Source organism: Xanthomonas bonasiae (genome assembly GCF_014836395.1).
GTDB lineage: Bacteria > Pseudomonadota > Gammaproteobacteria > Xanthomonadales > Xanthomonadaceae > Xanthomonas_A > Xanthomonas_A bonasiae.
In genome coordinates, this window is record NZ_JACSQX010000007.1 from 1 (window position 1) to 56,655 (window position 56,655).

50 protein-coding genes (1 of these 50 only partly in view) are annotated in these 56,655 nt (G+C 70.0%); 26 read left to right on the forward strand and 24 right to left on the reverse strand.

Annotated features, from left to right (window positions below; translation table 11 throughout):
* Positions 1 to 152 precede the first annotated feature (152 nt).
* Complete coding sequence (locus H9658_RS12230) at positions 153 to 1,535, reverse strand: glutamine synthetase family protein (RefSeq protein ID WP_191825549.1); 1,383 nt, start codon at positions 1,533 to 1,535, stop codon at positions 153 to 155.
* Between the two features lie 13 nt (positions 1,536 to 1,548).
* Entirely contained in the window at positions 1,549 to 2,304 is a 756-nt protein-coding gene (locus H9658_RS12235) for a gamma-glutamyl-gamma-aminobutyrate hydrolase family protein (RefSeq protein WP_179565701.1), read from the reverse strand.
* A gap of 258 nt (positions 2,305 to 2,562) precedes the next feature.
* On the opposite strand from H9658_RS12235, the gene H9658_RS12240 reads away from it, so the two are divergent.
* The 3 genes from H9658_RS12240 (at position 2,563) to H9658_RS12250 (ending at position 6,746) form a co-directional block, all read left to right on the forward strand.
* Complete coding sequence (locus H9658_RS12240) at positions 2,563 to 3,942, forward strand: glutamine synthetase family protein (RefSeq protein ID WP_191825550.1); 1,380 nt, start codon at positions 2,563 to 2,565, stop codon at positions 3,940 to 3,942.
* A 119-nt stretch (positions 3,943 to 4,061) separates the two neighbouring features.
* On the forward strand, positions 4,062 to 5,336 hold the full coding sequence (locus H9658_RS12245; protein WP_191825551.1) for an NAD(P)/FAD-dependent oxidoreductase: 1,275 nt from the start codon (positions 4,062 to 4,064) through the stop codon (positions 5,334 to 5,336).
* 105 nt (positions 5,337 to 5,441) lie between these two features.
* The gene (locus H9658_RS12250; RefSeq protein WP_191825552.1) at positions 5,442 to 6,746 is read left to right on the forward strand and encodes a diguanylate cyclase; all 1,305 of its coding nucleotides are present in this window, start codon (positions 5,442 to 5,444) and stop codon (positions 6,744 to 6,746) included.
* A gap of 16 nt (positions 6,747 to 6,762) precedes the next feature.
* Here H9658_RS12250 and H9658_RS12255 read toward each other — a convergent pair whose 3' ends face one another.
* The 5 genes from H9658_RS12255 to H9658_RS12275 all read right to left on the reverse strand — a co-directional run bounded on the left by H9658_RS12255 (position 6,763) and on the right by H9658_RS12275 (position 13,247).
* Positions 6,763 to 8,043: an MFS transporter gene (locus H9658_RS12255; RefSeq protein WP_191825553.1), complete on the reverse strand. Its 1,281-nt coding sequence runs from the start codon at positions 8,041 to 8,043 to the stop codon at positions 6,763 to 6,765.
* 75 nt (positions 8,044 to 8,118) lie between these two features.
* Positions 8,119 to 8,367 (reverse strand): hypothetical protein, encoded by a 249-nt coding sequence (locus H9658_RS12260; RefSeq protein WP_179565709.1) that lies wholly within the window; start codon positions 8,365 to 8,367, stop codon positions 8,119 to 8,121.
* Entirely contained in the window at positions 8,357 to 10,705 is a 2,349-nt protein-coding gene (locus H9658_RS12265) for an FdhF/YdeP family oxidoreductase (protein WP_191825554.1), read from the reverse strand. Before H9658_RS12265 ends, H9658_RS12260 begins: the two co-directional genes overlap by 11 nt.
* A complete protein-coding gene (fdhD, locus tag H9658_RS12270) occupies positions 10,702 to 11,541 on the reverse strand; it encodes a formate dehydrogenase accessory sulfurtransferase FdhD (protein ID WP_191825555.1) in 840 nt (279 codons plus the stop codon). Before fdhD ends, H9658_RS12265 begins: the two co-directional genes overlap by 4 nt.
* 23 nt (positions 11,542 to 11,564) lie before the next feature.
* Entirely contained in the window at positions 11,565 to 13,247 is a 1,683-nt protein-coding gene (locus H9658_RS12275) for an OFA family MFS transporter (RefSeq protein ID WP_191825556.1), read from the reverse strand.
* Positions 13,248 to 13,431: 184 nt separating this feature from the next.
* Between H9658_RS12275 and H9658_RS12280 the strand changes: the two genes are divergently transcribed.
* From H9658_RS12280 to H9658_RS12290, 3 genes are all read left to right on the forward strand, one after another.
* On the forward strand, positions 13,432 to 14,505 hold the full coding sequence (locus H9658_RS12280; protein WP_191825557.1) for a substrate-binding domain-containing protein: 1,074 nt from the start codon (positions 13,432 to 13,434) through the stop codon (positions 14,503 to 14,505).
* Positions 14,506 to 14,757: 252 nt separating this feature from the next.
* A complete protein-coding gene (locus tag H9658_RS12285) occupies positions 14,758 to 15,351 on the forward strand; it encodes a hypothetical protein (protein ID WP_225209938.1) in 594 nt (197 codons plus the stop codon).
* Between the two features lie 197 nt (positions 15,352 to 15,548).
* Complete coding sequence (locus tag H9658_RS12290; protein WP_191825558.1) at positions 15,549 to 16,055, forward strand: DUF1203 domain-containing protein; 507 nt, start codon at positions 15,549 to 15,551, stop codon at positions 16,053 to 16,055.
* A 132-nt stretch (positions 16,056 to 16,187) separates the two neighbouring features.
* On the opposite strand, the gene H9658_RS12295 is transcribed toward H9658_RS12290, so the two are convergent.
* Both H9658_RS12295 and H9658_RS12300 read right to left on the reverse strand, forming a co-directional pair.
* Entirely contained in the window at positions 16,188 to 17,690 is a 1,503-nt protein-coding gene (locus H9658_RS12295) for an aldehyde dehydrogenase (protein WP_191825559.1), read from the reverse strand.
* Between the two features lie 88 nt (positions 17,691 to 17,778).
* Positions 17,779 to 18,327 (reverse strand): cupin domain-containing protein, encoded by a 549-nt coding sequence (locus tag H9658_RS12300; RefSeq protein ID WP_185815986.1) that lies wholly within the window; start codon positions 18,325 to 18,327, stop codon positions 17,779 to 17,781.
* A 248-nt stretch (positions 18,328 to 18,575) separates the two neighbouring features.
* Between H9658_RS12300 and H9658_RS12305 the strand changes: the two genes are divergently transcribed.
* From H9658_RS12305 to H9658_RS12325, 5 genes are all read left to right on the forward strand, one after another.
* Positions 18,576 to 19,964: an aspartate aminotransferase family protein gene (locus tag H9658_RS12305; RefSeq protein WP_406848125.1), complete on the forward strand. Its 1,389-nt coding sequence runs from the start codon at positions 18,576 to 18,578 to the stop codon at positions 19,962 to 19,964.
* Positions 19,965 to 20,028: 64 nt separating this feature from the next.
* Positions 20,029 to 21,141 carry an alanine dehydrogenase gene (gene ald, locus H9658_RS12310; protein WP_191825560.1) on the forward strand — a complete coding sequence of 371 codons (1,113 nt, stop codon included), beginning with the start codon at positions 20,029 to 20,031 and terminating at the stop codon, positions 21,139 to 21,141.
* Between the two features lie 25 nt (positions 21,142 to 21,166).
* A complete protein-coding gene (locus tag H9658_RS12315; RefSeq protein WP_191825561.1) occupies positions 21,167 to 22,660 on the forward strand; it encodes a CoA-acylating methylmalonate-semialdehyde dehydrogenase in 1,494 nt (497 codons plus the stop codon).
* Between the two features lie 151 nt (positions 22,661 to 22,811).
* Positions 22,812 to 23,171, forward strand: coding sequence for an immunity 22 family protein (locus H9658_RS12320; RefSeq protein ID WP_191825562.1), 360 nt, complete (start codon positions 22,812 to 22,814; stop codon positions 23,169 to 23,171).
* A 433-nt stretch (positions 23,172 to 23,604) separates the two neighbouring features.
* Complete coding sequence (locus tag H9658_RS12325; protein WP_179565732.1) at positions 23,605 to 23,919, forward strand: EthD family reductase; 315 nt, start codon at positions 23,605 to 23,607, stop codon at positions 23,917 to 23,919.
* 189 nt (positions 23,920 to 24,108) lie between these two features.
* Here H9658_RS12325 and H9658_RS12330 read toward each other — a convergent pair whose 3' ends face one another.
* Positions 24,109 to 24,504 carry a ribosomal maturation YjgA family protein gene (locus tag H9658_RS12330; protein WP_191825563.1) on the reverse strand — a complete coding sequence of 132 codons (396 nt, stop codon included), beginning with the start codon at positions 24,502 to 24,504 and terminating at the stop codon, positions 24,109 to 24,111.
* A gap of 78 nt (positions 24,505 to 24,582) precedes the next feature.
* Complete coding sequence (locus H9658_RS12335; RefSeq protein WP_191825564.1) at positions 24,583 to 24,912, reverse strand: hypothetical protein; 330 nt, start codon at positions 24,910 to 24,912, stop codon at positions 24,583 to 24,585.
* Positions 24,913 to 25,069: 157 nt separating this feature from the next.
* On the opposite strand from H9658_RS12335, the gene H9658_RS12340 reads away from it, so the two are divergent.
* A complete protein-coding gene (locus H9658_RS12340) occupies positions 25,070 to 25,951 on the forward strand; it encodes a ParB N-terminal domain-containing protein (protein ID WP_191825565.1) in 882 nt (293 codons plus the stop codon).
* 59 nt (positions 25,952 to 26,010) lie between these two features.
* Here H9658_RS12340 and H9658_RS12345 read toward each other — a convergent pair whose 3' ends face one another.
* On the reverse strand, positions 26,011 to 26,391 hold the full coding sequence (locus H9658_RS12345) for a VOC family protein (RefSeq protein WP_179565742.1): 381 nt from the start codon (positions 26,389 to 26,391) through the stop codon (positions 26,011 to 26,013).
* 244 nt (positions 26,392 to 26,635) lie between these two features.
* Here H9658_RS12345 and H9658_RS12350 point away from each other — a divergent pair, with 244 nt between their 5' ends.
* The 3 genes from H9658_RS12350 (at position 26,636) to H9658_RS12360 (ending at position 33,239) form a co-directional block, all read left to right on the forward strand.
* Positions 26,636 to 27,877: a DUF445 domain-containing protein gene (locus H9658_RS12350; RefSeq protein ID WP_179567902.1), complete on the forward strand. Its 1,242-nt coding sequence runs from the start codon at positions 26,636 to 26,638 to the stop codon at positions 27,875 to 27,877.
* 180 nt (positions 27,878 to 28,057) lie between these two features.
* Positions 28,058 to 32,140 carry a CHASE domain-containing protein gene (locus H9658_RS12355; RefSeq protein ID WP_191825566.1) on the forward strand — a complete coding sequence of 1,361 codons (4,083 nt, stop codon included), beginning with the start codon at positions 28,058 to 28,060 and terminating at the stop codon, positions 32,138 to 32,140.
* Between the two features lie 55 nt (positions 32,141 to 32,195).
* The gene (locus tag H9658_RS12360) at positions 32,196 to 33,239 is read left to right on the forward strand and encodes an HD domain-containing phosphohydrolase (protein WP_179565746.1); all 1,044 of its coding nucleotides are present in this window, start codon (positions 32,196 to 32,198) and stop codon (positions 33,237 to 33,239) included.
* A gap of 105 nt (positions 33,240 to 33,344) precedes the next feature.
* Here H9658_RS12360 and rlmKL read toward each other — a convergent pair whose 3' ends face one another.
* The 5 genes from rlmKL to H9658_RS12385 all read right to left on the reverse strand — a co-directional run bounded on the left by rlmKL (position 33,345) and on the right by H9658_RS12385 (position 39,075).
* Positions 33,345 to 35,525 (reverse strand): bifunctional 23S rRNA (guanine(2069)-N(7))-methyltransferase RlmK/23S rRNA (guanine(2445)-N(2))-methyltransferase RlmL, encoded by a 2,181-nt coding sequence (rlmKL, locus tag H9658_RS12365; RefSeq protein ID WP_191825567.1) that lies wholly within the window; start codon positions 35,523 to 35,525, stop codon positions 33,345 to 33,347.
* A 202-nt stretch (positions 35,526 to 35,727) separates the two neighbouring features.
* Positions 35,728 to 37,341, reverse strand: coding sequence for an ATP-binding cassette domain-containing protein (locus H9658_RS12370; RefSeq protein WP_191825568.1), 1,614 nt, complete (start codon positions 37,339 to 37,341; stop codon positions 35,728 to 35,730).
* A 165-nt stretch (positions 37,342 to 37,506) separates the two neighbouring features.
* The gene (locus H9658_RS12375; protein ID WP_191825569.1) at positions 37,507 to 38,016 is read right to left on the reverse strand and encodes a GNAT family N-acetyltransferase; all 510 of its coding nucleotides are present in this window, start codon (positions 38,014 to 38,016) and stop codon (positions 37,507 to 37,509) included.
* Between the two features lie 43 nt (positions 38,017 to 38,059).
* A complete protein-coding gene (locus tag H9658_RS12380; protein ID WP_191825570.1) occupies positions 38,060 to 38,587 on the reverse strand; it encodes an alpha/beta fold hydrolase in 528 nt (175 codons plus the stop codon).
* Entirely contained in the window at positions 38,584 to 39,075 is a 492-nt protein-coding gene (locus tag H9658_RS12385; RefSeq protein WP_191825571.1) for an MOSC domain-containing protein, read from the reverse strand. Before H9658_RS12385 ends, H9658_RS12380 begins: the two co-directional genes overlap by 4 nt.
* Positions 39,076 to 39,097: 22 nt before the next feature.
* Between H9658_RS12385 and H9658_RS12390 the strand changes: the two genes are divergently transcribed.
* A complete protein-coding gene (locus H9658_RS12390; protein ID WP_191825572.1) occupies positions 39,098 to 39,691 on the forward strand; it encodes an N-acetylmuramoyl-L-alanine amidase in 594 nt (197 codons plus the stop codon).
* A gap of 125 nt (positions 39,692 to 39,816) precedes the next feature.
* On the opposite strand, the gene H9658_RS12395 is transcribed toward H9658_RS12390, so the two are convergent.
* From H9658_RS12395 to H9658_RS12410, 4 genes are all read right to left on the reverse strand, one after another.
* Positions 39,817 to 40,749: a DUF1684 domain-containing protein gene (locus tag H9658_RS12395; protein ID WP_191825573.1), complete on the reverse strand. Its 933-nt coding sequence runs from the start codon at positions 40,747 to 40,749 to the stop codon at positions 39,817 to 39,819.
* A 76-nt stretch (positions 40,750 to 40,825) separates the two neighbouring features.
* Positions 40,826 to 41,707 (reverse strand): sulfurtransferase, encoded by an 882-nt coding sequence (locus H9658_RS12400; protein WP_191825574.1) that lies wholly within the window; start codon positions 41,705 to 41,707, stop codon positions 40,826 to 40,828.
* A complete protein-coding gene (locus H9658_RS12405; RefSeq protein ID WP_179565764.1) occupies positions 41,704 to 42,504 on the reverse strand; it encodes an NUDIX hydrolase in 801 nt (266 codons plus the stop codon). The genes H9658_RS12400 and H9658_RS12405 overlap by 4 nt, the downstream gene beginning before the upstream one ends.
* A gap of 116 nt (positions 42,505 to 42,620) precedes the next feature.
* Complete coding sequence (locus tag H9658_RS12410) at positions 42,621 to 43,322, reverse strand: FKBP-type peptidyl-prolyl cis-trans isomerase N-terminal domain-containing protein (protein ID WP_145707454.1); 702 nt, start codon at positions 43,320 to 43,322, stop codon at positions 42,621 to 42,623.
* Between the two features lie 160 nt (positions 43,323 to 43,482).
* Between H9658_RS12410 and H9658_RS12415 the strand changes: the two genes are divergently transcribed.
* The 3 genes from H9658_RS12415 to nth are packed head-to-tail and all read left to right on the forward strand — an operon-like array spanning position 43,483 to position 45,317.
* Positions 43,483 to 44,265, forward strand: coding sequence for an enoyl-CoA hydratase-related protein (locus H9658_RS12415; RefSeq protein ID WP_191825575.1), 783 nt, complete (start codon positions 43,483 to 43,485; stop codon positions 44,263 to 44,265).
* A gap of 12 nt (positions 44,266 to 44,277) precedes the next feature.
* Positions 44,278 to 44,646, forward strand: coding sequence for a hypothetical protein (locus tag H9658_RS12420; RefSeq protein WP_191825576.1), 369 nt, complete (start codon positions 44,278 to 44,280; stop codon positions 44,644 to 44,646).
* Positions 44,643 to 45,317 (forward strand): endonuclease III, encoded by a 675-nt coding sequence (gene nth, locus H9658_RS12425; protein ID WP_191825577.1) that lies wholly within the window; start codon positions 44,643 to 44,645, stop codon positions 45,315 to 45,317. Before H9658_RS12420 ends, nth begins: the two co-directional genes overlap by 4 nt.
* A gap of 616 nt (positions 45,318 to 45,933) precedes the next feature.
* On the opposite strand, the gene H9658_RS12430 is transcribed toward nth, so the two are convergent.
* The 3 genes from H9658_RS12430 to H9658_RS12440 form a co-directional block, all read right to left on the reverse strand.
* Positions 45,934 to 47,511: a SulP family inorganic anion transporter gene (locus tag H9658_RS12430; protein ID WP_406848126.1), complete on the reverse strand. Its 1,578-nt coding sequence runs from the start codon at positions 47,509 to 47,511 to the stop codon at positions 45,934 to 45,936.
* Between the two features lie 11 nt (positions 47,512 to 47,522).
* Positions 47,523 to 48,212, reverse strand: a complete 690-nt coding sequence (locus H9658_RS12435; RefSeq protein WP_179565773.1) for a carbonic anhydrase — start codon at positions 48,210 to 48,212, stop codon at positions 47,523 to 47,525.
* Positions 48,213 to 48,394: 182 nt separating this feature from the next.
* Entirely contained in the window at positions 48,395 to 48,724 is a 330-nt protein-coding gene (locus H9658_RS12440) for a hypothetical protein (protein ID WP_179565775.1), read from the reverse strand.
* A 288-nt stretch (positions 48,725 to 49,012) separates the two neighbouring features.
* Between H9658_RS12440 and H9658_RS12445 the strand changes: the two genes are divergently transcribed.
* The 7 genes from H9658_RS12445 to phoU form a co-directional block, all read left to right on the forward strand.
* A complete protein-coding gene (locus H9658_RS12445; RefSeq protein WP_179565777.1) occupies positions 49,013 to 50,263 on the forward strand; it encodes an OprO/OprP family phosphate-selective porin in 1,251 nt (416 codons plus the stop codon).
* Positions 50,264 to 50,429: 166 nt separating this feature from the next.
* Entirely contained in the window at positions 50,430 to 51,449 is a 1,020-nt protein-coding gene (gene pstS, locus H9658_RS12450; protein ID WP_179565779.1) for a phosphate ABC transporter substrate-binding protein PstS, read from the forward strand.
* A gap of 424 nt (positions 51,450 to 51,873) precedes the next feature.
* The gene (gene pstS / locus H9658_RS12455) at positions 51,874 to 52,974 is read left to right on the forward strand and encodes a phosphate ABC transporter substrate-binding protein PstS (RefSeq protein WP_191825579.1); all 1,101 of its coding nucleotides are present in this window, start codon (positions 51,874 to 51,876) and stop codon (positions 52,972 to 52,974) included.
* 240 nt (positions 52,975 to 53,214) lie between these two features.
* Positions 53,215 to 54,189, forward strand: a complete 975-nt coding sequence (gene pstC / locus H9658_RS12460) for a phosphate ABC transporter permease subunit PstC (protein WP_179565782.1) — start codon at positions 53,215 to 53,217, stop codon at positions 54,187 to 54,189.
* Complete coding sequence (pstA, locus tag H9658_RS12465; RefSeq protein ID WP_104558869.1) at positions 54,190 to 55,056, forward strand: phosphate ABC transporter permease PstA; 867 nt, start codon at positions 54,190 to 54,192, stop codon at positions 55,054 to 55,056. It abuts the gene before it with no gap.
* Positions 55,057 to 55,075: 19 nt separating this feature from the next.
* Entirely contained in the window at positions 55,076 to 55,903 is an 828-nt protein-coding gene (pstB, locus tag H9658_RS12470) for a phosphate ABC transporter ATP-binding protein PstB (protein ID WP_185815957.1), read from the forward strand.
* 71 nt (positions 55,904 to 55,974) lie between these two features.
* Positions 55,975 to 56,655: the 5' portion of a phosphate signaling complex protein PhoU gene (phoU, locus tag H9658_RS12475; RefSeq protein WP_179565788.1), read on the forward strand. It continues 30 nt past the right edge of the window; only the first 681 of its 711 coding nucleotides appear in the window; its start codon is at positions 55,975 to 55,977; its stop codon lies off the right edge, out of view.

A 56,655-nucleotide genomic window follows, 5' to 3' on the forward strand; every position in this document is an offset into this window, starting at 1 on the left:
AACGAAAAACGTCGCGCATCCTGCGCGCCGCCCTTCGGGTATTCGCCCGCCGGGTCTGCCGCGCTGAGGGGGCCCGGTAGATCAAAAGCAAAGCAACAGCAACAGCCGGCGATTGCAGCCTTCCCGATCCGCCATCGCAAACAAGGGCGGACTCACACGTTCAACAACAGGAACTCCCGCTCCCACGAACTGATCACCCGGAAGAACGTCTCGTATTCCTTGCGCTTGACCGAAATATAGGCGCGCACGAAACGCGGCCCCAGCATCTCCTGCAGCGGCGTACACCGCTCCAGCTCGTCCAGCGCCTCGCCCAGCGAGCGCGGCAACTGGTAGCCCATCTCCTTGCCGTTGCCGCTGATCGGCTCGGTCGGCTCCAGCTTCTCGCGGATGCCCAGCAACCCGCAGGCCAGCGTCGCCGCCATCGCCAGATACGGATTGGCGTCGGAGCCCGCGAAACGGCTCTCCACCCGCATGTTCTCGATCGTGTCGATCGGCACCCGCAGCCCGCAGGTGCGGTTGTCGAAACCCCACAGCACGTTGCTCGGCGACACCTCGCCGAACATCAGCCGGCGGTAGGAATTGACGTTCGGCGCCAGCACCGCCATCGCCATCGGCACGTACTTCTGCAACCCCGCCAGGTAGTGCGCGAAGGTGCGGCTGTACTCGCCGGCGCGGCGCCCGCTGAACACGTTCTTGCCGTGCTTGTCGACCAGGCTCTGGTGGATGTGCATCGCGCTGCCCGGCTCGTTCTCCATCGGCTTGGCCAGGAACGTGGCGTAGACGCCGTGGCGCATCGCCGCCTCGCGCATCGTGCGCTTGAACAGGAACACCTGGTCGGCGCGCGACAGCGCATCGGAATGGGTGAAGTTGACCTCCAGCTGCGCCGCGCCGGATTCGTGGATCAAGGTGTCCACGTCCAGTTCCATCGCGTCGCAGTAGTCGTACATCAGGTCCAGGATCGGGTCGAACTCGTTGACCGCGTCGATCGAGTACGACTGCCGCGCCGTCTCCGGCCGCCCCGAGCGGCCGGCCGGCGGCAGCAGCGGGAAGTCCGGGTCGGTGTTCTTCTGCACCAGGAAGAACTCCAGCTCCGGCGCCACCACCGGCTTGAAGCCGATCGCCGCATACGCCTGCAACACGCCGCGCAGCACGTTGCGCGGCGCCAGGTCGTGCGGCTGGCCGTCCTTGGTGTAACAGTCGTGGATCACCTGCGCGGTCGGGTCGGTGGCCCACGGCACCATCCGCACCGTATCCGGGTCCGGGCGCAGCTGCATGTCCGAGTCCGACGGCGAGGTCAGGTCGTAGTAGTCGTCGGGATACTCGCCGGTGACGGTGGTGGCGAAGATGCCCTCGGGCAGGCGCGTGCCGTAGTCGTGGGAGAACTTGGCCGCGGGAATGATCTTGCCGCGCGCGTTGCCGGTGATGTCCGGCACCAGGCACTCGACTTCGGTGATGTGGCGATCCTTCAGCCAACGGCGCAGCGAGCTTTCCTGCTGTTCGGGGGTGTTCTTGCGGGAGCGCGGTCGGCTGGCCATGGGGGAATTCGATTCAATGCGTGCGGCGAGCCGCGTAGTGGCGACAGGCATCGCCGAAGGATTGGAAGATGCCCAGGTAGAACGGGTCGTCGAGGACGCGCCATTCCGGATGCCACTGTACGCCCAGCAGGAAGCCGGGACCGATACCGCGGAACGCCTCGATCAATCCGTCCGGCGCGCGCGCCTCCACGATCAGGTCGCCGCCGAGCCGGGCCACGCCCTGCCCGTGCAGCGAGTTGACCCGCACCCGCTCCCTGCCGGCGATGTCCGCCAGCCAGCCGCCTTCGCTCAGGGTCACCTCGTGCACCGGCGCGTACTGCAGGTCCAGCGCGGCCTGGGTGTCCTCGCGATGGTCGGACAGGCCGGGCACCGCATGTACTTTCTGGTGCAGGCTGCCGCCCAAGGCCACGTTGACTTCCTGGAAGCCGCGGCAGATCGCCAGGATCGGCAGGCCGAGCGCGATCGCCTGCGGGATCAGGTCCAGCGTGTTGGCGTCGCGCGCCGGATCGTGCGGATTGCCGAGCCAGCTGGGTTCGTCGCCGTAGTGATGCGGTTCGATGTTGCTGACCGCGCCAGTCAGCAACAGGCCGTCCAGCCGCGCCAGCCAGTCGCGCGGTGCGACCGGCGGCTGCAGCGACGGCAGCAGCACCGGCGTCACGCCGGCGCCATCGACCGCGGCACGCAGATACTTTTCTCCAGCGACCAGGAACGGATGCTGGCCGATGAGCTTGCGATCGGTCGACAGGCCGACCAGGGGCGATACAGCCATGCGAAGAGCTCGTGTGGCGTCGTCGCAAGTTACCCCGGGCGTTTTATTTTTACAACACACCACGGCGGCGCACGGCAGCCAGCACGGACGCACGGCCACTGCCCGTATCCGGCGCAGCGCGCTTTGTTACAGGATCGGGACGGCGGGCGCGCAGACGCGGCGCCCGTCGCGTCCACGCTGCCGGCGCATCGGCCTGTTGAGTATTCTTGACGCGAACCCGGCTCTGCTAAGCTCGTCGCACTCCCGCAGGCCGCCACCATGACCCGCACCCACGACGCTCCGCCCCTGCCCCCGGACGCCGCCCAGGCCCTGCAACGCATCCCCGGCTGCGAACAGATCGACCTGCTGCTGCCGGACAGCAATGGCCTGCTGCGCGGCAAGCGCATCGCCCGCGACGCGCTGGAAAAGGTCTATCGCGACGGCGTATGCCTGCCGATGTCGCTGATCGCCACCGACATCACCGGCAATACGGTCGAGGAAACCGGCCTGGGCTACGACATCGGCGACGAGGACCGGCTGTGCTTCCCGGTCCCCGGCACGCTGCAGCCGGTGCCGTGGGCGCCGGTGCCCTCGGCGCAGTTGCTGCTGGCGATGCGCGACGGCGCCGGCGACCCGCTGGACATCGCCCCGCGCGAAGTGCTGGCGCGGGTGCTGGCGCGGCTGCGCGCGCGCGGGCTGACCCCGGTGATCGCGGTGGAGCTGGAGTTCTACCTGTTCGATCCGCGCGCCGACGCCGACGGCCGGCCGCAACCGCCGCTGCAGGCGCACACCGGGCTGCGCAACGACAGCACCCAGGTCTACTACATGCAGGAGCTGGACGACCAGCGCGGCTTCACCGACGCGGTCGCGCAGGCCTGCCGCGCGCAGGGCATCCCCGCCGATACCGCGGTCGCCGAGTACGCGCCCGGCCAGTTCGAGATCAACCTCAAGCACCGCGGCGACGCGCTGGCCGCCTGCGACGACGCGCTGATGCTCAAGCGCGCGATCAAGGCGATCGCGCAGCAGCAGGACCTGCTCGCCAGCTTCATGGCCAAGCCGTTCGCCGCGCAGTCCGGCAGCGGCCTGCACCTGCACGTGAGCCTGCTCGACGACGCCGGCGACAACGTCTTCGCCGGCACGCCGCAGGCACCGGCCGACGCATTGCGCCATGCCATCGGCGGCCTGCAGCGCAGCGCCGACGACTGCCTGCTGCTGTTCGCCCCGCACGCCAACAGCTACCGCCGCTTCGTGCGCAATGCGTTCGTGCCGCTCAACGACAGCTGGGGCTTCAACAACCGCACCGTGGCGATGCGGGTGCCGTACAGCGATCCGGCCAATACCCGCATCGAGCACCGCATCGCCGGCGCCGACGCCAATCCATACCTGGTCGCCGCGGCGGTGCTGGCCGGCATCGAGCACGGCCTGCAGCATGGCTTCGACCCGGGTCCGCCGGTACAGGGCAACGCCTACGCACAGACCGAGATCCGCCATCCGGACTGGCGCGGCGCGATCGCCGGATTCCTCGCCAGCGACTTCGTCGCCGATCGGTTCGGCGCCCGCTTCCGCCACGTCTACGGCCAGCAGAAGCGCCGCGAGATGCTGGATTTCCATGCGCAGGTGAGCGATCTGGATTACCGGTGGTATTTGCGTACGGTGTGAGGGGCCGGGATTCGGCATTGGGGATTGGGGATTCGTAGAAGCGACATTCCCGCCACCCGCCTTCCATGCAGCCAGGCGCTTTGAATCCCCAATCCCCAATCTCGAATCCCCGCCCCTCAATGCCCCAGCCCTCCCGCAACTGGTACACCGAAAGCGCCACGCCACTGCCGCCGCAGCCGCCGCTGCGCGGCCAGGTGCGGGCCGACGTGTGCATTCTCGGCGCCGGCTATACCGGGTTGAGCACGGCGCTGACGCTGGCCGAGGCCGGTTATCAGGTCGCGATCGTGGAAGCGCAGCGTGTGGGCTGGGGCGCGTCCGGGCGCAACGGCGGCCAGGCCATCGTCGGCTACGGCTGCGAGCAGCACACGCTGGAAACGCTGCTCGGCAGCGCCGAGGCGCGGCTGCTGTTCGATTTCTCGCGCGACGGCATGCAGTTGCTGCGCGACCGCATCCAGCGCCACGCCATCGCCTGCGACTGGCGCGACGGCCATGCGCACGTGGCGATCAAGCCGCGCCAGGTGCGCGCGTTGCAGGCCGGCATCGTCGAGATGGCGCAGCGCTACGACTATCCGCTGCAGTGGTGGGACCGCGACCAGTTGCGCGCGCACCTGCGCAGCGAGCGCTACCTGGGCGCGATGTACGACCCGGCCAGCGGCCACCTGCACCCGCTCGAATACGCGCACGGGCTGGCGCGCGCGGCGCTGGCCGCCGGCGTGCGCATCTACGAGCACTCGCCGGTGACCGCGCTGGTGCGCGGCGCGCAGCCGATCCTGCGCAGCGCGCACGGCGAGGTGCAGGCCGATTTCGCGGTGCTGGCCGGCAACGCCTGGCTGCGCGGCATCGCGCCGGAGCTGGAATCGCGGATCATGCCGGTCGGTACCTACATCGGCGCCAGCGCGCCGCTGGGCGCGGCGCTGGCGCGCGAACTGATCGGCAACGACATGGCGGTGGCCGACGTCAACTGGGCGCTGGACTATTTCCGCCTCAGCCGCGACCACCGCCTGCTGTTCGGCGGCCGCGCCAGCTATTCCTCGCTGCCGCCACCGGGCCTGCGCGGGGTCATGACCCGGCGCATGCGCCGGGTGTTCCCGCAGCTGCGCGAGGTCGCGCTGGACTACGTGTGGGGCGGCTATGTCGACATCACCCGCAACCGTGCCCCGCATTGGGGCCGGCTGACCCCGAACGTGTACTTCGCGCAGGGCTTTTCCGGCCATGGCGTGGCCGCCACCGGCCTGGCCGGCGACGCCATCGCCGCGGCCATCGCCGGGCAGTCGCAGCGCCTGGACCTGTTCGCCAGGATTCCGCACGCGCCGTTCCCCGGCGGCCGTGCGTTGCGCACGCCGCTGCTGGTGGCGGCGATGTCCTGGTACAAGCTGCGCGACGCGCTGTGGTGAGCGCGCCGCGGCGGCGGCATGCACCCGCCGCCGGACGGTCTAAAGTTGCCCGCGGCACGGCCGCTAACTGAGGTCTACTCCCCGAGGGCGCCCTGCGCGGCTCGCATGCTGCAACCGTTGCCGGCCTATCCGTTCGCCAGCGAAAGCGGGGCTGCCCAGCAGCGCATCCTGCTGGTGGAGAATTCGCGCACGTTCACCGGGCTGCTGCGCGAAGCGATCGAGCAGCGGGTGGAACTGCCGGTCACCGTGGTCTCGACCCTGGCCGAAGCGGCGCACGCGCTGGACGACGGCGGCTCCTGGTTCCTGGCCCTGACCGGGCTGGTGCTGGCCGACGGCGACCGCGACACGGTGGTGGATTTCTTCGTCGCCCGCGGCCTGCCCACGGTGGTGGTCAGCGGGGTCTACGACGAGAGCCTGCGCAAGCGCGTGCTGACCCAGCAGATCATCGACTTCGTCTTGAAGAACGCGCCCGGCAGCATCGATTACCTGGCCTGGCTGGTGCAGCGGCTGGCGCGCAACCGCAGCATCGCCGCACTGGTGGTGGACGATTCGCGCTCGGCCCGCGCCTACGCCGCGAGCCTGCTGGCGATGTATGGCTACCAGGTGGTGGAAGCCGCCGACGGCGCCGCCGGACTGAAGGCGGTGGAGGCCAATCCGGCGATCCGCCTGGCGGTGGTGGACCAGGAAATGCCGGGCATGGAAGGGGTGGAATTCACCCGCCGGCTGCGCGCGATCCGCGCCCGCGACAAGCTGGCGGTGATCGGCCTGTCCGGCAACAGCGACCCGTCGCTGGTGCCGCGCTTCCTCAAGAACGGCGCCAACGATTTCCTGCGCAAGCCCTTCTCGCGCGAAGAGTTCTTCTGCCGCGTGTCGCAGAACGTGGACCAGCTGGAACTGATCGGCACGCTGCAGGACCTGGCCACGCGCGACTTCCTCACCGGCCTGCCCAACCGCCGGCATTTCCTGGAACAGAGCCAGCGCCTGTTGCCGCAATGGCTGGCGCGCAGCGACACGGTCAGCGTGGCGATGCTCGACATCGACCACTTCAAGCACATCAACGACAGCTGGGGCCACGAGGCCGGCGACGACGCGCTGCGCGCGGTGGCGGCGACGGTGGCCGCGCATGCGCGCCCGCAGGACCTGGTGGCGCGCTTCGGCGGCGAGGAATTCTGCATGCTGGTGCCGGGCCTGGACGCGGCCGCGGCCGGCGCCTATTTCGAGACCCTGCGCCAGCGCATCGATACGCTGCAGGTGCAGGTGGGCGGGCAGGCCCTGCGCATCACCATCAGCATCGGCGTATGCACCAGCGACGCGCGCCGCGATGCGCTGCATCCGCTCTTGGCCGAGGCCGACAAGCACCTGTACCTGGCCAAGGCCGGCGGCCGCAACCGGGTCGAGCACGCCGCCTGAGCGCGCGCGTGCGGCCTCAGCGGCGCCTGGCGCCGATCACCAGCAGCGCCAGCAGGCTCAGCGCCGCACCGGCACTGAGGTAGTAGCCGACCCATGGCAGGCCGTAGTGCTTGGCCAGCCAGCTGGCCACGTACGGCGCCGGCGCCGCACCGATGATGCCGGCCAGGTTGAACGACATCGAGGCGCCGGTGTAACGCACCGGCACCGGATACAGCTCGGCCAGCAAGGTGCCGCAGGGCCCGTAGGTCAGGCCCATGAACAACGACCCCAGCGACAGGAACGCCAGCAGCTGCCACGGATGCGCAGCGCTGAACAGCGGCGCGAAGCCCAGCCCAAACAGGACGATGACGAGCCCGGCCGCGATCATCGCGCAGTGCGTGCCGTAGCGGTCGCCGTAGTGCGCCGACAGCGGAATGCCGGCGGCGAAGAACAGGATGCCGACCATCTGCAACAGCAGGAACTGCTCGCGGCCGTAGCCGAGCACCGCGGTGCCGTAGCCCAGCGCGAACACCGTCATCAGGTAGAACAGCATGAAGGTCGCGAACACGCCGAAGGTGCCGAGCAGCAGCGCGCCGGCATGCCGCGACAGCACCGTCCACATCGGCAACGCCACCCGCTCCTTGCGTTCCAGCGCCTTCTGGAAATCCGGGGTTTCGTGGATGCGCAGGCGCACCCACAGCCCGGTCACCACCAGCAACGCGCTGGCCACGAACGGGATGCGCCAGCCCCAGCCCATGAACTGCGCATCGTCCAGCACCGCATCCAGCAGCAGGAAGATCCCGGAGGACAGCAGGAAGCCCAGCGGCGCGCCCAGCTGCGGGAACATGCCGTACCAGGCGCGCTTGCCCGGCGGCGCGTTCTCGGTGGCCAGCAACACCGCCCCGCCCCATTCGCCGCCCAGGCCCAGGCCCTGGCCGAAGCGGCACAGCGCCAGCAGCGCCGGCGCCCACATGCCGATGCTGGCGTAGCTGGGCAACAGCCCGATCACCACCGTGGACAGGCCCATGGTCAGCAGCGCCGCGACCAGCGTCGCCTTGCGCCCGATGCGGTCGCCGAAATGGCCGAACAGCGCCGAGCCGACCGGCCGCGCCACGAACGCCACCGCGAACGTGGCCAGCGACTGCAGCCGCGCCGCGTCGGCGTCGCCCTCGGGGAAGAACAGCTTCGGGAACACCAGCACCGCGGCGGTGGCGTAGATGTAGAAATCGAAGAACTCGATGGTGGTGCCGACCAGGCTGGCCAACAGCACGCGGCGCGGCGAATTGACGGGCGAAGCGGGAAGCGCGGCAGCGGTCATGGAAGCGGCATCGACGGGAAACCGCCCGATTCTGGCAGATCGGCCGCGGCGCCGCAGCGCCATGCCGCTTCGCGCTCAGCGCGGCAGTTGCGCGCGACCGGCGGCGGTCAGCACCGCCACCTCGCGCTCGCCGCGGGTCTCCACCCGGATCCAGCCCGGCCCCGCGCGCCCGTCGAGGGTGGCCTCGCCCAGCCAGGCCAGGGTCCGCAGCAGCACGCTCATGCGCACGCCGAGGCGCTTGCACAGCCGTGCCAGGGCGATCCCCTCCGGCTCCGGCGCCAATGCCTCGAACAGCGCCCGGGTCAGCGCCGGATCAGCGGACAAGCGCCACGCCGATGTCGCGCGGTGCCGCGTCGGCGGCCTCGGCCAGGTGCGGCGTCACCACCACCGGGATCGACTTGGAGGTCGGCGTGCGCGCCTCGTCGGCGAAGCTGGACAACGGCACCAGGCCGTTGGTTTCCGGGTAGTACGCGGCCAGGCAGCCGCGCGGGATGTTGTACTCGACCAGCAGGAAGCGCTTGGCCCGGCGCTGCACGCCATCCTCGCCGAGGCTTTCCAGGTCCACCCAGGCGCCGGCCTGCAGTCCCAGGTCGGCGATGTCGGCGGCGTTGATGAACAACACCCGGCGCTCGCCGAACACGCCGCGGTAGCGGTCGTCCAGGCCGTAGATGGTGGTGTTGTACTGGTCGTGCGAGCGCGTGGTGGCCAGGGTGAACACCGGTTGCTCGGGGCGCTGGCGGCGCGCGCGGTGGATCGGATTGTCGGTGGGCACCGCGTGCGCCTTGAACACTGCGCGCCCTTCCGGCGTCTCCCACACGCGGTCGCGTGCGGTGTTGGACAGGCGGAAACCGCCGGGCACCCGCACCCGCGTGTTGAAGTCGGCGAAATCCTCGAACACCTGCGCGATCAGGTCGCGGATGCGGTCGTAGTCGGCGACCAGCCAGCGCCAGCGGATCGCGCTGCGCGTGCCGAGCGTGGCCTCGGCCAGGCGCGCGACGATCGCCGGCTCCGACAGCAGCTCCGGCGACGCCGGCGGATTGATGCCGGCCGACAGGTGCACCATGCTCATCGAATCCTCGACGCTGACGCTCTGCGGACCGCCCTCCTGGATGTCGATCTCGGTGCGCCCCAGGCACGGCAGGATCAGCGCGTCGCGGCCGTGCACCAGGTGGCTGCGGTTGAGCTTGGTGGTCACGTGCACGGTGAGGTCGCAGCGGCGCAGCGCGCGATGCGTGGCGTCGGTGTCGGGGGTGGCGGTGGCGAAGTTGCCGCCCATGCCGAAGAAGGTCCTGGCGCGGCCGTCCAGCATGGCCTCGATCGCGCCAACGGTGTCGAAACCGGATGCGCGCGGCGGATCGAACCCGAACACCGCCTGCAGCCGGTCCAGGAACGCGGCCGGCGGCTTCTCGTAGATCATCATCGTGCGATCGCCCTGCACGTTGCTGTGGCCGCGCACCGGGCAGGCGCCGGCGCCGGGGCGGCCCAGATGGCCGCGCAGCAGCAGCAGGTTGGCGATCATGTGGATCGTGGCCACCGAATGCTTGTGCTGGGTGATGCCCATGCCCCAGCAGGCGATCAGCCGTTCGGCTTTCAGGTAGATCTCGCCGGCGCGGCGCAGCTCGGCCTCGCTCAGCCCGGACTCCTCGACGATGGTCGCCCACGGCTCGGCGATCACGTCCGCGGCGAAGGCGTCGAAGTTGGCGGTGTGCTGGGTGATGAACTGCAGATCCAGCAGGCGCGGTTGCGCCGCGCGCGCGGCCTCGGCATCGCGCTCCAGCACATGCTTGATGATGCCCTTGACCGCGGCCAGGTCGCCGCCGATCTTCAGCTGGAAATAATCCGACGAAATCCGCGTCGAACCGTTGTGCAGCATCTGCAGCTTGTCCTGCGGATCGGCGAACTTCTCCAGGCCGCGCTCGCGCAGCGGATTGAACGACACGATCGCCGCGCCGCGCTTGGCCGCCTGGCGCAGCTCGCCGAGCATGCGCGGGTGGTTGGTGCCGGGATTCTGGCCGAAGATGAAGATCGCGTCGGCCAGCTCGAAGTCGTGCAGCGACACCGTGCCCTTGCCGACCCCGATCTGCGACTTGAGCGCGGTGCCCGACGGCTCGTGGCACATGTTCGAACAGTCGGGGAAGTTGTTGGTGCCGAACTCGCGCACGAACAGCTGGTACAGGAACGCGGCCTCGTTGCTGGTGCGCCCGGAGGTGTAGAAGATCGCCTCGTCCGGCGAGGCCAGGCCGTTGAGGTGCGTGGCGATCAGCGCGAACGCCTCGTCCCAGCCCACCGGCACGTAGTGGTCGCTGGCGCTGTCGTAGCGCAGCGGATGGGTCAGCCGGCCCTGCCCTTCCAGCCAGTAGTCGCTGTACTTGGCCAGCTGCGCGACGCTGTGCTGCGCGAACAGTTCCGGCGTGGCGCGGCGCGCGGTGGCTTCGGCGGCCACCGCCTTGGCGCCGTTCTCGCAGAACTCGAAGGTCGAGGTGTGATCGCGGTCGGGCCAGGCGCAGCCGGGGCAGTCGAAGCCGTCGGGCTGGTTGGCGTGCAACAGGGTCTTGGCTCCCTGCACCGCCACGTCCTGCTGCAGCAGGTGGGTGGCGACGGCGCGCAACGCGCCCCAGCCGCCGGCGGGCTGCGTATAGGGTTGGATGGTTTTCTTGCTCATGCGGGCTCTCCGGCGTGCTCGGCCTGGTGCAGGCGCTGCGGATGGCTGTAGACGACGTAATCGTGGTCGCGGGCGAAACCGATCAGGGTCAGGCCGGCGCTGTCGGCCAGCGCGATCGCCAGCGCGGTGGGTGCGGAAATGGCGGCCAGCAGCGGGATGCCGGCCTGGGCGGCCTTCATCGCCATCTCGTAGCTGGCGCGGCTGGTGACCACGGCGAAACCGCTGGCCGCGTCCAGGCCGGCGCTGGCCAGCGCGCCGATCAGCTTGTCCAGTGCGTTGTGCCGGCCCACGTCCTCGCGCGCCAGCTGCACGCATCCGTCGGCGTCGGCCCATCCGGCGGCGTGGGTGGCGCCGGTGATCGCGTTGAGCGGTTGCTGCTGGCGCAGCTCGCGCAAGGCCCGCGCCAGCGCCGCCGGCGCGATCGCGACGCCGGCCGGCAACGGCCGCGGCGCGCGCAGCACCGCCTCGATCGATTCGCTGCCGCACACCCCGCAGCCGCTGCGGCCCTGCAGGTTGCGGCGCCGCGACTGCAGGGCCGCGGCATGTGCGGGCGGGATCTGCAGTTGCAGCGAAACCCCTTCCAGGAAGGTGTCCACGCTGGCGATCCGCAACTGCGCCGGATCCTCGACGATGCCCTCGCTGAGCGAAAAGCCCAGCGCGAAGTCGTGCAGGTCTTCCGGAGTGGCCATCATCACCACGAACGGCTCGCCGTTGTAGGCGAACGCCACCGGCACCTCGGCCGCCACCAGGTCCTGGGTGAGCGCGGTGCGCCCGTCGCGATGGCGACGCACGCCGCGCGCGACGGCGCCGGGCCGGGAAGACGCACGCGAGTACATGGTGACGCCTCCCTTCCGCAAATTCAGTGGAACAGCACGAACGCCTTCTGCAAGGTGACCCAGATGCCCCACAGCATCGGCACCCCGACCGCAAGCCAGGCCAGCGCCACCAGCAGCGGATTGCCGCCGTGGCCGACCTGCGCCAGCTGCGCCGCATCCAGCGCCGCGCCGCCGTTGCTGCCGACCTTCTCGTGCGCCAGCTGCTTCTCCGCAGCCAGTTCCTGCGCGGTCATGAAGTGCCTGGCCGCCACCGGCCGCACCAGCAGGTTGCAGATCAGGCCCAGCACCAGCATCCCGGCCAGGATGTACATGGTGGTGTTGTACACCTGTGACGGCGGCACGCCCAGGCCCAGCTGGTATTCGCGCATGTAGCCCACCACCACCGGGCCGAGGATGCCGGCGGTGGCCCAGGCGGTCAGCAGGCGGCCATGGATCGCGCCGACCATCTGGGTGCCGAACAGGTCGGCCAGGTAGGCCGGGATGGTGGCGAAGCCGCCGCCGTACATCGACAGGATCACGCAGAAGATGCCGACGAACAGCGCGCTGCCGCCGACCTTGCCGGCCCACGGCGCCGCCGCGTACAGGGCGATGCCGAGCACGAAGAACACGCTGTAGGTGTGCTTGCGGCCGAGCTTGTCGGACATGCTGGCCCAGAAGAAGCGCCCGCCGATGTTGAACAGGCTGAGCAGGCCGGTGAAGCCGGCGGCGATCGCGGCGATGGCCGCCAGCTGCGCGGTGTCCAGGCTGCCGAAGCCGGCGTCCACGCCGATCAGGCGTCCGCCGAACACTTCCTGCAGCATCGGCGAGGCCATGCCGATCACGCCGATGCCGGCCGAGACGTTCAGGCACAGCACGCCCCACAGCAGCCAGAACTGCGGGATGCCCCAGACCTTCCTCACGTGCACGTGGTGGGCGGTGATCATCGCGTTGGCGCTGGCCGCCGGCGCGGTCCAGCCGGCCGGCGTCCAACCGCTCGGCGGCACCCGGTAGCCGAACGCACCGGCCATCATGAACACGAAATACAGCGCCGCCATGACCAGGAAGGTCTCCTTCACCCCGACCGAGTCGGGGCCGGCGAAGTGGCGCATCAGCGCATCGGCCAGCGGGCTGCCGATCATCGCACCGCCGCCGAAGCCCATGATCGCCATGCCGGTGGCCATGCCGCGGCGGTCCGGGAACCACTTGATCAGGGTCGAGACCGGCGAGATGTAACCCAGCCCCAGGCCGATGCCGCCGATCACGCCCGAGCCTAGCCACAGCAGCCAGATCTGGTGCAGATGGATGCCCAGCGCCGAGATCACCAACCCGCCGCACCAGCACAGCGCCGAGACCACGCCGGCCTTGCGCGGGCCGGCGCGTTCCAGCCACCCGCCCCACAGCGCCGCCGAACAGCCCAGCAGCACGAAGAACAGCGTGTACATCCACTGCAGCTCGCTGATCTTCCAGTCGCAGCTGGCCGACACGATCCGCGACAGGAAGCCCATGTCCGCCGGGCACGCCACCGCTTCGGTGATCCCCAGCGCCTTAGACAACGGCAACCAGAACACGCTGAAGCCGTAGGCCATGCCGATGCACAGATGGATCGCCAGCGCGGCCGGTGGCACCAGCCAGCGGTTGAAGCCCGGCCCGGCGACGATGCGTTCCTTCGCCAGCAGGCCGGTATGGGCCGTGTGCGCGGCGCTGGCCGCGCTACTCGAGTCGCTCATTCGATTCCCCTCCGGTGCAGCGGCGTCTTATGTGATGGAGCGCATATCGGCGATCGGACATGGCCTCTTCGGCGGCACGGCCGGCGCAAGGCGCGCGGCGAGCGTAGTACGAAAGCACGATGGCGCCGAGCGTCGGATGGTCTAATAATCGGCTGTAGAAAGCCTATTGCGAGCCGCAACCCGCGTGTACAAGGTGACCATCCAGCCGCAATGGGAACTGCACACCGAGGATGGGCAGCGCCTGCCGCCGCGACTGGCGGAACTGCTGCTGGCGATCCGCGACACCGGCTCGCTGGCCGCGGCCTGCCGCCAGACCGGGCTGTCCTACCGCTATGCCTGGGGCACGCTGCGCGAGGCGCGGCGCCTGTTCGGACAGCCGCTGCTGCGCGCCACCCGCGGCCGCGGCGCCAGCCTGGCGCCGATCGGCGAGCGCCTGGTGTGGGCCGAGCAGCGCATCGCCGCACGCCTGGCGCCGACCCTGCAGAGCCTGGCCAGCGAGCTGGAGACCGAACTGGAGCGCGTGTTCCGGCAGGAAGCGGCGCCGCTGCGCCTGCACGCCTCGCATGGCTTCGGGGTGGAGACGCTGCGCCGCTGCATGGTCCTGGCCGGCGCGCCGCTGGAACTGAAATACCGCAGCCCGGACGATGCCCTGGCCGCGCTGCGCAACGACGCCTGCGACCTGGCCAGCCTGCACCTGCCGATCGGCGAACTGGAGAACGAACTGCTCGCGCACTACCGCGACCGGCTCGATCCGCACGGCGATTGCGTGCTGCACCTGGCCACGCGCACCCAGGGCCTGGTGCTGGCGCCCGGCAATCCCAAACGCATCCATGCCCTGCCCGACCTGTTGCGCGCCGACGTGCGTTTCATCCATCGCCAACCCGGCTCGGGCACGCGCCTGCTGCTGGAATGCCTGCTGGCGCAGCAGGGCCTGCCGCTGAGCGCCCTGCATGGCGCCGACATGGAGGAACTGACCCATGCCGCGGTCGCCGCCTACGTCGCCAGCGGCCTGGCCGATGCCGGTTTCGGCCTGGAACCGCCGGCGCGGCGCTACGGCCTGGACTTCATCCCGCTCGCCAGCGAGCGCTATTTCCTGCTGTGCCGCCGCGAGGCGCTGGACAGCGGCCGCCTGGCGCCGATCGTGGACCTTCTGCGCAGCGAGACGTTCCAGCACGAACTCGGCCTTCTGCCCGGCTACGACGCGCACGACTGCGGGCGGGTGCAGGGGGTGGCGGAAGCCTTTGCCGGGCTGGTGTGATTCGGGATTCGGGATTCGGGATTGCGAAGCAGGTGGCGGGGCGCCTGCGCCTGGGGCTGTTCGGCGCTTCTCGTGGGAGGGACTTCAGTCCCGACGCTCTTGGCGGCCACGCCTGCTCGGCACCAGGACGCTGCGGCAGATCCGCGCAGGAAACGACGTCGCGCAGCGGCGCGCTGGCGGCGCCATCCGGCCGTTCGCGTGCCGCGTCGGTTAGGCTTTGCGCCCCTCAACATCCGAAACGTTCCCATGCCAATGCCGATGTCGCTCCGCGTCGCCGCAGCTGTCGGCCTCCTGCTGCTCGCCACGCACGGCGCCCGCGCCGCCGACCTGCCCGCCGACCTGCTGCGCCAGCTGCCGGCCGGCTACCTGCCGCTGGAACAGCTGCGCACCGACCTGGACGGAGACGGCCGCACCGACTACCTGGTGGCGCTGCAGCAACGCGGCGAAGCCGAGCGCGAACCGGCGCCGGCACGGCCGCTGCTGATCTTCGTGCAGCAGGCCGACGGCCACTACCGGCTGGCCGCGCGCAACGACCACGTGGTGCTCAAGCGCGACGATGGCGGCCAGTGCGATCCGTTCACCGACAGCGACGATCCGTTCGCGGCCAAGGGCCGCTACTTCACCGTGCAGAACGGCGTCTCCTGCGGCCAGCACTGGACCGACTTCATCACCTTCCGCTACGTGCCCGAGCGCAAGACCTGGCTGTTCCACAAGCGCATCCAGCAGAGCTGGCAGCTGAATTCGGATCCGGCGCCGGACGCCGACGCGCTGAAGAAGTCCACGGACAAGGTGGACGCCGCCGATCCCAAACATCCGCTCACCTTTGCCGAGTACGTGCCGGACTGAGTCCGCACGCGATTCCACGCACGCCCCTGCCCGCGCTCTTTCGCTACCGGCCCGGGGCGCAGCAACGACGCGGCGGCGACCGGCATCGTGCCCGATCGAGGCGCTCGCGTGCGGCGGCCGCTGCCGTGTCCGAATCCGGCCAGCGCGGCGCCGCGGCGGCGCGCACGCTATGCGCCCGATCTTCTCTTGGAGCGCATATGTCCAGCTTCGTCTGCGTCGGCCTGCCCGCCGCACCGTTCGCACCGCTGTTCGACCTCGACGATGCGCAGTTGCACGCGCACGGCGCGCGCCGCGTCCGCGCCGACCAGACCCCGGGCTTCCCATGCCGGATCAGCCTGGAAGACGCGCAGCCCGGCGAGGACCTGTTGCTGCTGCACTACCTGCACCAGCCGGCCGACACGCCGTACCGTGCCGCCGGGCCGATCTACGTACGCCGCCACGTGCAGACCGCGACCGTGGCACCGGGCCAGGTGCCGGACGCGATCCGCAGGCGGCTGATCTCGCTGCGCGGCTACGATGCGGCCGACATGATGGTCGCCGCCGACGTGCATGCCGGCGAAACGATCGCAGCCGCGATCGTGCAGGCCTTCGCCGATCCGCAAGTGCGTTATCTGCATCTGCACAATGCGCGCCAGGGCTGTTTCGCCTGCCGCGTGGAGCGGGTTTCCGAGCCGGGATTTCGGGAGTCGGGAGTCGGGATGTGACCCGCCGCGTCCTGCAGGAGGGGCTTCAGCCCCGACGCGTTACCGGCAAGGCGTCGGGGCTGAAGCCCCTCCTACAGAACAGCGCAATGCTGCGCACTTGCCAATCCCCACTCCCGAATCCCCAATCCCGGCTCAGACCGCCAGATTGATCCAGGTCGCCTTCATCTCGGTGTACTTGTCGAACGCATGCAGCGACTTGTCGCGGCCGTTGCCCGATTGCTTGTAGCCGCCGAACGGCGCGGTCATGTCGCCGCCGTCCCAGTAGTTCACCCAGACGCTGCCGGCACGCAGCTTGCGTGCCACCCGGTGCGCGCGGCCGATGTCGCGGGTCCACACGCCCGCAGCCAGGCCGTAGTCGCTGTCGTTGGCCATGCGCAGCGCGTGCGCCTCGTCGTCGAAGGCGATCACCGACAGCACCGGGCCGAAGATCTCCTCGCGCGCGATGGTGTGCTCGTGGCCGACCTCGTCGAAGATGGTCGGCTCCACGTAGCAGCCTCCGGCGACCACCTCCACGCGCTTGCCGCCGAGCAGCAGTCGCGCGCCTTCCTCGTTGCCGCGCGCGATGTAGTCGAGCACGCGGTGGGTCTGCGCCTCGTCCACCAGCGCACCCATCGCCGCATCGTCGTCGAACGGGTGCCGCGGCTGCAGCGCGCGCCCTGCGGCGACCACGCGGGCCACGAAGGCGTCCTTGATCGAGCGCTCCACCAGCAAGCGCGAGGCCGCGGTGCAGACCTCGCCCTGGTTGTAGAAGATCGCGCCGGCCGCGGCCTGCGCCGCCTGCTCCAGGTCCGGCGCGTCGGCGAACACCAGGTTCGGGCTCTTGCCGCCGCATTCCATGTAGGCGCGTTTCATGTTCGACAGCCCGGCGCATTGCAGCAGGCGCTTGCCGACCGCAGTGGAACCGGTGAACACCAGGCCATCCACGTCCATGTGCAGCGCCAGCGGTTCGCCGGCGCCCTTGCCGAACCCTGGCACCACGTTGAACACGCCATCGGGGATGCCGGCCTCGGCCACCAGTTCGGCCAGGCGCAGCGCGCTCAGCGGCGATTTCTCCGAGGGCTTGAGCACCACCGAATTGCCCGCCGCCAGCGCCGGGGCGATCTTCCACGCGGCCATCAGCAGCGGGAAATTCCACGGCACGATCGCGCCGATCACGCCCAGCGGCTCGCGGGTGATCAGGCCCAGCTCGTCCTGCCCGGTCGGCGCCACCTCGCCGTAGACCTTGTCCAGCGCCTCGCCGGTCCAGGCCAGGCAGCGCACCGTGGCCGCCACGTCCACGCTGCGCGCGTCGCGCACCGGCTTGCCCATGTCCAGCGACTCCAGCAGTGCCAGCTCGTCGGCATGCTGCTCGACCAACTGCGCCAGTTTCAGCAGGGTCTTCTTGCGCTGCGCCGGCTTGGCTTGCGACCAGTGCCCGGCATCGAAACTGCGCCGCGCCGCGGCGACCGCACGTTCGATGTCCTCGGCCTCGCCCTCGGCGACCCGGCCGAGCACGCGGCCGTCGATCGGGCTGATGCAGTCGAAGGTCTTGCCGCTGGCCGCGGCGACGTAGCGTCCGTCGATGAAGGCCTGGGTGCGCAGCTGCAGCGCGTCGGCCATCGCCTGCCAGGCATCGCGGGTGCGGGGTGCGGTCATCGGAAGCTCCGGGTCGGGAGGAAGGAACGGATCTACGGGTCGTGCGGCCGCGGCGAGGCGGCAGCAAGCCCCGCGGCGCAGCTGGCGCTCAGAACGTGGCCGGGGTGTTGGCGCTGACGATCACCACCGCCTCGCTGCCGACGTTGCGGAACCGGTGCGGCACCCGGCTCTCGAAATAGTACCCCTCGCCGGCGCGCAGCACGCGCACCTGCGTGCCGACGGTGATCTCCACTTCGCCCGCCACCACCACGCCGCCTTCCTCGCCCTCGTGCACCAGCATCGCGGTGCCGGTGTCGCTGCCCGGCGGCATCACCTCGCGCAGGATGCACATCTGCCGCTGCGGACGGTGTTGCCCGACCAGGTAGTAGTGGATGCCGTCGCTGCCGACATCGGGCAGTTCGTCGGCGGCATAGAACGGCGCGTCGGCCGGCCCGATCTGCAGGTCCTGGGTGAAGAAATCGGCCAGCGAGATCGGAATGCCGTCCAGCACCTTTTTCAGCGAACTCACCGAGGGGCTGACCTTGTTCTGTTCGATCAGCGAGATGGTGCTGTTGGTCACGCCCACCCGCTTGGCCAGCTCGCGCTGGCTCAGTCCGTGGGCGGTGCGAACCCGATGCAGGCGGGCGCCGATATCCATCGCGTGATCAGGAAGGCCTTGGCGGTGTTGCCGGATACTTTACACAGCCGGCCCTCGCGGTCAATTTGCCGGTCGCCGCGCGAGGCGGCCGGCATGCGCGCCTGCACGGGCCTGTCGTGGCGCCGTTTCGTGCGTTCCGGCGCTGTGCAGCCGGCGGCGGCACGGCGGAGAGGCGCCGGCGCCGCGGCGGAGGCCCGCCCGCCACCACGCGCCCGGTTGGTGTAAAGTTTTTTCAACACTTCTCTCGCGTGGAGCCTGTGATGAGCACCGAGTCGCCCCCCTCCTCCCAGGCGCTGGCCGATCGCTACGCCACCCAGGCCACCCAGGCGCCGGACGGCATGGACGCGTTCTGGATGCCGTTCACCGCCAACCGCCAGTTCAAGGCGCGGCCGCGGCTGCTGGCCTCGGCCGAGGGCATGTACTACCGCAGCGTGGACGGGCGCCAGATCCTCGACGGCACCGCCGGGCTGTGGTGCTGCAACGCCGGACACGCACGGCCGCGCATCGTCGAGGCGGTGTCCAGGCAGATCGCCACGCTGGATTTCGCGCCGACCTTCCAGATGGGCTCGCCGCTGCCGTTCGTGCTCGCCGAACGCCTGGTCGCGCTGGCTCCGCCCGGCCTGGACCACGTGTTCTATACCAACTCCGGCTCCGAGTCGGTGGACACCGCGATGAAGATCGCGCTGGCCTACCACCGCGCCCGCGGCGAGGGCCAGCGCACCCGCTTCCTCGGCCGCGAGAAGGGCTACCACGGCGTCGGCTTCGGCGGCATCTCGGTCGGCGGGCTGCCCAACAACCGCAAATGGTTCGGCCCGCTGCTGCCGGGCGTGGACCATCTGCGGCATACCCTGGACATCGAGCGCAACGCGTTCTCGCAAGGGCTGCCGGCGCACGGCGTGGAGCTGGCCGAGGACCTGGAGCGTCTGGTCGCGCTGCACGACGCCTCGACCATCGCCGCGGTGATCATCGAGCCGATCTCCGGCTCGGCCGGCGTGGTGCTGCCGCCGCTCGGCTACCTGCAGCGCATCCGCGAGCTGTGCGACAAGCACGGCATCGTGCTGATCTTCGACGAGGTGATCACCGGCTTCGGCCGCGTCGGCAAGGCCTTCGCCGTGCAGCGCTTCGGCGTCACCCCGGACCTGATGACGACCGCCAAGGGCCTGACCAACGGCTGCGTGCCGATGGGCGCGGTGTTCGTCTCGCACGCCATCCACGATGCGTTCGCGCACGGCCCGGCCGGCGCCATCGACCTGTTCCACGGCTATACCTATTCCGGCCATCCGCTGGCCTGCGCCGCCGCGCTGGCGACGCTGGACACCTATGCGGAAGAGAAGCTGTTCGACAAGGCGATCGAACTGGGCGACTACTGGCAGCAGGCGATCCATGCGCTGAAGGGCCTGCCGCACGTCGTCGACATCCGCAATTTCGGCCTGATCGGCGCGATCGAACTGGCGCCGCGCAAGGATGCGCCCGGCGCGCGCGCCTACGAGATCTTCGAACGCTGCTTCCACGACGCCGGCCTGCTGATCCGCGTCACCGGCGACACCATCGCGCTGTCGCCGCCGCTGATCGTGGAGCGCGAGCACATCGACCGCATCTTCGCGGTGCTCGCCGACATGATCCGCAGCACGCCCTGATCCCCGCCCTCACCCCAACCCGCTCCGCGCTCCCCACGCGCGCCGCATGCCTGGAGAACCGCTCATGCTGGTCGGCGTCCCGAAAGAGATCAAGAACCACGAATATCGGATCGGGCTGACCCCGGCCGGGGTCCGCGAACTGGTGCTGCACGGGCACCAGGTGCTGGTGCAGCGCGACGGCGGCCAGGCCATCGGCCTGACCGACGCCGACTACGCACGCGCCGGCGCGCGCCTGGCCGACGACGCGGCCAGCGTGTTCGCGCAGGCCGACATGATCGTCAAGGTCAAGGAACCGCAGCCGGACGAGTGCGCGATGTTGCGCCCGGGGCAATTGCTGTTCACCTATCTGCACCTGGCGCCGGACCCGGCCCAGGCCGGCGCGCTGCTGCGCTCCGGCTGCACCGCGATCGCCTACGAGACCGTCACCGACGGCCACGGCGGCTTGCCGCTGCTGGCGCCGATGAGCGAGGTGGCCGGGCGCATGGCGATCCAGGCCGGCGCGCATGCGCTGGAGAAGGCGCAAGGCGGCTCCGGCGTGCTGCTCGGCGGCGTGCCCGGGGTCAAGCCGGCCGAAGTGCTGGTGATCGGCGGCGGCGTGGTCGGCATCAACGCCGCGCGCATGGCGATGGGCCTGCATGCGCGGGTGACGGTGCTGGACCGCTCGCTGGAACGGCTCAAGTACCTCGACGAACTCTACGGCCACCAGCTGACCACCCTGTATTCCACCCGCGATGCGATCGAGCAATGCCTGCCGCACACCGACCTGGTGATCGGCGCGGTGCTGATCCCCGGCGCCGCCGCGCCCAAGCTGGTGTCGCGCGCGCAGCTGGCGCTGCTGCGCCCGGGCTCGGTACTGGTGGACGTGGCGATCGACCAGGGCGGCTGCTTCGAGACCAGCCACGCCACCACCCACCAGCAACCGACCTACGAGGTCGACGGCATCGTCCACTACTGCGTGGCCAACATGCCCGGCGGCGTGGCGCGCACCTCCACCTTCGCCCTGACCAATGCCACCTTGCCGTTCGTGCTGCAGCTGGCCGAACACGGCCTGCAGGCGCTGCGCGACGACCAGGACCTGCGCAACGGCCTCAACGTGCACGCCGGCAAGCTCACCCACCGCGCGGTGGCGCAGGCGCTGGGCGAGGATTTCGTGCGGCCGCTGGATGCGCTGGGCTGAGCTTTTCCTTCGAGGAACACCGACCATGACCGACTCCCTGTCCCACTACATCGGCGGCCGCCGCGTCGATTTCCGCGGCGGCGACTACGCCGAGGTGTTCGACCCGGCCAGCGGCGCGGTGGCGCGGCGCGTGCCGCTGGGCGGCACGCATGCGGTCGACATGGCGGTCACCGCCGCCGCGCAGGCGTTCCCGGCCTGGGCGGCGACCCCGCCGCTGCAGCGCGCGCGGGTGATGTTCCGCTTCCGCGAACTGCTCGAACGGCATGCCGACACCCTCGCCCGCTGCATCAGCGCCGAACACGGCAAGGTGGTGTCCGACGCGCGCGGCGAGGTCACCCGCGGCATGGAGGTGGTGGAATTCGCCTGCGGCATCCCGCACCTGCTCAAGGGCGAGCACTCGGTCGATGTCGGCCGCGGCGTGGATTCGTGGAGCGAGTACGCGCCACTGGGCGTGGTCGCCGGCGTCACCCCGTTCAACTTCCCGGCGATGGTGCCGCTGTGGATGCTGCCGGTGGCGTTGGCCTGCGGCAACAGCTTCGTGCTCAAGCCGTCCGAGCGCGATCCGTCCGCCTCGCTGCTGCTGGCCGACTGGCTGCACGAGGCCGGCCTGCCGGACGGCGTCTTCAACGTGGTGCACGGCGCCAAACCGGCGGTGGACGCGCTGCTCGCGCACCCGCAGGTGCAGGCGCTGAGCTTCGTCGGCTCCACCCCGGTCGCGGCCGACCTGTATGCGCGCGGCAGCGCGCTGGGCAAGCGCGTGCAGGCGCTGGGCGGGGCCAAGAACCACCTGGTGGTGCTGCCCGACGCCGACCTGGACGACGTCGTGTCCGCCCTGCTCGGCGCCGGCTACGGGTCGGCCGGCGAACGCTGCATGGCGATCTCGGTGGCGGTGTGCGTGGGCGATGCGGTGGCCGATGCGCTGGTCGCCAGGCTGGCGCCGCGCGTGGCCGCGCTGCGCCTGGGCGCCGGCGCCGACGAACCGGACATGGGCCCGCTGATCAGCGCCGCGCATCGCGAACGCGTGCGCGGCTACATCGACAGCGGCGTGGCCGATGGCGCCACGCTGGTGGTCGACGGCCGCGCCGCGCAAACGCCGACGGCGGCCGCTGGCTTCTTCCTCGGCGGCAGCCTGTTCGACCACGTGCGTGCCGACATGCGCATCTACCGCGAAGAGATCTTCGGCCCGGTGCTGTGCGTGGTGCGCGTGGCTGATGCCGAGGCCGCGCTGCACCTGATCGACGCGCACGAATACGGCAACGGCGCGGCGGTGTTCACCCGCGACGGCGGCGCGGCGCGCGCCTTCGCCCGGCGCGTGCAGGCCGGCATGGTCGGGATCAACGTGCCGATCCCGGTGCCGATGGCGTTCCACAGCTTCGGCGGCTGGAAACGCTCGCTGTTCGGCCCGCTGCACGTGCATGGCCCCGACGGCGTGCGCTTCTACACCCGGCTCAAGACCGTCACCGCACGCTGGCCGGCGGCCGCGCGCGACGCCGAGTTCGCGATGCCGACGATGCGGTAACAGCGCACCCCATGCCGAAGAACTTTTTTGTTCGCGTTGAAGGCGCCGGAATTATCGACGAACGCCATGACGGAATCACCGGGCGCATTCCCCTGCCAGATGGCTGCGCATCGTGCTACGGTCGGATTCGTTCGCCCGCCAAACTGCCCCTATGTCCATCGTTCACGTATTCGTATCCAGTGGCAGATTCGCCACCATGGAAGAATTGCGAGGCTACATCGATCGGACCTACACCGAGGATGGCGACGGCGTAGCGTCGCCATTCATGCGCGAGATCGGGCTGAGCCGTTGCGAACCCGCTTGCATCGAGACGGTCATTTCCGCGTCGGGAAGTCCGGAAGCATTGAACGAACTGCTGTCCGACGCTTCGTACTGGGATCAATGGCGGCACGAAGTGGATGGCACCATCTTGGCTGATGTGGCGATCTGCGTGTTTGCGCCAAACCAGCCGCACCATCCCGCTGGCGCCTCGGTGAGACATATCGGTTCGTTCGACTACGCAGCCACCTGACCATTCGGGCCAGCGCGGTGCCTTGGCCGGATTCGATCCTGCGCGAAATTTTGGGCGAGTCTTCGTTTCGACGACGCGCAGCCGCAAGACGGCATGGCACACATACGACCGTCGAGGCAGATCGCAGGGCCAGGTGATCGCAGCAGCATTCCATCGCTGAAACTGCTGGCCATGAGGCGCAGATGGACCGGTTGGATGCCGCGCTCTACACGAATGGAGACGAACTTTCTTTGCCGATCAATGCCGATGTGGCCCGGCAGCGGCATCCCGATGCATCCATTCGGGCCTGAGCGTCCTGACGCGAGGACGCGACAACGGTGACGGCCGAGACGGCGAATCCCGCAGCGCAGCACGGGCGTACAGTGCGACGGTGTAGCCTGGCGCGACTTACGAAGCATGCCCCCCTTTCCGCCGCAGCCACAGGAGTCGTTCCATGATCAAGGTCAGCGTGATGTACCCGTATACGCCCGGCGCCCGTTTCGACCACGCCTACTACCGCGACACGCACATGCCGCTGCTGCAGGCGCGCATGGGCGCGGCCTGCAAGCGCTACACCGTGGACAAGGGCCTGTCCGGCGGCGCCCCCGGCAGCGATCCGACCTATGTCGGCATGTGCCACATCTTCAGCGACTCGGTGGAAGCGTTCCAGGCCGGCTTCGGCCCGCATGCCGACGAGATCCTCGGCGACATCAAGAACTACACCGACCTGACCCCGGTGATGCAGATCAGCGAGGTGGTGGTCGACTGAGCGCTGCGGCCGCTTCGCGCCGGCGCGGCGGCCCTCCCCTAGCGATCGCCGCTCGGGGGTTCAGGCACTCGTGGAACAGCGCGAGTTCCCTGGGGTTTGCGGCGCATTGCGGCAGGGATGCGTATCCATGCGTTGCGAAGCCGGCAGCCACAGCGTCGGTGATGGTTTTCCGCGGATCCTGGCCCGCGTTCATCGGCGCGTGCAGCGCAGGTCGAGCCATGCGCCGGCGGCGACGCCCACCGCGTAGGCAAGCAGGTCCATCCACACGAACGTGGAACCCAAGGCCAGGTGCCCCACCGTGGTGGCGCGCAGCGCGTCGAGCCAGGGCGCGCGGTACAGCTGCGACGCTTCCACCAGCCAGCATGCGGCCAGCGCCACCACGGCCAACCGCAGCGGCCGCGCGCGGGGCGCCAGCAGCGCCAAGCCGAGGTAGACCATCAACGCCCACAGCGCATCGCCAGGAAACTTGCCCAGCCACGACGGCAGCAGCCAGGGGAACTGCCGCGACGCCAGCCCGGCGGCGATCGTCGCGACGATGGCGGCGATCAAGCACAGACGGCGGCGTGCGGTTGCGGAAACGGGCATAACGAAACGTCGGCGGCCAGGGGCCGCGCATTACAGCAGACCTGGCGTGGCGCTGGCGAAGGCCGCTTGGCGCGACCGCTATGCACCGCCGCTGCGCAGCAGCGCCGCCACGGCGATCAGCACGCCCAGCACCAACATCACCAGCCACCCCCAGCGCTGGTGGAACGGGATCGGCACCGCCTGCAGCTTGCTCTCGGCGCTGGCCTGGTTCAGCAGCCAGCCGTGACGGCACACCGGACACACCAACTGGTACTGCTTTTCGCGCACCCAGCCGAACAGATGGTAAAAGTGCCCATACGAGTAGTGCAAGCGCATCGCAAACGCCTGCTCCTGGTCGCAGTTCCTGCAGAACTCGCGTTCTTCCACGCCACAGGCGACGTTGCGCTCGCCCCAGCCCCACAAGATCATCGTCGCGCCTCCCTCGGCCGGGCCGCGATCCCCCGATCGCCAGGCCGTGCGGATTCTGTGCCCGCTCCGGGGCAGCGTCAACGACGCCTGCTGCCAGGCGCGACCGCGCGCAAGTCTCTACAATGCCGGCCCCCTCGCAACACCGTGCCGCGCCCCGATGAACATCGTCGTCAAAGAAGACCTCAAGGCCTACATCGACCCGCTCACCGCCGACGAGTACGCCGCGCTGGAGCGCAGCCTGCTCGCCGAAGGCTGCCGCGATGCGCTGGTGCTGTGGGGCGAGATCCTGGTCGACGGGCACAACCGCTACGGCATCTGCCAGAAGCACGGATTGCCGTTCCAGACCGTGCAGAACACCCGCTTCCAGTCGCTGCAGGACGTGCACCTGTGGATGATCGACCAGCACCTGGGCCGGCGCAGCGTGTCCGATTTCCAGCGCGGCGTGCTGGCGCTGCGCAAGCGCGAGATCCTGGCCGAGCGCCGCAGCCGCGCAGCCGCGCCGGCCGCAGAATCCGCCGAATCCGCCGAATCCGCCGACGGCGCCGCTGCCGCAGCGAGCGATGCGCACGACGATGCCGCGCCCTGGGCCGATGCGCCGGCCGGCGCAGACGGCGCGAGCGTCGAGGCGATGCCGGCGCCGCTGAGCCGCGCCGAGCTGGCGCGTGCCGCACGGCTCAGCAACAGCCAGGTGCTGCAGATCGAGAAGATCCAGAAGCAGGCCACCGCCGAGGTGGTGGAAGCGGTGAAATCCGGCGCGATCTCGATCAACGCCGCCGCGGCGGTGGCCAGCCTGCCCGAGGACGAACAGCGCGCCGCGGCAATCGCCGGCAAGGACGAACTCAAGCAGGCGGCCAAGCGCGCCCGCGAATCCAAACGCAAACCGCGTGAGACACCGGCCACCGAGCAGGACGGCGATGGCGACGCCATGCGCGGCGACACCGAACTGGCCGCACTGCGCCAGCGCGTGGCCGAGCTGGATGCCGAGAACCAGGCGCTGCGCGAGGAAGTGGCGGCCCTGCGCGCGCGGCTGCAGGGCTGATCGGGGCGCTGCAGCTCGCGCGATCCGGCCCGTTGTGCAGGCCGCGGTGCCGACACGCCTCAGGCGTGCTGGGCCAGCGACAGGGTGTTGCCGTCCGGGTCGCGGAACCAGGCCACCCTGTCGCCGTTCGGCGCGGTCCAGATGCCTTGCGCGTCCTGGCTGTCGGCGAAGAACGGGTAGCGGATGAACGCAACGCCCTTGGCCGCAAGCGCGGCCACATCGGCACCGATATCGGCGCTCTCCCAACCGAACACGGTGTAGTCGGCGGCGACGCGCGCCGGCGGCTTGACGATGCGCAGGTTGATCGGACCGGCCGCGAATTTCAGGGCGAAGCCGTCGAAGCCCTGGCAGCGCAGGCCCAGGATGCCCTCGTAGAAGGCGCGCGCGCGGTCGATGTCGTCGACGGCGATGAAACCGGCGGGGGTGTGATCGGCGAGCATGGCGCGCGTCCGGCAAGTGGCCCGGGGGCGACCCTAGCATGCCGTCCAGCTCCCGCCCATGCCGCGCGACGGCGCCGTGTCGGAGCGGCGCGCTGGGCATGCCGGCGTTGGACGATCGCATTCACGCCGGTGGCGGCCGCTCCGATGAAACCGTCCTAACCGCGCGCTGCGTAAACTCGCCCACATGAGCGCGTCTCCCGAACCGACCATGCCGCCCGATCCGCGCCGCGCACAGCTGCGGCGCATGAAACTACTGGCCGCGCTGTTGCTGCTGGCGATGCTGGCCGGCTTCCTGCTCAGCCACGTCATGGGCATGCACGGCGCCTGGGCCTGGATCGGCGCGTTCTGCGAGGCGGCCACGGTCGGCGCGCTGGCCGACTGGTTCGCGGTGGTGGCGCTGTTCCGCCATCCGCTGGGGCTGCCGATTCCGCACACCGCGATCATCCCGCACGGCAAGGCGCGCATCGCCGACAGCCTGGCGGTGTTCGTGCGCGATCATTTCCTGGAACCGGCGGCGCTGCTGACCAAGCTCAGCGCGTTCGATCCGGCCAAGCGGCTGGGCCAGTGGCTGGCCGAACCGGCGCAGGCCGGCAAGCTGGCCGAGCTGGCGCGCGGCTGGGCGCTGCAGGCCCTGGACCTGCTCGACGAGGCCGCGGTGCGGCGCCGCATCCATGGCTTCGTGGTGGCGCGCCTGCGCGAATGGAACGCGGCCGCGACCGCAGGCGAGATCCTCGGCCTGCTCACCGCCGATGGCCGCCACCAGGCCCTGCTCGACGAAGCGCTGACCCGGCTCGGCCGGCATCTGGACGATGCGACGGTGAAGCAGCGCGTGTCGGCGATGATCGTCAAGTACGCGCGCCGCGAATGGCCCAAGCTGGTCGGCACGGTGGAATGGGTCAAGCCGGTGGAGGGCATCGCCGACACCCTGGCCGAGCGCCTGGCGCATGCGCTGCTGGACGAACTGCAGGACGTGCTGTCGCAACCGCAGCACCCGCTGCGCCAGGACTACGAACGCTGGCTCGGCGGCTACGTGCAACGCCTGCGCAGCGACCCGGCCACCGCCGACAAGCTGCAGGCGATGAAGCAGCGGCTGATCGAGCATCCCGGCGTGCAGGACTACGTGCAAGGCCTGTGGGACCAGATCCACGCCAGCCTGCGCGAGGACCTGTCGCGCAGCGACGGTGTGCTGGTGCAGCATTTGCAGCGCTCGCTGGCCGCGCTCGGCGAATCGCTGTCCCAGGACAGCGCGTTGCGCGACGCGCTCAACCAGCACCTGCTGGGCGGCGCGGAGAAGCTGACCCAGCGCCTGCGCAGCGGCGTCACCGACCACATCGCGCAGACCGTGAAAGGCTGGGACGAACGCCATCTGGTGGAACAACTGGAATTGAGCGTCGGCCGCGACCTGCAGTACATCCGCTTCAACGGCACCCTGGTCGGCGGCCTGATCGGGGTCGCGCTGCACGCAGCCGTCACGCTGATTCCATGAAGGTCGTAGACGGTCGCTCCCGCAATACACCGCGGGGGCTGGTGCGGCCGCAACGATCGCGCTAGCGTGGGATGCGCGGTCGGGGCAGGACCGTCGCTTCAATCGTGAAAGCCATCCCGTACGGACCGGAGGGACGCCGATGCCGGTGCATCGCCAGCGTTCGCCAAAGGAAAGGGGCGCATGTCGAAGAACCGCTGGACACCCGCTGCCGGCCCTGCACGGTCGGCGCTCGGCGCCGCGTTGGCGGTGCTGCTGCTGGGGTTGCTGGCCGCGGCGCTGCTCGCCCGCGGCCTGCACGAGCGCAATCGCCAGCAGGCCAGCGACCGCTTCCAGCAACTGACCACGCACGTCACCGGCGAGCTGCAGCAACGCCTGAATGTCTACGAACACGGCCTGCGCGGCGCGCGCGGCGCGGTCATCGCCGCCGGCGGCGTCCATATCTCGCGCGAGCGCTTCGACCGCTACAGCGCTTCGCGCGAGTACAAGCGCGAATTCCCCGGCGTGCGCGGCTTCGGCTATATCCGCCGGGTGGCGCCGGCCGACGAGGCCGCGTTCCTGCAACAGGCACACAGCGACGGCGCGCCGTCGCTGCAGATCCACCAGCTGACGCCGCACGAGGGCGAACGCTTCGTGATCCTGTATATCCAACCGCGGCGGCTCAACAATCCTGCGCTGGGATTCGACATCGCCTCCGAGCCGGCGCGGCGCGCGGCGGCGATCGCCACCGCGCGCTCCGGCAACCCGACCATCACCGCACCGATCCGCCTGGTGCAGACGCCGGGAGTCGGCAACAGCGGTTTCCTGCTGTTGCTGCCGATCTACCGCGAAGACCTGCCGCTGCAGACCCCGGAGCAACGCTGGCAGGCCACCACCGGCTGGGCCTATGCGCCGCTGAACATCGCCGAAGTGCTGGTGGCCTCGCCCAACCACGCCCACGAGCTGCTGCTGACCCTGGCCGACAGCGAAAACAGCACCCAGCCGTTCTATCGCGGCGACGGCGACGCCCAAGCGCTGGCCACCGGGCTGCGCGCCGAACGCAGCATGCCGATCTACGGCCGCCGCTGGCTGCTCAACGCGCAGGCGACGCCGGGTTTCGTGCGCTCGCTCAACCAGACCTCGCCGCTGCTGGCCGGCGGCCTGGCCGGCGGCATCTCCGTGCTGCTCGCCGCACTGCTGTACCTGTACCTGACCGGCCGCCACCGCCGCGACCTGATCCTGCGCGAGCAAAGCCAGCTGGCCGCGCTGGTCGGCGGCTCCAGCGAAGCGATCGTGGCCGAGGACCCGGATGGCCGCATCACCCACTGGAATCCGGCCGCCGAGCGCATCTTCGGTTACCCCGCGGCGCAGGCCATCGGCCAGCCGTTGCAGGACCTGCTCGGCAACCAGATCCGCGACGCGGCCGGCAACGGCACGCAGGTGCGGGAACTGCGCCATCGCGACGGCCATCGCGTCAGCGTGCTGGCCAGCGCCTCGCCGATCCTGGACAACGACGGCGACATGGTCGGCCACTCGCACCTGCTGCACGACGTGTCCGAACGGGTGCGCGCCGAAGCGCGGGTGCTGGAACTCAATGCCACCCTGGAACAGCAGGTGGCGCAGCGCACCAGCGAACTGGTCACCTATTCGGCGCTGCAGCGCGCGATCCTGGCCAACGCCGGCTACGCGATCGTGGCCACCGACCCGGACGGCACCATCACCCTGTTCAATCCCGCCGCCGAAACCATGCTCGGCTATCCCGCGCACGAGATGATCGGGCGCAAGGCCACCGGCCTGTTCCTGGATCCTGAGCAACTGGCCAGCCGCGCCGAAAGCATGGCCGCGCAATCGGGCATGGCGGTGGCGCCGGCGTTCGAATCGGTGGCCGCGCTGTCCACGCTGGGGCGCAGCGACACCCGCGAATGGACCTACATCAGCAAGGACGGCCGCCCGTTCCCGGTGCTGCTGACGCTGAGCACGCTGCGCGACGACAACGACCAGGTGATCGGCTACCTCGGCATCGCGGTGGACCTGACCGAGCAGAAGCGCCACGAGCGCGAACTGCGCCTGGCGATCGACGCGGCGGAAACCGCCAATCAGTCCAAGAGCGATTTCCTGGCCAACATGAGCCACGAGATCCGCACGCCGATGAATGCGATCCTGGGCATGCTGTACCTGCTGCAGCACAGCGAACTGCCGCAGGCGGCCAAGGAAATGATCCAGAAGAGCGACGCGTCGGCGCGCGCGTTGCTGGAGATCATCAACGACATCCTCGACTTCTCCAAGATCGAATCCGGGCGCATCGACCTGGAATCGGAACCGTTCGACCTGAACCAGTTGCTGGAGAACATCGCCGCGCTGATGACCTCGGCGATCAGCGCCAAGCCGGTGGAGATGATCGTCGAACCGTTGCCGGCCGGCTGCCGCTGGCTGCGCGGCGATGCGCTGCGCCTGAACCAGGTGCTGATCAACCTGGTGGGCAATGCCATCAAGTTCACCGAACAGGGCGAAGTGGCGCTGTCGGTACGCAGCTTCCCCAGCGGCGAACCGGGCAAGATCAAGCTGTTCTTCTCGGTCCGCGACACCGGCATCGGCATCGCGCGCGACAAGCAGAGCCTGATCTTCTCGCCGTTCCTGCAGGCCGACACCTCCACCAGCCGCCGCTACGGCGGCAGCGGCCTGGGCCTGACCATCAGCCGGCGCCTGGTGGAACTGATGGGCGGCCAGCTCGAGGTGCAGAGCACGCCGGGCCGCGGCAGCGATTTCTATTTCGCGATCAGCTTCCCGGTGTTGCCGGCGCCGGCCGCCGAGGTCGAACATCCCGAAGCGCGGCGGGTGCTGATCGCCGACGACCACGACCTGGTGCGCAGCAACCTCAGCAGCATCGCCAGCGGCTTCGGCTGGCAGGTGGAAGCGGTGGCCAACGGCACCGACGCGATCGCCGCGGCCGGCCCGGAACGCGAGGGCTTCGACGTGATCCTGCTCGACTGGCGCATGCCCGACCTGGACGGGCTGCGCGTGGCGCAGCGCATCCGCGCGCAATCGGCGCCGGACCGGCAACCGATCATCGTCATGGTCACCGCCTACGAACGGCGGCTGCTGGAAGAGCAGCACTACGCGCCCAGCGACGTGGACGCGGTGATGACCAAGCCGGTCACCGCCTCGGCGCTGTACCGCACCATCGCCACGCTGCTGGCGCGGCGCCGCGGCGACGGCCCCTCGCCCTTGCTCAGCGGCGACGGCACCCCGCGCCTGGCCGGCGCGCGGCTGCTGGTGGTGGACGACAGCGAGATCAATTGCGAGGTCGCGCAGCGCATCCTCGAAGGCGAAGGCGCGCTGGTGGAACTGGCCCACGACGGCGAGCAGGCACTGCAGCGGCTGCAGCGCGATCCGAGCCGCTTCCACCTGGTGCTGATGGACGTGCAGATGCCGACCCTGGACGGCTACGAGGCCACCCGCCTGCTGCGCGAGGATCCGCGCCTGGCCGGCCTGCCGGTGATCGCACTGACCGCCGGCGCCTACCGCCAGCAACAGGAGCTGGCGCTGTCCAGTGGCATGAACGGCTTCATCGCCAAACCGTTCCAGGTCGAGGAACTGATCGCGATCATCCGCCAGTTCCTGCCGCTGCGCCTGCCGCTGCCGCTGGAGCCGCTGCCGGCCTTCGCCGGAGAGGTCTGGCCCGACGCCGATCCGCAGTTGCTCGACGCCGCGCAGGCGCAGCGCCTGTGGAACGAGCGCGTGCCCTATCAGCGCTACCTGCTGAAACTGCTGCAGGACAACCCCGATCCGGCGGCGACGCTGCAGACCCTGCTGGATGCGCAGGCGCCGGCGGCGGCGATCTCCTACGTGCACAAGCTGCGCGGCTCGGCCGGCTCGCTGGCGTTGCCGGCGCTGGTCGCGGCCAGCGCCGCGCTGGAGGAACGGCTCGGCGATGCGCCGGGCCAGGCCGAGGCCGCGATCGCGGCCTTGGGCACGGCCATGAGCGCCACCGCCACGGCGATCCGGCGCTTCGTGGCCGAGGCCGAGGCGTTGCCCGCGGCGGTGCCGCCGGCCGCCCCCGCCGCGGACGCCGGCGCCGCGGCCGCGGTCCCGCTGCAGCAACGGCTGCAGCACCTGCTGCAGGCCTTGGACAGCGACGACCCCGACCGCGTGGAGCGGGTGCTGCACGACCTGGCGCCCTCGCTGCCCCCGGCGCTGGCGACGGAACTGCGGCAACTGGTGGAGAGTTTTTCCTTCCGCGAGGCCGAAGCTCAAGTCAGGCGCTGGCAGGCCGATGCATCCCCATAGCACTTGCCGCGCCGGCCCTGGAGGCCGCCGCGGGTGAACCCGACAAGGAACCACGATGGTCCAGCCTCCCATCCTGTGCGTAGACGACGAAGCCAGCAACCTGGCGCTGATCCGCCAGATCCTGCGCGAGGACTACGCCCTGGCCTTCGCCAAGAACGGCGCCGAGGCGCTGCGCGCGGTGGTCAAGCACCGCCCGGCACTGATCCTGCTCGACGTCGACCTGCCCGACCTGGACGGCTACACCATCGCCCGCACCCTGAAACAGGACCCGCGCACCGCGGCGATCCCGATCATCTTCGTCACCGGCAAGGACAAGGACGCCGACGAGAGCATCGGCTTCGAGGCCGGCGGCGTGGACTACATCACCAAGCCGTATTCGCCGAGCATCCTGCGCGCGCGGGTGCGCACCCACCTGTCGCTGGTCACCGCCGCCAGCCTGGCCAGCAGCCACCGCGACGCGATCCAGATGCTGGGCATGGCCGGCCACTACAGCGACTCGGACACCGGCACCCACATCTGGCGCATGGCCGCCTATGCGCGCGCACTGGCGATCGCCGCCGGCTGGTCGCGCGAGGACGCCAACCTGCTCGAGCAGGCGGCGCCGATGCACGACACCGGCAAGATCGGCATCCCCGACGCGATCCTGAAGAAGCCGGGGCCGCTGGATGCGGACGAATGGGCGGTGATGAAGCGGCATCCGCAGATCGGCTACGACATTCTCAGCCGCAGCAGCGCGCCGCTGTTCCGGCTCGCCGCCGAGGTCGCGCTGTACCACCACGAGCATTGGGACGGCAGCGGCTACCCGGCCGGCCTGGCCGGCGAACGCATTCCCGAGTCGGCGCGGATCGTGGCCCTGGCCGACGTGTTCGATGCGCTGACCACGCAGCGCCCGTACAAGGACGCATGGCCGCTGGCGAAGGTGATGAACCTGTTCCAGCAGCAGGCCGGCACCCAGTTCGAGCCGCGCCTGGTTGGCCTGTTCACCGAGATCCTGCCGCAGATCCTGCAGATCCAGGACTACTGGAGCGAACGCGAACCGGGCGACGACGTGCCGCACCGCGCCAGCGCGCAGGCCTCGGCGCGGCATCGCGATGGTTGAGCCGCACGCACGCTGTCCGCACCAATGTAGGAGCGGCTTCAGCCGCGACAGAGCCTATCCGTAGAGCCTGTCGCGGCTGAAGCCGCTCCTACAGAGGAACCCATCTCAGCGCCGCTGCAACCGCCAGGCACGATGGATGCGCGGATTGCGCTCGAAATCCGGCGCGATGGTCTGCGCGGTGATCTCCTCGCACGACGCGAAGTCGGCCAGCGCGTCCTCGTCCAGCTTGAAGCGGCGGAAATTGTTGGAGAAGTACAGCACGCCCTCCGGCATCAGCCGCGCCACCGCGGCGCGCAGCAGCCGCACGTGCTCGCGCTGCAGATCGAAATCCTCGGCGCGCGCGGAATTGGAGAAGGTCGGCGGATCGCAGAAGATCACGTCGTAGCGGTTCTTCTCCGCCTCCAGCCAGGTCAGCGCGTCGGCCTGCACCAGCCGGTGCTGGGCACCGCCCTTGCCGTTGAAGCCCAGATTGTCCGCACACCACTGCAGGTAGGTGCCGGACAGGTCCACGCTGGTGGTGGAATCGGCGCCGGCCACCGCCGCCTGCACGCTGGCCACGCCGGTGTAGCAGAACAGGTTGAGGAAGCGCTTGCCGCGCGCCTGCTGCGCCATCGCCCCACGCAGCGGGCGGTGGTCCAGGAACAGGCCGGTGTCCAGATAATCGAACAGGTTCACCCGCAGCAGCGCGTCGTGTTCGCGCACCACCAGGAACTCGCCGCGCTGCTCGAAGCGCCCGTACTTGCTGCCGCCCTTGCCGCGCTCGCGCGACTTCAGCGCCACCCGCTCGGCCGGCACTTCGAACACCTCGCGCGCAGCGGCCAGCAACTCGTTGCGGCGGCGGCGCACGTCGGCATCGGGAATCTCCTCCGGCGCGGCGTATTCCTGCACGTGCAGGTAGGTTCGGGCCTGGCCGCCGTCTTCCTGGTACACGTCGATCGCCGCCGCGTATTCGGGCAGGTCGGCGTCGTAGGCGCGGAAGCAGCTGACCTGTTCGCGCGCGCGCCAGTTCTTGAACTTGCGCAGGTTCTTGCGCAGCCGGTTGGCGACCATCTGCGCGCCGTCGCTGAGCGCGCGCGGCGCCTCGGCCGGCTCGCGCTGCGCGACCGCGATCGGGTCGCAGACGATCAACGGACATTCCAGCGCGCCATTGAACATCTGGTATTTCTTCGCCGCGCGCAGGCCGGTGGCATAGGCCAGATCGGCATTGCCGCACAGCAGGCTGGCGCGCCATTGCGGCACCGCGCGCTTGAGCGCCTCGCCCAGGCGCCGGTACAGCGCGGTGTCGGCAGCCAGGCGCTCGTCGTACGGCGGATTGCACACCACCGTGCCCAGCGCCTGCGCCGGCGTGCGCAGGTCGGCGACATCGCGCACCTCGAACACGATCGCCGCGGCGACCCCGGCCGCCTGCGCGTTCTCGCGCGCGGCGCGGATCGCATGCGGATCGATGTCGCTGCCATGGATCACCGGCCGCAGCGCGGCGCGGCCGGCCGCCTCGCGCTGCCGCGCCTCGGCCAGCAGGGCGCGCCAGGCCTCCTGGTCGAAGCCCAGCCAGCGGCTGGGCGCGGCACTGAATTGCAGCGGGCCGGCGTCGCCGCGGCGTGCGGCGGCCAGATCGCCGCGCAGCAGCCCCGGGGCCACGTCGGCGGCCATCAGCGCGCCTTCGATCAGCAGCGTGCCGCTGCCGCACATCGGATCCAGCAGACCGCCGCCCTGCGCGTACAGCTGCGGCCATTGCCCGCGCAGCAACACCGCCGCGGCCAGGTTCTCCTTCAGCGGCGCGGCGTTCTGCACCTGGCGCCAGCCACGCCGGTGCAGCGAGCCGCCGCCCAGGTCCACCGACAGCGTCGCGCGGCCCTTGCGCAGCGACAGGTTCAGGCGCAGGTCCGGATCCTCCACGTCCACCGACGGCCGCTCCAGGCCTTCGCCGCGCAGCGTGTCCACCACCGCGTCCTTGACCCGCTGCGCGGCATAGCGCGCATGCGTGATCGCGGTGCCGGACACGTGCGCGTCCACCGCCAGGGTGTGCTGCGAGGTCAGGTGCTCGCGCCACGGCAACGCCGCCACGCCGGCATACAGCGCGGTCTCGTCGGGGCAGTCGAACTCGTCCAGCGGCCACAGCACGCGGCTGGCCAGGCGCGACCACAGCACCGCGCGCTGTGCATCGCGCAGCGTGCCTTCGCTATTGACCCCGGACACGGTGGCGGTGGCTTTGGCAACGCCGAGCGCGAGCAGCTCGTCGACGAGCAGGTATTCCAGGCCCTTGGCGCAGGAGACGAAGAATTTCACGGGAATGCGGACCACACGAAGAAGGAGGGATGCGCGGGCGGGCGCCAGGCCCGCCCCGCGCGTATCGCGGCAGCGCGGCCCACGGCGGGCGGGCGGCGGCAACGGACGGGAAGACGCGAATGGTCGGCCATCGCGCCCGCCATTACCAGCCCGGGGCGCGGTGCACGCCCGGCGCTTGGCACCCACGGCGCGCGGCGCGCGCTCACCACGGCGCCAGCCGCCAGCCGTCCGGATCGGCCTGCAGGCGCGCGTCCAGGCGCAGGCCGTCGAGGAACGCGGCATCGTGCGACACCACCAGCAGCGCGCCCGGGTACTGCAACAGCACCTGCCGCAGCGCCTCGCGCGCGTCCAGGTCCAGGTGGTTGTCCGGCTCGTCGAGCAGCAACAACTGCGCCGGCGGATCGCGGTAGAACGCGCAGGCCAGCGTCGCCTTCAGGCGCTCGCCGCCGCTGAGCCGGCCGCTGGGCACGCCGATGCGCTGCGCGTCCAGGCCGAGCTGGGCCAGCCGCGTGCGCAGGTCGGCCACGTCGGCCACCGCATTGGCCGCCTGCAGCTGCGCCAGCGGCGGCTGTGCCGGATCGAGCAGCTGCAGCCCCTGGTCCAGGTAGGCACTGGGCACATGCACCTCGCAGCGTCCGGCCAGCGGCGCCAGTTGGCCGTCCAGCACCCGCAGCAGGGTCGATTTGCCGCTGCCGTTCGGCCCGACCACGCCGATCCGCTGGCGGCCGCCGATGCACAGCTCCAGCGCGGCGCGCGCCGGCGGCGCGTGCGGCAGCCGCAGGCCACGTAGTTCGGCGACCCGGCGCCCGGCCGCCGCAGCCGGCATCGGCGCGAACAAGGCGACCGGCGCCGCGGCCTCGACCGCGTGCGCGGCCTCGCGCACCTGCGCGCACAGCCGTGCGTGCGCGGCGGCCGCTTGCTGCCGGTGCCTGCCGGCGCTGTGTTCGCTGCGCTGCTTCTGCCGGCCGAGCAGGATCGGCGCCTGGTTGGCGTCCTGCGCCTGGCGGCGGCCATGCGCGCTGCGCCGCTGCTGGCGCGCCTGCTGCTCGCGCAGCGCATCGCCCTGGCGCCGGCGCTCGTGTTTGCAGCGTTCCAGCTCGGCCAGCGCCTGCTGTCGCTCCTGCGCCTTGCACTGCGCGTAGAACGCGTAACCGCCGCCATAGTCGCGCAGGCCCAGCGACGACAGTTCCACGATGCGCTGCATGTCCTGCAGCAGCGCGTGATCGTGGCTGACCACCAGCAGCCCGTGCGGCCAACGCCGCAGTTGCTGCTGCAGTTGCCGGCGCTGCTCACGGTCGAGATGGTTGCTCGGTTCGTCCAGGATCAGCACATCGGCGTCGGACAGCCAGGCGCCGAGCAGCGCCACGCGCATCGCCTCGCCGCCGCTGAGCATGGCCGCCGGCCGCTCCGGCGCCAGCTGGCCGAGCCCGTGCAGTTCCAGTTCGGCGCGCAGGCGCTGGGCGATATCCCAGCGCTCGCCGAGCGCGTCGAAGTCGGCCGGATCGGCGCTGCCGGCCTCGATCCGCGCCAGTGCGTCCAGCGCCGGGCGCACTCCGGCCAACGAGGCCACCGTGGCGTCGGCGGCGCGCACGATCTGCTGCGGCAGGTAATGGATGCGGCCGTGGCGCTGGCAGTGCCCGGCGCTCGGCGCCAGCTGGCCGGCGAGCAGGCGCGCGAACACGCTCTTGCCGACGCCGTTGCGGCCGACCAGGCCGGTGCGGCGCGCATCGAGTGCGAAATCGAGATCGGAAAACAGGGTCCTGCCGTCGGGCAGGACATACGACGCGCTGTCCAGCGCGAGCAAGGGATGCGTCATGGGAACTCCACAGATGCCGGTCACGCCCGCCGCAGTCGGCAGGAACGGACAAAGCCGTCGAAGACGGCGGCATCAATGGCGCATCGGCGGAATCCTCGGCTCGCGGATCTGAAGCGCGATGGTAACCCGCGTGTCCGCGGCGCGGCAAAGGCGCGGCGGCGGCGCTCAGCCGCCGGCCAGGAACGCGTCGTGGTATTCGGCTTCCGCCACCGGCGGCAGGCGGTCGCCGAAACCGATCGCCTGGAAGTACCCGGCCGGCACCCCGGGCAACACCAGTCCCGGTTCCGGCGCGAAGCCGAAACGCGCGTAGAACGCAGGCTCGCCGAGCACCACGCAGCCGGCCGCACCCAGCGCCTGCAGCTGCGCCAGCGCCTCGCGCACCAGCCGCGTGCCCAGCCCCTGGCGCTGGTGGCCCGGCCCCACCGACAGCGGCCCCAGCGCGTACCAGCCGCGGCTGCCATCGGAGAGCCGCACCGGCGACACCGCCACATGGCCGACGATGTAGCCGTCGTGCTCGACCACCAGCGACAGAGTCAGCGCGCCGTCCGCGCGCAGCCGTTCGATGATCTGCTGCTCGTCGTGGCGGCTGTGCGCGACACGGAAGAACGCGACCAGGGTCAGCGCCTCGATCGCGGCGTGGTCGGCCTGGGTCTCGGCGCGGATGTTCAGTTCCATCGGGGGCTCCGGTTGATGCGGCCCGCTGCGCGCGACACGCCGCTCACAGCGTTTCCAGCAATTCGGCGAACGCGCGCGCCGAGGTCTCGACGTGGTTGCCCAGGCGGTGCATGTCGTCGACCAGCAGCAACCGCGCCGCGCGCGCCTGCGCCCAGGCGATCACCTCGGCCGCGGGAATCAGTTCGTCGTGCCAGGCGTGCACGATCGAGATCGGCACCGGCGCCGCGTCCAGCGCCGGCATCCAGCCCATCCGCGTCGGCGGCACCATCAGGAACAGGCCGCGCACCGGCACCTGCAGCGACACCTGCGCGGCGATGTAGGCGCCCAGGCTGGAGCCGGCCAGCACCACCGGCCCGCGCTGCGCGGCGGCCTGCGCCAACCCGAGCAGGCGCTGCAGCCGCGCCGGCACGTCGCCGAGCTGGCTGACCTCGCGGCGCGCGTCCAGGTCGGTGAAGTCCGGGCGCTCGTGGCTCCAGCCCAGGCGCTGCGCGACCTCGGCCAATGCCGCGACCTTGATCGCGTCCGGGCCGCTCTCGAAGCCGTGCGCGAGGATGCAGTGGCCGTGGCTCACAGCGCCACCACCGCATCGCCGAGCCGCAGCGTGCCGCCGTGCACGATCCGCGCGCACAGGCCGCCATGGCCGCGCATCGCGTTGTAGCCGCCCGGGCCCAGCGCGTCCTCCATGCGCGAGCACGGATCGCATGGCGCGATGCCTTCCAGCTCGACCTCGCCGATGCGGAAACGGCGCCCTTTCAGCGCGATCAGCGGGATGCCGGAGACGACCAGGTTGCGCCGCAGCGTCGCCGGCGCCACCTGCGCATGGCCGGCCAATGCGGCGATCGCCGGCAGGTGCTCGGCCTGGATCAGGGTCAGCCCGCGCATGCCGTTGCGGCCGGCGTAGCGGTCGCCGAACAGGCCGCCATCGGCGTGCGCGACCGCCTGCGCCACTTCGAGCATCGGCACGTCGCGCGCCGGTCGCAGGCCTATCCAGTCCACGCGTCCGGCGCGCGGCAACGTGGCGAGCAGCGTCGCCAGCGGGCTATCGGGATTCAGAGTCATCGGCGAATGCTAGCATCCGTGCATGTCGCAGACCCCGCCGTTGCCGATCCACGATGCGCCCCTGCCCTACGTCGAACGGCTGCAGGCGCGCACCCTGGATGCGATCGATCTGGCGGTGATCCATTGCACCGAACTGCCCGACCTGGCCAGCGCGCGCGCCTACGGCGAACGCGTGCTGTATCCGTCCGGCACCGGCAACAGCGGCCACTTCTACATCGACCGCGACGGCAGCGTGTACCGCTACGTGCCGCTGCAGCGGGTGGCGCACCACGTGCGCGGCTACAACCCGCGCTCGCTGGGCATCGAACTGGTCAACCGCGGCCGCTATCCGCATTGGCTGGATTCGCGCCACCAGGCGCTGGACGAAGCGTATCCGCCGGCGCAGATCCAGGCGCTGATCGCGTTGCTGCACCAGTTGCGGGCGCAGTTGCCGCAACTGCGCCACATCGCCGGCCACGACGCGCTGGACCGCAGCCGCGAAACCGCCAGCGACGATCCGGCGCGGCAGGTGCAGCGCAAGCTCGATCCCGGCCCGCTGTTTCCGTGGGCGCAGGTATTGGAGGCGGTTGCGCTGGTACCGTATGCGCCCTCGGCGGATGGGCTTGCCGACCGCTGACACCGCCTCCCTGTAGGAGCGGCTTCAGCCGCGACAGGCACCCCGATGGCGCGTGTCGCGGCTGAAGCCGCCCCTACAAAGGCAGCCGCAACGCCGCCGCACGTTCCCGCCCGGGCGCCGCAGGCTCAGCGCGGACCGACGTAGTTCTTCTCGCCTGCGGTCACCGCCAGCTCCAGGCGATTGCCGACCGGCGCCAACGGGCACACCACGTGGACGGTGAACGCGCACGGCGGGTTCTGCGCCAGGTTGAAGTCCAGCACGATGCGCTCGCCCTGCGGCGGCTCCACGAACAGATAGCGCGCGCCGCCATAGCTCTCGCGGCCGCTGGTGCGGTCGGTGAACGGGAAGAACAGCCGCTTGCCGTCGTCGTCGCGCAGCGCCTGCAAGCGGTAGCGGCGGCCGTCCAGGGTGAACTCGGCGCTGCCCGCCAGCGCCAGCGGCTGCGGCGTGCCGATCGAGGTGAGCAGCACGATCGCGCGCGGCAGCGGGGCCGGATGCCAGTCGGCGACCACGCGCCAGCGCGGATCGATCGGGAAATAGTCGATGCCGCGGAAGCTGCCGCGCGCGGCCGCATGCGGATCGCGGAAGCGCCAACCGAACAGGTTGCCGGTGCGCACCACGTAGAACTCCTGCTCGCCCAACGCCAGCCGCGTCTCGCTGCCGTGCGCCGCATCGGTGCCGAGGCGGCCGGCGCGGAACGGTTGCCCGCGCACCGTCGGCGCGGCGCCTTCGGCAGCTTCGAACGACACGCCGGCATCGGCATCGATGCGCAGGCTGCCCAGGTGCGCGGGGCCTGACGGCAGCTGCACGTCGTTGCCTGCGGCACTGCCCACCTGGTGCACGCCGCTGCGCAGCCGGCCGGAACCTGTATAGCTGAGCCAGCCGCCCGGCGCGCGCAGCCGCGCCACGCGTTGCGCGCGACGCTGTTCCACCGCCATCCGGTAGTGCGCGCCGGACTGCGAGCGCGGCGAGGCATCGGCGCCTGCGGCGCGCGGCCGCTCGCCGCAGGCGGCCAGGCTCAGCGCCGCCGTCAGCATCCACATCCCACGCCAGCGCATCGCCTCAGCCTCTGTAGTTGCCACCCATGTCTCCTGCACGCCACGCCGACGCGCCACGGCGCCCCTGCGGTGGCGGCTAGCCGTTGGCGCGCGGCCGCGCCGGATCGGCGATCCAGCCGCTCCACGATCCGGCATACACGCGCGCACCGTGCAGGCCGGCATGCTCCAGCGCCAGCAGCAGATGGCAGGCGGTCACGCCCGACCCGCACATCAGCACCACCTCGCGCGGATCGCGCCCGTGCAGCAGCGGCTCCAGCTCGGCGCGCAGCTCCTGCGGCGGACGCAGGCGCCCATCGCGCAGGTTCTGGCCCAGCGGGCGGTTGATCGCGCCGGGCACGTGCCCGGCGACCGGATCGATCGGTTCGACCTCGCCGCGGAAGCGCTCGCCGGCGCGCGCATCCAGCAGCCAGCCCGGCGCCTCGTGCAGGCGCGCGGCGATTTCCTCGGCCTCGGCGATACGGCCGGCGTCGAAGCGTTGCGGATACGGCGGCTGCGGCGCAGGCGTTGCGGCGGCATCGGTTTCCGGCAGGCCGAGCCGGCGCCATTCGGCCAGGCCGCCGTCGAGCACGGCGACGCGGCGATGCCCGAGCAGGCCCAGCATCCACCACAGCCGCGCCGCGGCCATGCTGCCGTCGCCGGCGTCGTAGACCACCACCTGGGTGTGCGGCGCGATGCCCCAGCGCCCCAGCGTCTGCGCGAACGCATCGGCGTCGGGCAAGGGATGCCGGCCCAGGCCGCGGCGGCCGAGGTCGGACAGATCCGTGTTGAGATCGGCGTACACCGCACCGGGCAGATGCGACTGCGTGTAGGCCTGGCGCGCGAGCTGCGCGGCCTGCGGATCGGCGAGCGCGGCAGCGGCGAAACGCGCATCCACGAGGCGCAGGTCGGGATGACCGAGCGCGGCGGCCAGCGCCGGCGCATCGACCAGGTGTTTCCACTCGGGGAAGGGTTCGCTCATGCGGTTTGCTCCAGTCGTCGGCGCAGGTTGAGCAGGATCGCCGCGGTCGCGCCCCAGATCCGCTGCCCCGGCCAGCCGTATTCCAGCACCACCCGCGGCCGTCCGCGGTAATCGGTCTCGATGCTGCGAAGATTGTCGGGCGCCATCAGGTAGGCCAGCGGCACGTCGAACACGTCCGCCACTTCGTCGGGATGCGGCTGCGGCACGAACGCCGGATCGATCGCGGCCACCACCGGCATCACCCGGAAACCGCTGATGGTCACGAACGGATCGAGGTAGCCCAGCGGTTCCACCTGCGCCGCGGACAGTGCGATTTCTTCCTCGCTCTCGCGGATCGCCGCGGCCACCGCATCGGCGTCGTCGGCTTCGATGCGACCGCCGGGAAAACTGACCTGGCCACCATGGTGGCGCAGGCTGTCGGTACGCCGGGTCAGCAGCACGTGGGTGCCGTCGGCGCGCGGCAGCAGCCCGACCAACACCGCCGCTTCGGCCAGTGCGCCGTCGGGCAGCAGATCATGCAGTTCGTGGTGGTTCCAGCCGGGACCGTCGGGCGGCAGCTGCAGCGGATGCAGCGCGCGCAGCAGCCGCGTGCGCTCGGCCAGGCGCTGGCCCGGCGTCGGCGACCAGCCGCGTGCCGGCAGCACCTCCTGCATGTAGCGCTGGCGCTCGGCGTCGCTCATGCCACGCCAGCGCGCGATCTCGTCGCCGCTGCGCAGGCAGCCCGCGCAGTAGCCCTGCGCGTCGAGCGTGCACAGACCGATGCAGGGCGTGAGCAACGCATGGGGGACGGGATCCATCGGATTCGACACCTGCTCAGACTAGCGCGATTCGCGGGCAGCGGCACTTTCCCCGCCGCAAAAAAAATTGCGCCGGCGTTGCCGCCGGCGCAATCGTCATGCACTGGACAGCGCGCTTACTTGACGCTGATCAGCTTGATCTCGAACTGCACCGCCACGTTCGGCGGGAACGGCGTGCGCGGGTCGGCGCCATAGGCCTTGTCCGGCGGCAGGGTCACTTCCCACTTGGAACCGGCCGGCATCTGCAGCAGCGTGTCGCGCATGGCCTGCATCTCGACTTCGCTGACCTTGATCGACGGGATCTGCTGCGCCGGACGCGCCTGCGCCGGGCGCTGGCCGAACGGGTACGGACCGGCCACTTCCAGCTGCACGGTGCTGGCCTGGGTCGGCTTGGCGCCCTTGCCGGCTTCGATCACGCGGTACTGCACGCCGCTGGGCAGCGTCTGCACGCCGGCCTTGGCCTTGTTCTGCGCGATGAACTGGTCGCTCTTGGTCTTGTTCTCGGCAGCGGCCTTCTCATAGTCGGCCTTGGCCTGCTGGGCACGGGCCTGCTCGCGCTTCTGGAACGCTTCGACGGCCGGCTTCAGCTGGTCGGCGGCGACCGCCGGCTGCTTCTTGGCGTAGGCATCCTGCAAGCCCTTCACCACCGCATTGATATCGAGCTGCTCGCCGCGGCCGGACAGTTCGGCAAGGTTGTTGCCGTAGTCGTAACCGAAGTAATAGCTCAGCTTGCCCTTCTCGGACGAGGTGTCCTGGGCGAACGCATTGCCGCTCAGGGCTAGGGCCGCCACGGCGACCGCAATAGAACGCAACTTCATCAAACAATTCTCCAGGGTGGTGGCACAGGACGGCCTGTGCCGCCTGAGATGACGCGTTAGGATAGCCGCCGCGGCGCATAACCGCTACCGACGACGCAACTCTGACAAACCAGCGCCGCCGGAGTTCCCTTCACTCTTTTTTTACATCTCAGGAATGGCCATGTCCGGCACGCCGGTCGTCACCACGACCCAGGATGCGATCCGCATCGTCACCGTGAACCGCGCTGACAAGCTCAACGCGTTGAATCGCCAAACATTACAGGCGCTGGACGCGGCCTTCGCCGAGGCCGAGGCCGACCCCGGCATCCGCGTCGTGGTGTTGACCGGCGCCGGCGAGAAGGCCTTCGTGGCCGGCGCCGACATCGCCGAAATGAACGAACTCACACCGGTTCAGGGTCGCGACTTCTCGCAGCTGGGCCAGCGCCTGATGCGCCGGATCGAGCGCCTGTCCAAGCCGGTGCTGGCGATGGTCAACGGGTTCGCGCTCGGCGGCGGGCTGGAACTGGCCATGGCCTGCCACCTGCGCGTGGCCGCCGACAGCGCCCGGCTCGGCCAGCCGGAGATCAACCTCGGGCTGATCCCCGGCTTCGGCGGCACCCAGCGCCTGGTGCGCCTGGCCGGCCGCGCCGCGGCGCTGGAACTGTGCCTGCTCGGCACGCCGATCGATGCGGCGCGCGCGTTGCAGTTGGGCCTGGTCAACCGCGTGGTGCCTGCGGCCGAGTTGCGCGAGGCCACGCTGCAGCTGGCACGGCAACTGGCCGCGGCCGCGCCGCTGGCGTTGCGCGGCATCCTCGACGCGATCCAGGTCGGCGCCGAATCGGCGATCGAGCAAGGCCTCGAGTACGAGACCGCGCAGTTCGGCCTGCTGTTCTCCAGCGAGGACATGCGCGAAGGCACGCGCGCATTCCTGGAGCGGCGCCCGCCGCTGTTCCGCAATCGCTGAGTCGCGCGCCCGATGCCCGACCTGCCCTCCCCCGCATCGCCGCTGCACCTGTTGCGCTGGGTGCTCGACGACGATCTCGACGCGGCGATCGATGCCGGCCTGATGGACTACGTCGGCACCGCCGACGACGACCTGCTCGATCCGACGTATCCGCAGCTGCGCGCGCAGCTGCTGGCGGCGCAACAGCGCCTGCGCGAGGCCTGGGCCGCGCGCGAACGCTACCGCGCACGCAGTGCACGCCTGGCGCGCCGCGCCGCCGCACGCGAGGCACGGCGCGCGCCGCCAGCCACCGTCGCCGCCGCGGGGCCGTCGCTGCCGCCGGCCGCGGCGGCGATCCTGGCGCGGGCCAAGGCCAGGGCGGCCGCGCGGGGTCCGCAATGAGCGCAGCGGTCGCCGCGCCGCGGCGCGGACCCACCTTGAGCAAGGCCGAGATCCACGAACTGTTCTCGCGCCTGTCCGAACTCAATCCCACGCCGACCACCGAGCTGGACTACAGCACGCCGTTCGAGCTGCTGATCGCGGTGATCCTGTCGGCGCAGGCCACCGATGTCGGGGTCAACAAGGCCACGCGTCGTCTCTATCCGGTGGCGAACACGCCGGCGGCGATCCTGGCGCTGGGCGAGGATGGCCTGAAGCGCTACATCTCCACCATCGGCCTGTTCAACGCGAAGGCCAAGAACGTGATCGCCACCTGCCGCATCCTGGTCGAGCAGTACGCCGGCGACGTGCCGCGCGACCGCGCGGCGCTGGAGGCCTTGCCCGGGGTCGGCCGCAAGACCGCCAACGTGGTGCTCAACACCGCCTTCGGCGAGCCGACCATCGCTGTGGACACGCACATCTTCCGCGTCGCCAACCGCACCGGCCTGGCACCGGGCAAGGACGTGCGCGCGGTCGAGGACGGCCTGCTCAAGCGGGTGCCGGCGCAGTTCATGCACGATGCGCACCACTGGCTGATCCTGCACGGCCGCTACGTGTGCAAGGCGCGCAAGCCGGATTGCCCGCGCTGCGTGATCCGCGACCTGTGCCGGTTCAAGGACAAGACGCCGGCGTGAGGCTGTTCCAACGACAGCCGTCGTAGCGCCGCTCAGCTTCACTGTGGGAGCGGCTTCAGCCGCGACCGCTCGCGCAACCGAAAGACCCGTCGCCGCGTTCGTCGCAACCGAAATCGCCCCCACAAAGGCTTCCCAAGCGCAGCCGAGCTACGAGGTCTTTGCGGAAGGGACTTCAGTCCCGACTGCATGTCAGTTCGGAACGTCCACCGCTTCGCTCGTCGCGGCTGAAGCCGCTCCTACACCAGCTTGCGGATCGCCGACCGGGTGCACTGTAGGAGCGGCTTCAGCCGCGACCGCTCGCGCAACCAGAAGACCCATCGCCGCGTTCGTCGCAACCGAAATCGCCCCCACAAAGGCTTCCCAAGCGCAGCCGAGCGGCGAGGCCTTTTGTGGAAGGGACTTCAGTCCCGACCGCATGTCAGTTCGGAACATCCATCGCTTCGCTCGTCGCGGCTGAAGCCGCTCCTGCACGGCCTGCGAATAGCCGGCTGGGTGCACTGTAGGAGCGGCTTCAGCCGCGACAGCTTCCGAATCAGGAATACCCGCAGCTGCACTGGTCGCGACCGAAGCCACTCCTGCACGATTCCCGTGCATGCGCATCAGAACGGCGCGGCCGCTACGCCGCGCGCTGCCCCTCCACGCGTCGGTCCAGTTCCTTCCAGTCCACCACCAGCGCGCAGCCGCGGGCGGCGGCATTGCGGCTCCAGTCGCGCAGCAGCTCCAGGCAGGCATGGTCGACGTGATGCAGCCGCGCCACGTCCAGATGCAGCTCGGTGTTGGGCGGCAACCGCTCGAGGGTGCGCGCCATCGTCGGCACGCGCAGGAAGGTCGCCGAGCCCTCCAGCGACAGGCGCAGCTTGCCGGCTCCGGCCCCTGCCGCAGCGCTGCCGTCGGCGTCCTCGTGCGCATGCACGCCGACCTTCAGCCGCGACTGCTGCAGCGCCAGCCGCAACAACGACAGGGCGAAACCGATCAGCACGCCGGTGAGCAGGTCGGTGGCGACGATGGCGAAGGTGGTCGCCAGGTAGATCGCGGCGGTGCCGCGGCCGTAGGCGGCCAGGTCGCGCACCTGCCCGAGCTTGACCATCTTCAGCCCGGTATAGACCAGGATGCCGGCCAGGCACGCCACCGGGGTCATCCGCAGCAGCCACGGCAGCAGCAGCGCGAACACCAGCAGCCAGCCGGCGTGCAGGATGGTGGACATGCGTGTGGCGGCGCCGGCCTGCACGTTGGCCGCGCTGCGCACGATCACGCCGGTCATCGGCAACGCGCCGAGAAAGCCGCACAGCATGTTGCCCACGCCCTGCGCGGCGAGTTCGCGATCGTAGTGGGTGCGCGGGCCGTCGTGCATGCGGTCCACCGCCGCCGCCGACAACAAGGTCTCGGCGCTGGCGATGAAGGCGAAGGTGAAGGCCGACAGCAGCAGCGTCGCATCGAACACGCCGAGCATCTCGGTCAGGGTCGGGGTCTGGATCGCCGAGAACAGGTTGGCCGGCACGTCGACCTTGCGCACGTCCAGGCCCTGCAGCTGCACCAGCGCGGTCATCGCCACCACCGCCAGCAACGCGCCGGGCACGAAGCGCAGCGGTTGCGGCCGCAGCCGCTCCCAGGCCAGCATGATCGCGATGGTGCCCAGGCCGACCGCCAGCGCGGCACGGCCCACGCCCGCCTCCAGCGCCTGCCACAGTACCGCCGGCAAGGCGGCGAAATTCTCCAGCCCGCGCGCCTTCGGCGCCGCATCCATCAGCACGTGCGATTGCGAGGCGACGATCAGGATGCCGATGCCCGAGAGCATGCCGGCGACCACCGCCGGCGAGGTCATGCGGAACCACACGCCGGCCCGGCACAGCCCGGCGATCAACTGGATCGCGCCGGCCAGCAGGATCACCGGCCCCAATGCGGCCACGCCATGCTGGCGCACGAGTTCGAACACCAGCACGGCCAGGCCGGCGGCGGGGCCGCTGACCTGCAGCGGCGAGCCGGCGATCATGCCGACCACCAGGCCGCCGACGATGCCGGTGATCAGGCCCGCGGCCGGCGGCATGCCCGAGGCGATGGCGATGCCCATGCACAGCGGCAGCGCGACCAGGAACACCACCACCGAGGCCAGCAGGTCGCGGCCGAACGCGCCGTCGCGCAGGTAGCCGGCGAGCGCGGAGGCGCCGGCGCGGGAGGGTTCTGTCATGGTTCGCATGATCGACTCCTTCAGACCGCGACGTTGCGCAGGACCGGCACCAGGCGCGGGCGCGGGGTGGCTTCGGGGGCGCGCTTGCCCTCTTCCGGCAGCAGCGGCACGAAGCGGCCCTGCTCGGCATCGAAGGCGCGGATCTCGCCGTGGGCGATGTCGTAGATCCAGCCATGGATGCGCAGCGCGCCGCGTGCCAGCCGCGCCGCCACCACCGGCTGGGTGCGCAGGTGGTCCAGTTGCGACACCACGTTCTCCTCGGTCAGGCAGTGCAGCGCGTCCTCGGGGTGCCCGGCGTGGTCGTGCTGCGCGGCGACCTGGCGCGCGCTGTCGGTGTGCTTGAGCCAGGCGGCCACGTTCGGCACGTCCTGCAACGCGTCGGGGTTGAGTACCGCCTTCATCGCGCCGCAGTCGGTGTGGCCGCAGACCACGATGTGTTTCACCTGCAGCACCGCCACCGCGTATTCGATCGCCGCGACCACGCCGCTGACGTGCTGCGAGTACGGCGGCACCACGTTGCCGATATTGCGGTAGACGAACAGTTCGCCGGGCTGCGCGGCGAACATCAGTTCCGGCATCACCCGCGAATCGGCGCAGGTGATGAACAGCGTGTGCGGGGTCTGGCCGCCGGCCAGTTGCCGGAACAGGCCGCGCTGGCGCGGGTAGACCTCCTTGCGGAAGTGGCGGAAACCATTGAGCAGACTTTCCATGGGGGAACCTCGGGACAAGGGAAAGGCGTCGCCGCGGCGGATGCCGCAGAACGGGGGACGGACAGCGAGGGCCGCGCCGTGGACGCACTGCACGAGTAGGCAGGCGCTGGCGGGCGGGTGGAAGTCGGAGCGGCGATCGACCTCGACGCGGCCGGCGGCCGAGCGGGATCGGATCCGCTGGCTCAGGCGCTGGGAGGTCGCAGACGCGGCCGCGGATGGGTGCCGGCGCCGTGCCGCGCCGCCGGCTCGGGCCAGATCGGCGCGATGCGTGCCGGCCGCCATGGCGCGGCCGGCAGCACCGGCGTGTCGTCGTACGCAAGCTGATCGGCGCTGCTGCGCGATGCGTCCTGCGCGTCCGCCACCTGCACTTCCGGCGCAGCCGCCTGGCCGCTGTCGGTCGGCGCCGGCGCCAGCGCCGTCGGCGCCGGGCGCAACGCCGGCATCAGCGCCAGCAGCGCGATCAGCAACAGTGCGGCGAGCATCGGCATCCGTTTGCGGGCATGCGAGTTCATGTCTCCACGCTACCCAGCGGGTCCGCGACCGACAAGTGGTGCAGCGCACAAAAGAGCCAATCGATGGCGCGCTGGCGAGACGATGCCGCGCTTTGTGATGTCCGTCGTCCGCCACACCCGCGTGCGGCGTTTCATCTGCGCGCCATCGGAACGCAACATGGCGCGCGTCCAATGGCGCAGATAACGCAGTGGCGTGCACCGGCGTGCACGCCCGGTGTACGTTAAGTGTCACATTTACGCAATCTTCACATATTAGCCTGCGCGCATCTTCCACCGCCCAGGCAACCCATGAAACTGTCTCGCACCCTTCTCTCGGCAGCCGTGCTCGCTGCGATGTTCGCGCCTGCCGCCCACGCCGAAATCGCCATCGACGTGATCGGCGGCTCGGAAATCTCCTTCGAAGGCCTGGTCCAGGCCGACGGCAACTGGTACGACAACGACGTCCAGGACCTCAACGGCACCACCGGCAACAACGGCAAGAACTCCGAGTTCGGCATCCGCCGCGCCGAGCTGGTCGCCAAGGGCAAGGGCCCGGGCAACTACGAGTGGGTCGTCGGCTACGACGCCAGCACCCTGCGCGAGTCGGCCAACAACGGCACCACCGTGCGCAGCACCGGCAAGTTCCTGGACAACAACATCAAGTACAAGTTCGGCGGCAACGCCAACAACTTCCTGCAGGTCGGCCAGTACAAGCAGCCCAACAGCCTGGAAGAACTGTCCAGCACCAAGAACAACGACTTCATCTCCAAGGCCTCGGTCACCAACACCTACGCGGTGTCGCGTCGCCTCGGCGGCGCGGTCGGCTACGGCGACAACAACTGGAGCGTGGTCGGCAGCGTGTTCGGCCGCGAGCTGACCCGCAACCTGGCGCACGGCAGCGGCTACGGCGCGCGCGGCACCTTCGCGCCGATCAACGAGTCGGGCAACATCCTGCACTTCGGCCTGAGCTACGTGAACTACGACACCGACGCCGACACGCTGCGCCTGCGCGCGCGTCCGGACGCCGACCTGGCCTCGGTGCGCCTGGTCGACAGCGGCAACCTGACCAACACCGACCGCATCGGCGTGATCGGCGGCGAAGCGATGTGGGTCACCGGCCCGTTCAAGACCCAGGCCGAGTACTACAACGCCAAGGTCGAGCGCTACGGCTCCAGCGACAACTACAGCAGCGATGGCTGGTACCTCAGCGGCGTGTGGAATATCACCGGCGAGACCTGGGGCTACAAGGCCGGCGTGCCGACCACCCCGCTGCCGAACGAGCCGGCCAGCGGCATGTGGCAGCTGGGCGTGCGTTACGACAGCATCGACCTGAACGACGGCGACCTGATCGCGCGTCCGGTCGGCGCACCGCTGGTCGACGGCGTGCTCGGCGGCAAGATGAGCACCTGGACGGTCGGCGCCAACTGGTACTGGCGCTCCAACTTCAAGCTGGCGCTGAACTACGTGATGGTGGACAGCAGCAAGTACAGCAGCACCACCCGCGGCAACGTCAGCGACAAGCCGAACATCCTCGAAGCGCGCGCGCAGTTCTACTGGTAATCGCCGCGGCCCGATGCCGCGCGCGGCGCATGCCGTGCGCGGCACCGGCGCCATGCTCCGTCGCAGCGTCATGTTTCCGTCATGTAGCAGCCCCGGCACCGTCATCGAACGGTTATGTAATGACCGCATGCGGTGCCCCGCATACCACCCTCCAGGAGCTTCCTCCGTGATCCTCTCGCTCAAATCCCGCGTCGCGACTGCTGTCGTCGCCGCGTCGTTCGTGTTCGCCGCCAATGCCGCCGATGTCACCGGCGCGGGCGCCTCGTTCATCTATCCGGTCATGTCCAAGTGGTCGGCCGACTACAACGCCGCGACCGGCAAGAAGGTCAACTACCAGTCGATCGGTTCCGGCGGCGGTATCGCCCAGATCAAGGCGGCCACGGTCGACTTCGGTTCTTCCGATGCGCCGCTGAAGCCGGACGACCTGGCCGCGTCCGGCCTGGCCCAGTTCCCGTCGGTGATCGGCGGCGTGGTGCCGGTGGTCAACGTGCAGGGCGTCGCCCCGGGCGCGCTGAAGCTGGACGGCAAGACCCTGGCCGACATCTTCCTGGGCAAGGTCAAGACCTGGAACGACCCGGCGATCGTCGCCCTGAACCCGGGCGTGAAGCTGCCCGACGGCAAGATCACCGTGGTGCATCGCTCCGACGGTTCGGGCACCAGCTTCAACTTCACCAACTACCTGTCCAAGGTCAATCCGGACTGGAAGAGCAAGGTCGGCGAAGGCACCGCGGTGCAGTGGCCGGTCGGCATCGGCGGCAAGGGCAACGAAGGCGTCGCCGCCTACGTCAAGCAGATCAAGGGCGGCATCGGCTACGTCGAGCTCTCCTACGCGCTGCAGAACAAGATGTCCTACACCGCGATGAAGAACGCCGCCGGCAAGTTCGTGCAGCCCAGCGACGAGAGCTTCGCCGCCGCTGCCGCCAGCGCCGACTGGGCCAGCGCCAAGGACTTCTACCTGGTGATGACCAACGCCCCGGGCGAGGCGTCGTGGCCGATCACCGCGACCAACTTCATCCTGGTCCACAAGCAGCCGAAGAACCCGGCCAGCGCCAAGGCCACCAAGGACTTCTTCAAGTGGGTCTACGCCAACGGCGACGCCCAGGCCAAGCAGCTGGACTACGTGCCGCTGCCGGACGCGCTGGTCAAGCAGATCGACGCGTACTGGAGCGCCAACCTGAAGTATTGATCGGCTCTCTCTCCGCCGATCGCTACCCGGACGCGGGCCCCTCACGGGGCCCGCGTTTTTTATTCCTTCTCCTTCCGAGACCATGCCCCCATCTCCCCTCGGGACCATGGCCCCCTTTTCGGGGAAGGTGCCCGAAGGGCGGATGAGGGCAGGCACGAAGCGGTGCCTGATCTCGCAGGACGCGCCAGAGCCGACCAGAGACCGAAGGACCCGAGCACCAGCGCAGCGAGCCCGCCCATCTGCGCGTGGCTTCGCCCGCCCCCTCCCCCCCGTCCCCGCTCGCGATGGGAGAAGGGAGCGAAGCTGCTGTTTTCCTTGACCAATTTCACGCACGGGCAGCCGCGTCATGAGGCTGTAACAAAAACATCATTTCATAGCGAACATCCGCCGGACCTTCCGGCCCTCTTCGCTACGGAGTGACTCCATGAAATTGCAGCCGGCACGCTTTGCCGTCCTGTCCCTGGCCCTCGCCTTCGCCGTCACTGCCTGCCAGCCGGGCAATGGCGACAAGCCGCAGGGTGCCGCCGATGCGGCAGGTGGTGCGCCCGCAGCCGCTCCGGCCGACGGCGCCAAGACCGCCGCGGAAATCTCCGGCGCCGGCGCATCCTTCATCTATCCGCTGGTGTCCAAGTGGTCGGCCGACTACCACACCGCCACCGGCAACAAGATCAACTACCAGTCGATCGGCTCCGGCGGCGGCATCGCCCAGATCAAGGCCGGCACCGTCGATTTCGGTTCCTCCGACAAGCCGCTGGACAGCGCCGAGCTGGCCGCGGCCGGCCTCGGCCAGTTCCCCTCGGCGATCGGGGGGGTCGTGCCGGTGGTCAACATGGACGGCATGGAAGCGGGCAAGCTGAAGCTGACCGGCAGCGTGCTGGCGGACATCTTCCTCGGCAAGGTCACCACCTGGAACGATCCGGCGATCGTCGCGCTGAACCCGGGCACCACCCTGCCCAGCACCAAGATCAACCTGGTGCACCGCTCCGACGGTTCGGGCACCAGCTTCAACTTCACCAACTACCTGTCCAAGGTCAGCCCGGACTGGAAGAGCAAGGTCGGCGAAGGCACCTCGGTGCAGTGGCCGGGCGGCGTCGGCGGCAAGGGCAACGAAGGCGTGGCCTCGTACGTGCAACAGATCAAGGGCTCGATCGGCTACGTCGAACTGGCCTACGCGCTGCAGAACAAGATGCCGTACGCCTCGCTGCAGAATGCGGCCGGCAACTGGGTCCAGCCCAACGCCGAAAGCTTCGCCGCGGCGGCCGCGTCGGCCGACTGGGCCAACGCTAAGGACTTCAACCTGGTGATCACCAACGCGCCCGGCGCGCAGGCGTGGCCGATCACCGCTACCAACTTCATGCTGATGCACAAGCAGCCCAAGGATGCGGCGCGCAGCAAGGCGACCCTGGAGTTCTTCAAGTGGGCGTTCGAGAAGGGCCAGCCGCAGGCCAACGAACTGCACTACGTGCCGCTGCCGCCGGAGCTGGTGCAGCAGATCGAGGCGTACTGGGCCAAAGAGTTCAAGTAAGCGCCACCCCGCTTCCGCCCTCGCCGGCGGAAGCATGTGCGCGGCGGCGTGACGCGCCGCGCATGTGAACCGCGCCCGGCATTGCTGCAGGCAGCGCCGGGCGCCGCATCGGTACGACGTAGTCCGGACTTTCGGGTTCCCGCTCGCGCGGGAGCGACGCAGCCACCCACCGCGCGCGGCCATCGCCGCCGCGGCAACGATCGGACCGCGCCACCGCGCGCTCCGGCAAACACCGAGCCCATGAACGCCACTGTCATTCCCGAAGCGATACCGGCGCCCAGCGGACGCGACCTGCGCGACGCCCGTGCCGACCGTCTGTTCCGCTGGACGCTCACCGCCACCGTCGTCTTCGTCCTCATCGCCCTGGCCAGCGCGGCGCTGTCGATGCTGTGGGGCGGCCGCCATGCCTTGCAGATGCAGGGCCTGAGCTTCTTCTACTCCAGCGAATGGAATCCGGTCGAGAACAAGTACGGCGCGCTGGCGCCGATCTACGGCACCCTGGTCACCGCCATGATCGCGATGCTGATCGCGGTGCCGGTGAGCTACGGCATCGCGTTTTTCCTGACCGAAGTGTCGCCGCGCTGGCTGCGCGGCCCGATCGGCACCGCCATCGAACTGCTGGCCGGCATCCCGTCGATCATCTACGGCATGTGGGGCCTGTTCGTGCTGGTGCCGGTGATGACCGAATACGGTACCCCCTGGCTCAACGACCACGTCGGCACGCTGCCGGTGATCGGCCCGATGTTCCAGGGCCCGCCGCTGGGCATCGGCCTGCTCACCGCCGGCTTCGTGCTGGCGATCATGGTGATCCCGTTCATCTCCTCAGTGATGCGCGAAGTGTTCCTGACCGTGCCGACGCGCCTGAAGGAATCGGCCTACGCGCTGGGTTCGACCAAGTGGGAAGTGAGCTGGGACATCGTGCTGCCCTACACCCGCTCGGCGGTGATCGGCGGCATCTTCCTGGGCCTGGGCCGCGCGCTCGGCGAGACCATGGCGGTGGCGTTCGTGGTCGGCAACACGGTGCGGCTGTCGCCGTCGCTGCTGGAACCGGGCACCACCATCGCCGCGCTGATCGCCAACGACTTCGGCGAGGCCACCGAGACCTACCGTTCGGCGCTGCTGCTGCTGGGCTTCGTGCTGTTCATCGTGACCTTCGTGGTGCTGGCGATCGCCCGCCTGATGCTGCAGCAACTGTCGCGCCGGGAGGGCAACTAAATGGCCGCCGACATCGCCGACCGCCTGTACAACCGCCGCCGCGTGGTCAACGTGTTCGCGCTGCTGCTGTCCTGCCTCACCGCGCTGTTCGGGCTGGCGTTCCTGGGCTGGATCCTGTGGACCCTGCTGTCCAAGGGCATCGCCGGCATCGACGTCGACCTGTTCACCCGCATGACCCCGCCGCCAGGCGAAGAAGGCGGCCTGGCCAATGCGTTCTTCGGCAGCGCGGTGATGTGCGGCCTGGCGCTGCTGATCGGCACGCCGCTGGGCGTGGCCGCAGGCACCTGGCTGGCCGAATACGGCAATGCGCGCAAGACCGGCCAGGTGGTGCGCTTCGTCAACGACATCCTGCTGTCGGCGCCGTCGATCGTACTCGGCTTGTTCGTGTACACGCTGTACGTGATGCAGACCGGCGGGCGCTTCTCGGCGATGGCCGGCGCGCTGTCGCTGGCCTTCATCGTGCTGCCGGTGGTGGTGCGCACCACCGACGAAATGCTGCGCCTGGTGCCCTCGCAGATGCGCGAAGCGGCGCTGTCGCTGGGCATCCCGCAGTGGAAGGTGACGGTGCAGGTGCTGTACCGCAGCGCCTCGGCCGGCATCGTCACCGGCGTGCTGCTGGCGCTGGCGCGCATCAGCGGTGAGACCGCGCCGCTGCTGTTCACCGCATTCGGCAACCAGTACTGGAACAACAACGTGATGCAGCCGATGGCGAGCGTGCCGGTGGTGATGAACTCCTTCGCCGGCAGCCCCTACCCGAGCTGGCAGCAGCTGGCCTGGTCCGGCGCGCTGGTGCTCACCGTGTTCGTGCTGCTGGTCAGCCTCGGCGCGCGCGGCCTGCTGCGCCGCTACAAGACTTCCAACGATTGATTCCCCTATGGAACCGGCCATGAACGATCACCACAACACCGCACCGATGCACCGCATCGCCATGCCCGCCGGACACACCGCGCTGGCGCCATCGCCGGTCAAGGTGGCCGCACGCGGCCTGGACTTCTACTACGACAAGTACCACGCGCTGAAGGGCATCAACATCGAGGTGCCGGAAAAGCGCGTCACCGCGTTGATCGGCCCGTCCGGTTGCGGCAAGTCGACCCTGCTGCGCATCTTCAACCGCATCTATGCGCTGTATCCGAAGCTGGAGGCGCGCGGCGAGGTGCTGCTGGACGGCGAGAACATCCTGTCGCCGAAGTACCCGATGAACCGACTGCGCAGCAAGGTCGGCATGGTGTTCCAGAAGCCGGTGCCGTTCCCGATGACCATCTTCGAGAACGTCGCCTACGGCATCCGCCACCACGAGAAGCTGTCCAAGGCGGACATGACCGACCGCGTCGAGCAGGCGCTGCGCCAGGGCGCGCTGTGGGACGAGGTCAAGGACAAGCTCGGGCAGAGCGCGCTGGGCCTGTCCGGCGGCCAGCAGCAGCGCCTGTGCATCGCCCGCGCCGTGGCCCTGCGCCCGGACGTGCTGCTGCTCGACGAGCCGACCTCGGCGTTGGACCCGATTTCCACCAGCCGCATCGAGCAACTGGTCGAAGAACTGAAGAACGACTACACCATCGTCATCGTCACCCACAACATGCAGCAGGCCGCGCGCGTGTCCGACTACACCGCCTTCATGTACCTGGGCGACCTGATCGAACACGACCGCACCGAGATCATCTTCTCGCAGCCCAGCAAGCAGCAGACCGAAGACTACATCACCGGCCGCTTCGGCTGAGACGCCCCGACGCCAGCCCCGCGACGCCAGGACGGCCGCGGCGACACTAACGAATCCAACGGACCTACGACATGAACACCCAGCCGAACGAGCACATCGTGAAGAGCTACGACGAAGAACAGCACCGCATCGCCGCGGAGATCGTGCGCATGGGCGAGACAGCGGTGGCGCAGCTGGAAGCGGCGCTGGACGTGGTCGAGCGCCGCGACGACAACGCCGCGCTGCGCATCGTCGTCAACGACGAGGCGATCGACGCGCTCGAGCATGCGATCAGCAGCGACGTGATGCGGCTGGCGTTGCGTGGGCCGATGGCGCGCGACCTGCGCGAGATCCTCGCCGGCCTGCGCATCCCGGCCGACATCGAGCGCATCGGCGACTACGCGGCGAACGTGGCCAAGCGCTCGATCGCGCTGAACACCTCGCCGCCGATGCCGCAGACGCTGGGCCTGCGCCAGCTCGGCAAGCTCGCCGCGCAGCAGGTCCGCGAAGCGCTGCTCGCCTACCAGAGCAACGACGCCGACGCCGCGCTGCGGGTCCGCCAGGGCGATGCGCTGCTGGACGCGCAGTACACCGCACTGTTCCGCGAACTGCTGACCTACATGATGGAAGATCCGCGCAACATCACCCCGTGCACGCATCTGCTGTTCATGGCCAAGAACCTGGAGCGGATCGGCGACCACGCCACCAACATCGCCGAGAACGTGTGGTTCCTGGTGCATGGCGACCAGCCGCTGCCGCCGCGCGACAAGCGC

Excerpts from the sequence above, each read along its gene's own strand:
- H9658_RS12285 (WP_225209938.1), top strand. The coding sequence starts at position 14,758 with ATGCCGATGTCGCTCCGCGTCGCCGCAGCTGTCGGCCTCCTGCTGCTC.
- H9658_RS12420 (WP_191825576.1), top strand. The coding sequence starts at position 44,278 with ATGCCCGACCTGCCCTCCCCCGCATCGCCGCTGCACCTGTTGCGCTGG.
- H9658_RS12255 (WP_191825553.1), bottom strand. The coding sequence starts at position 8,043 with ATGACCGCTGCCGCGCTTCCCGCTTCGCCCGTCAATTCGCCGCGCCGC.
- H9658_RS12350 (WP_179567902.1), top strand. The coding sequence starts at position 26,636 with ATGAAACTACTGGCCGCGCTGTTGCTGCTGGCGATGCTGGCCGGCTTC.
- H9658_RS12250 (WP_191825552.1), top strand. The coding sequence starts at position 5,442 with ATGCTGCAACCGTTGCCGGCCTATCCGTTCGCCAGCGAAAGCGGGGCT.
- H9658_RS12435 (WP_179565773.1), bottom strand. The coding sequence starts at position 48,212 with ATGGAAAGTCTGCTCAATGGTTTCCGCCACTTCCGCAAGGAGGTCTAC.
- H9658_RS12230 (WP_191825549.1), bottom strand. The coding sequence starts at position 1,535 with ATGGCCAGCCGACCGCGCTCCCGCAAGAACACCCCCGAACAGCAGGAA.
- H9658_RS12400 (WP_191825574.1), bottom strand. The coding sequence starts at position 41,707 with ATGAGCGAACCCTTCCCCGAGTGGAAACACCTGGTCGATGCGCCGGCG.
- H9658_RS12265 (WP_191825554.1), bottom strand. The coding sequence starts at position 10,705 with ATGAGCAAGAAAACCATCCAACCCTATACGCAGCCCGCCGGCGGCTGG.
- H9658_RS12275 (WP_191825556.1), bottom strand. The coding sequence starts at position 13,247 with ATGAGCGACTCGAGTAGCGCGGCCAGCGCCGCGCACACGGCCCATACC.
- H9658_RS12385 (WP_191825571.1), bottom strand. The coding sequence starts at position 39,075 with ATGACTCTGAATCCCGATAGCCCGCTGGCGACGCTGCTCGCCACGTTG.
- H9658_RS12235 (WP_179565701.1), bottom strand. The coding sequence starts at position 2,304 with ATGGCTGTATCGCCCCTGGTCGGCCTGTCGACCGATCGCAAGCTCATC.
- pstC (WP_179565782.1), top strand. The coding sequence starts at position 53,215 with ATGAACGCCACTGTCATTCCCGAAGCGATACCGGCGCCCAGCGGACGC.
- H9658_RS12340 (WP_191825565.1), top strand. The coding sequence starts at position 25,070 with ATGAACATCGTCGTCAAAGAAGACCTCAAGGCCTACATCGACCCGCTC.
- H9658_RS12295 (WP_191825559.1), bottom strand. The coding sequence starts at position 17,690 with ATGACCGCACCCCGCACCCGCGATGCCTGGCAGGCGATGGCCGACGCG.
- H9658_RS12370 (WP_191825568.1), bottom strand. The coding sequence starts at position 37,341 with ATGACGCATCCCTTGCTCGCGCTGGACAGCGCGTCGTATGTCCTGCCC.
- H9658_RS12405 (WP_179565764.1), bottom strand. The coding sequence starts at position 42,504 with ATGGATCCCGTCCCCCATGCGTTGCTCACGCCCTGCATCGGTCTGTGC.
- H9658_RS12410 (WP_145707454.1), bottom strand. The coding sequence starts at position 43,322 with ATGAAGTTGCGTTCTATTGCGGTCGCCGTGGCGGCCCTAGCCCTGAGC.
- H9658_RS12445 (WP_179565777.1), top strand. The coding sequence starts at position 49,013 with ATGAAACTGTCTCGCACCCTTCTCTCGGCAGCCGTGCTCGCTGCGATG.
- H9658_RS12395 (WP_191825573.1), bottom strand. The coding sequence starts at position 40,749 with ATGCGCTGGCGTGGGATGTGGATGCTGACGGCGGCGCTGAGCCTGGCC.
- H9658_RS12355 (WP_191825566.1), top strand. The coding sequence starts at position 28,058 with ATGTCGAAGAACCGCTGGACACCCGCTGCCGGCCCTGCACGGTCGGCG.
- pstA (WP_104558869.1), top strand. The coding sequence starts at position 54,190 with ATGGCCGCCGACATCGCCGACCGCCTGTACAACCGCCGCCGCGTGGTC.
- H9658_RS12325 (WP_179565732.1), top strand. The coding sequence starts at position 23,605 with ATGATCAAGGTCAGCGTGATGTACCCGTATACGCCCGGCGCCCGTTTC.
- H9658_RS12330 (WP_191825563.1), bottom strand. The coding sequence starts at position 24,504 with ATGCCCGTTTCCGCAACCGCACGCCGCCGTCTGTGCTTGATCGCCGCC.
- H9658_RS12375 (WP_191825569.1), bottom strand. The coding sequence starts at position 38,016 with ATGGAACTGAACATCCGCGCCGAGACCCAGGCCGACCACGCCGCGATC.
- H9658_RS12390 (WP_191825572.1), top strand. The coding sequence starts at position 39,098 with ATGTCGCAGACCCCGCCGTTGCCGATCCACGATGCGCCCCTGCCCTAC.
- H9658_RS12300 (WP_185815986.1), bottom strand. The coding sequence starts at position 18,327 with ATGGATATCGGCGCCCGCCTGCATCGGGTTCGCACCGCCCACGGACTG.
- H9658_RS12335 (WP_191825564.1), bottom strand. The coding sequence starts at position 24,912 with ATGATCTTGTGGGGCTGGGGCGAGCGCAACGTCGCCTGTGGCGTGGAA.
- nth (WP_191825577.1), top strand. The coding sequence starts at position 44,643 with ATGAGCGCAGCGGTCGCCGCGCCGCGGCGCGGACCCACCTTGAGCAAG.
- H9658_RS12440 (WP_179565775.1), bottom strand. The coding sequence starts at position 48,724 with ATGAACTCGCATGCCCGCAAACGGATGCCGATGCTCGCCGCACTGTTG.
- H9658_RS12430 (WP_406848126.1), bottom strand. The coding sequence starts at position 47,511 with ATGCGAACCATGACAGAACCCTCCCGCGCCGGCGCCTCCGCGCTCGCC.
- pstB (WP_185815957.1), top strand. The coding sequence starts at position 55,076 with ATGAACGATCACCACAACACCGCACCGATGCACCGCATCGCCATGCCC.
- ald (WP_191825560.1), top strand. The coding sequence starts at position 20,029 with ATGCTGGTCGGCGTCCCGAAAGAGATCAAGAACCACGAATATCGGATC.
- H9658_RS12360 (WP_179565746.1), top strand. The coding sequence starts at position 32,196 with ATGGTCCAGCCTCCCATCCTGTGCGTAGACGACGAAGCCAGCAACCTG.
- H9658_RS12245 (WP_191825551.1), top strand. The coding sequence starts at position 4,062 with ATGCCCCAGCCCTCCCGCAACTGGTACACCGAAAGCGCCACGCCACTG.
- H9658_RS12415 (WP_191825575.1), top strand. The coding sequence starts at position 43,483 with ATGTCCGGCACGCCGGTCGTCACCACGACCCAGGATGCGATCCGCATC.
- H9658_RS12315 (WP_191825561.1), top strand. The coding sequence starts at position 21,167 with ATGACCGACTCCCTGTCCCACTACATCGGCGGCCGCCGCGTCGATTTC.
- H9658_RS12320 (WP_191825562.1), top strand. The coding sequence starts at position 22,812 with ATGTCCATCGTTCACGTATTCGTATCCAGTGGCAGATTCGCCACCATG.
- fdhD (WP_191825555.1), bottom strand. The coding sequence starts at position 11,541 with ATGTACTCGCGTGCGTCTTCCCGGCCCGGCGCCGTCGCGCGCGGCGTG.
- H9658_RS12290 (WP_191825558.1), top strand. The coding sequence starts at position 15,549 with ATGTCCAGCTTCGTCTGCGTCGGCCTGCCCGCCGCACCGTTCGCACCG.
- H9658_RS12240 (WP_191825550.1), top strand. The coding sequence starts at position 2,563 with ATGACCCGCACCCACGACGCTCCGCCCCTGCCCCCGGACGCCGCCCAG.
- pstS (WP_191825579.1), top strand. The coding sequence starts at position 51,874 with ATGAAATTGCAGCCGGCACGCTTTGCCGTCCTGTCCCTGGCCCTCGCC.
- H9658_RS12345 (WP_179565742.1), bottom strand. The coding sequence starts at position 26,391 with ATGCTCGCCGATCACACCCCCGCCGGTTTCATCGCCGTCGACGACATC.